Genomic DNA, 56,162 nt, shown 5'->3' on the forward strand with positions numbered 1-56,162 from the left:
ATGGATTTGACCACCGCTTTGGGCGCCGCCGTTTTGCCTTTCGAGGTCGATTTCGCACTTGCCAAAACCGGTTGCGCTGGGGTCGATGGCGTGGAAACCCGGCTCGTTCGCGCAGCGGATTGCTTGCCTGCCCGTTTGCGTGCAACAGGTGGCGCGGTGAGCGGTTCGCTGCCGGTGTCGATCTCGATACCGAAGACGTCGCCCAGGGCCGCGGTGTCGAGGATCTTGCCCGGTGCTGGCGCGGCTCCCGCTGCGGACAAGCCGGCACCCGTGCTGTCAACGAGATCGGCGGCATCCACACCCCGGAGCGTGAAGAGCAACCCGGGCTGCTGGTCGAGCCGGGCACCGGCACCATACAGCACTGCGGCGACATGCTTGCACATCGACGCCCAGTCCGGGCAGCTGCAACCAAACCGGATATCCTTCGGTGACGGAAAGAGCCCCGTGCCCGGCTTGCAGATCCGTTCCATCACGGCGCCCGACAGCTTGCCCTGCAGCAGCTCGACCATGGAATCGATCGATGATGCACAGTCGGCGCTCAGCGCACGCCAGTGTGGATCGGGACACACCACGACATCGATCTGGACCGTATAGAGGCTCGATCCCATGACCTGGGCATGTATTTTTCCCGCCGTGATCTGCAGATCGATTACCGAACCGTTGCGCACGTAGGTGCGCCCGCGCGGCAGGCGATTGCCGTAGTCGCTGTAGCGCTCCAGATTATCGCACCACGCCTTGCCCCAGAAGGTTTTCGCGATGGCGCCGCGATACGGCGCGATCGGCGACAGCGTCCGGCCGGCCTTGATGGCTTTCGCGACCTGCTGTTCGGCTTTTCTCCGGCGCTCAGCCACCGGTACATAAGGTTTCCATCCACCGTTGTAACCCATTACATTCCCTTCGCGTGGTCAGGTTTCCTGCGCACGATGTATATCGAGCCTGACGAGATCGAGCAACTCCCGATCGCTCATTTCGGTCAGCAGCAGCTCCGCTCCGCCTTCGAGCACATCCTTCACCAGCTGCTGCTTTGTTTCAATCAGCTGGTCAATCCGGTCCTCGACCGTGCCCCGGCAAACAAATTTGTGTACCAGCACGTTCCTGCGCTGGCCAATGCGAAAGGCCCGGTCCGTTGCCTGATTCTCGACCGCGGGATTCCACCAGCGATCGAAGTGGATCACGTGAGAGGCGGCAGTGAGATTCAGCCCCGCTCCGCCCGCCTTGAGCGAGAGCACAAAAAACGGTACCGATTCATCGTCCTGGAACTGCCTGACCAGTTCGCGCCGTTTGCCTACGGGCGTTCCCCATGGAGAATCAGGCCTTCGCGGCCGAACAGCGATCCGAGGTACGCGGCAAGGGGCTCGGTGGTTTCCCGGAATTGCGTAAACACCAGCACCTTTTCCTGCTTCGCTGCGATCACGTCGACCAGTTCCTTCAGGCGGGCAAATTTGCCGCTGGCTTCCGGCTTCCACGCCGCGTCGCCCAGCCACTGGGACGGATGGTTGCAGATCTGCTTGAAGCGCATCAGGTAGCTTAATACGATCCCTTTGCGTTCAATACCCTCGGTCCCATCGAGCGCCGCCGCCAGGTCCTTGACCGCGCGCTCGTACAGGGCGGCCTGGAGGGGGCTCAGGTGGCACCACGCCTTGAGTTCGGTTTTTTCCGGGAGGTCCGTAATCACGCGGCGGTCGGTTTTCAGCCGGCGCAGAATGTACGGTCGCACAAGCGTGCGCAGCGGGCCGAAATGTTCGATTTTCGCCAGACGCCGGGTGAGACCGGCAAACTCCTTCGCCGAGCCCAACAGGCCTGGATGCGTGAAGTCAAAGATGGACCACAGATCCGACAGGCGATTTTCCACCGGGGTGCCCGTCAGGGCGATACGTGAGCGGGCCTGAAGCTTCTTGACCTGTTTTGTCTGCCGCGCGCCGGGATTCTTGATCGCCTGGGCCTCGTCGACAATCGCGAGGCGCCACTGGACCGTTTCCAGAACGGGCTGACGCAGCAGCGACCCGAAACTGGTGATGACGAGGTCTGTCTGCATGAGCCGCGCGCTGTCCAGGGCGCGCAGTTCGTCCGCCGACGTCATGGACGGGTGAGCCACCAGCACGCGCAGGCCCGGCGCGAAGCGTTCCGCTTCCGCGGCCCAGTTTGCCAGCAGGGACGCGGGGGCAACCAGCAGGCTCGGGCCCGGGCCGGCCGGATCGCGCTTGAGGATCAACAGCAGGGAGAGGACCTGCATCGTTTTTCCGAGGCCCATGTCGTCGGCCAGACACGCTCCCAGCCCGAGCTGGCTGAGCAGATAGAGCCACCGCACACCCGCCTGCTGGTAGGGCCGAAGCTGCGCCCTCAGGTCGGCGCCCGGATCGACCTGCGCCAGCCCTTCCGGCTGGCGCAACTGCCGGAGCGTCTCTGCCAGCCAGTCGCCTGCCACGACCTGTGCCCAGTCGCGGTCGTCGGCACCTTCAGCCTCATCACTGGACACGCCTGCCAGCAGACGCAAGGCGTCGTTCAACGGCAGCCCCGATTGCGCGGCCTGCTCCAGACCCTCAAAGCGCTGGAGCAGGCGGCCGAGCTTTTTCGTGTCCACCTCGATCCAGCGCCCGCGAATCCACTGCAGACCGTCGGCTCCCTTGAGCAGACTGCGGATCTCCGCGGGACTTAACGGTTCGCCATCGAGCGACACCTCCATCCTGAAGTCGAGCAGCGCCTGCCTGCCCAGTAGCGACGGAGGCTGCGTCCCGACGCTCGCCCTGACCGCGGGTCGCGCGGGGCGGCCGGTCGCCCAGGTCGCCGGTAGACGAACCATGATGCCGGCCGATTCCAGCGCCGGCAAATCGGAGAGAAGGCGCCAGGCATCGGCTGGCATCCAGCGCAACGGGTGGTAGATTTCGCGCGACTCGAGCATTGCACGCAGCCAGTCGCAATGTTCAGCGGCACGCTGAACCGGCATCAGGAGGGAGAGCAGCTGCGCCTTCTTGCGTGCCCCGGAAAATTCCTCAAGCGCCCGCGAAAGCGGTTGGTGCTGCGTCTTGCCGTGGGCCGACAGGCGCGCCGCATAGGTTGCCAAAAATGCGAAAGGCGCTTCGGGGTCCTTGCGGTTTTCCGCAAGATTGAAGTGCACACGACCCACAAGATTCCATGCCGGGTGACGCGACCTGAGAAATGCCTGAAGCGACTCCCCCGTGCCTGCCAGTTCGTCCCGCAAGGCGCGATCGATTTCGCCCCACAGGGCCGCCAGGACCTCCGGCGAGAGATATTCGCCGCCCGTCATGGGCGGCGCATCGTCGATCAGCCGGTCGAGGTCCGCCATGTCTGGATGGGCGACCGCGACTTCCCCGCCTTCTGGCGTGGTGCATACGGACGTGACATAGCGGGCACCCAGGTCGCGCCACCATGCCCATGCGGGCGGCAATGCACGCCCGATGGTCGCGCTTCCCAGATAGAGCAGCCCATGACCTGCGCCGCGCCTGAAGGCCGCGCCCAGTGCCACGTCATCGGGCAGGGCAGGCGCATCGGCGTCCGGCGCGGCAAGCAGGTGGCCTGCCGGGGTGATTTTAGGCGCGAGACGTTCGGTATCAGTCAAGGACATGGACAGTTGAGGGGAAAGTCCCGGGTTCGAATCCAGGCGGAAGACGGCCTCGCCTGGAGCTCACGAACACTGCGCCGCAGGAAACATTGCCGGTCCTGGCCAGGGGACGGCTTTTCCGCAGCACGTCGTATGGCATCGCCGCTCGAAGCTTGCGTCTGCGCGGCGCAATGTTTGCCCCCTGGCTGGGCCGTCCGGATTCTGGCCCAGGGCGAAATCGCATGCCAGAGCGCTCAGTGTTTTGACGCGGACGCCGGCCCAGTTCCGGTTACCGATGCAATGCCGTTCGTGTTGATCGTGTTCAATGCCTCGGCCAGCGCCGCCCCGTCGGTCGGGAACGGGTCGTCCCAGACCGTGGACGTCCCGGCCGCGTCGACGATTTCCAGCACCCAGCCGTCGCGACCGTGATTGTCGGCCCAATAGATATGCACATCGACAGACGTGCCGCCCTGCGTGATGCGCGTGGCCAGCGGGGACAACGCCAGCGGGTGAAACGCCTCGTCCGTCACCCGGCCAAGCGAATCGACAAGGAACCGGTCCTGGGACCCGCTCCCGTGCTGCGCGGCCGGATCCCCGCGCCCGGCCTGCCTGGCAGTCCTGCCTTTCTGCTCCTGGCCCGCCGGGACCATGCGCGGCCGCTCGCCCTGCTCCATCAGTTTGCGACGTTCCTCACACCCGTATCGATGGATATTGAGCGCGGAGGCCGCGAGCTGGAGTACGAACGACCGGCGTTGCTCAACCGTGTAGTCCCGCTGCGCCAGATCCCGGTATCCGGAGGCGGTGCCGAACAGCAGGATGATATTGAACCACTCGGGGTGTCGCTCAATCAGCGGCTCCCAGGCCGCCCGGTCGATGTCGATGCCCTTGCAATAGCCCTCGCACCATTTGTCGAGAACGGGAACCTCCCTGCCTTCCAGCGCGGTCGTGGGCAGCGGGGGTTCGAACAGATCGGGACAGTGATTCAGGGTATCGTTGATGTCGTTCCAGTACTGAATGATCAGTCCGGTGACCTTGCGTGCCCGACCGGCTGACAGGAACCGGGGTTGACGGGTTGCGTGCCTTGCATCCCAGATCCACGGAAGAATCGTGCCCGGCATGAGCATGTTCGGTCCGGAAATGACGGCGGTCAGAAAGCCGTGCAACATGACGCCATCCATCGCATCGTCGCACACGGCATTGCCCGAAAGGAATCGCTCGAGGAAATCAAGCTCTTCGTCCGTCAGCGGATCGTTGAGTTCGGGACTGGAATGATCGAAATTCATGGCAGGTCCATGGGTCAGGTGGTCGACCCGATGCGGATTGCCGGTGCACGCATTGCCGCCGATGTTCAGCGCAATGCCGCGTGTCCGGCAGGCATTCTGGCGGGCGTCAGGGTGTCGGCATTTTACCCGACGGGGCGGTGGGCAAACTGGACGCCGGGGCGGCAGGCGACGAACGTTTTTGCTGCCCTGTCGGCAGCCCTTCTGTGAGGGTGCGCCGATCACCATGGCAACGCCGGGGCCGGCGCGGAAATGGCACGGAAGCGGCACGCGCTGACGGGAACGCCTTCGCGCCGGCCACGCGTAGCTGATGCCCCAGGGCGCAGCCGTGCGAGAAGAACTGCGAGCTGTACGGGACCTGCTCACCCCGAACTCGAGATCATTCATCGCGGCAAGTACACGTCGCTGACCCGGCGACAACGGCGGTGGCTCAAACGTAGCCAGGCGGTGGACCAGCTCAGGTCGGACCACCGGATGGATCGTTGCTGGTTGCAAGGTCAATTGGACGACGCCCTGTATACGGTGCCCTGGGCCGCCGGCCATCACTTGCGCTGGCTGTTGTGGGCAATGGTTCGGCTGGGGCTGAAGGCCGTGCTTTCACGTGCGATGTTGCTGACGCTCCGGATTTCGTTTTCTGGAGGTCAAACACTTGCGCGCGTGCGCTACGCCTGCCCGCGCGTTCCGGGTGGGCTGGTGAATCTTGCAGGCTCGACGCGTTAGACTGGCAAATCTTTGTATCTTGATAGCCGGATGAAAGCCGATAAATCATATTAATTAGTTATGCGAATTTATATTCTTGAATGGAATCAAAGAAAATATGCCACGGACTAACATTGCTGGCGCGATACGGTATCCAGTTGCGTCAGGGATGATCTTGATGTCCAGTTCCCGGATGCGGCTTGCCGACGGCCTCATTGATCGGGGTGATGGCGCCGCAGCCTTGCTGTGGCGAGCTTCGCCTCCTTTCAAGACGTTTTGGGTGCCCAGCCCCACCCTGGGGACATCGGAGCCCGGACGGTTATGACCTACACTGGAAACTGGCCTTTCGCGTGCCTGAGGTTGCCTTGGCGCAATGCAAGGGCGCTGCCCCGATCGAAACAGGCGAACGCAAATGGCGCAGGCAGCGCATCGTCATCGACTGCCCAGGTTCATCCGGAACCAATGTTCAGGAAGGAGGCATCATGTTGCAAGCCGGTGAAATACAGACGCGCATTACTCATCTGCAACAAACCGTCAGCGAGGCATCACGGACCTGCCATGCCGATGCGACGATTCCAAAGAATTTGATGAAGTGGATGGACAGGCTCGATAACGAATGCAGATCCGCCAGGAAGGTCATGCTGTCCGAAGATCAGGGTCGAATCCGGCAGTGGGTCGATGATCTCGAACGATTGGGGGACCGTGCAGAACTCGCCTGCCAGCATGCCGACGGACTTGATACCAGGATCATGAATGCAGTCAGTTCGATGCATTCTGAACTCTCTGACCTGCAGCGACAACTGCACTGACATGCCGTGGCCCCGATCCAACCAGCCGGGGCCATTTGCCTGTGGCTCGTGGCGCAGTGAGCCGTCATCGGCCCTCAACGGGACATCGAAGCAGAACTGCGCCCCCGCGTGAGCCAGCGCTCGCTGACCTCATCGCGGGCGTCAGCACTGGCCAGGCCAGCCAGGCCACTTTGCTGCAAGGCCGTGCTGAGCGCCAGTCCGCACGCCGTGACGATCTGGTACCGTCTGATCGACATGTGCACGGCAGCTGCGCATCGATCCACGCGCGGTAGACGGCGGCAATCTCGCGGCCCTCGCGGTCGATCACGCGCGACGGCCACGCACCGTATGTCTCGCACGTCATGACGTAGCACACTCCGCGCCTGTCGGTGCGCGTCGTGAATACCGTCAGCAGTGCGGCCGGCATGCTTTTTCGTGACCGGCGTGGTCGCGATCATCGGCGCCAGCACGTCGGCCTGCAGGTCGTATTCCTTGCGAATCGCCCTGTCCTCCGGACCGGATACGTGCGCGCGGCGGATCATCATGGCGTACTGATCGCGCTCATTCAGACGTGCCGCACCGGGCCCGGGTAACGGGCGACCGATTCGTCATGGGTGAGCAGCGTGACGCCTTCGGCGATCGCCTGGGCGACCAGCAGCCGGTCGAACGGGTCGCGGTGGATCGGGGGCAGCCCTTCGAGGGCCATCACGTGCGTGCTGAGCACCGGCAATTCCTCATAGCCGTTGTCCAGCAGGTTGCGGCGCAGCACCCGCGGCTCGACCTGGAAATCGGCGCGGTTCAGGGCGCGTTTGATTGCGATTTCCCACAGGCTGGCGACGCTGAACTGCGGGGTATGGCCCGGGTCCCCGATCAGTTCGCGCGCCCCGGCCGACAGCTCCGCGGCGCCCGCGGCCGCCCACAGCAGCAGATGCGTATCGAGCAGCAGCTTCATGCGTCCTTGCCCTCGAACAGCCCGGCGATCTCATCGGCGCCCATCGTGTCGAAGTCGGCTGGAACCTGAATCTGGCCTGCCATGAAACCAATCCGCCGCTGCTGCGTGACGGCCGGCGCATTGAGGGGCACAACCTTCACGAGCGGCCTGCCGGCCTTCGCGATGATGAATGGTTCGCCGTCATGGACGGCTTCGTCGACCAGCCGGGAAAGCTGGGTCTTCGCCTCATGGATGTTGTAGGTGTGCATGTCGCGCCCAATGAACTTAGTTCAACGGGCTTAGTTTATATGACCACCGGTGGACTGTCGAGGGGATTCTCGTCCATGAAGCTCAACTTCAGGCGACCGGAGGGAAATTTGCACCCAGAAACGGGCCGCGTGTTGGCAGCCCCTGCGTCGTCCGAAGACAGCGTGGGTGGCTGGAAAACCCTTGTCTGCATGGCGCCGGCAAGCGGGATTGAAGAACGGGAAGCGATCTGGCCGTTAGTTGCATCCACCTGACGCCAGGGGCCTGCGCCCAATAATTGACATAACGCCGCATTATCGCATTTCGGATTGTAAAATTCGGCAGCTGCTCGCTCCGAACGGCAACCATATTCATAATATAAATCAATAGGTTGCGTCATTTATTCATGTGCTTTCTCATGATTCGCCTAGCATCCAGGCGTGCGTGAGGTACCCCGACCCGCGCACACGCTCAAAGCCCGCGCCCCCTGTGCGGGCGTTTTTTCGTCGCGCCAGACAATCACCGGTATCGCGGGGCGCTCCGGGGTCCCAGCGATCACGCCTGGACGGCGCGTTCGCACGTGCAGCCGCCCTTTTACGTTAGTGAGCACTTACCATGGCGGCGCATTCCACGCCTCCCCCCGGGGCCGCCAGTGCACCGCGGCATACGCCCAGGTTGGGGCGATCGGACAGACGGCCACACATCAATCACGGCGTTCCCGTGCGGACGCCGGATGAGCCCCTGCACGTCATACGAGCGATCGGGGAGACGGGCAAGGTGCACAGCTATGGTTCTTCAGGGGCCTTGTCGGCTGCGATGCCTGTACAGAAATCACTCCACAATCGAACAGCCACCCATCTCCGGACTGACCGCGGGCGCGGCGCATAAATCGGTGGTCATAGGCGCGCTCCCGATCGTCTCGACCACCGGCACGCCGTGATGCGTCCAGCTGTCCATTTTTCGGAGGAGCACGGTTGCCGCACTTGCTGTCAATCGAACTACATGCCCCCCCCTCACGGGCTTGAAACCCGTTTCAATCAAGGCGCGAGCGCGTCCCGGGTTCCATTTTTATGTCAATTCACGCATGCCATGCGCCGCCCGCGGCGTTGCTGGCGATGACTGCCGTTCACCGCGTTGAGCGTCGGCAGATACCGGCCGGGCTCGTCCAGGTACGCGTCGAGGCGATCCTGCATTTCCTGCAGGATGTGTGGGCGACCACCGCGCCGGGCGGCTTGATTGCCAGCCCGGTGCATTACGCCCGCGCGTGACTGTCCCTGCCCGGCATCGGGCGACAGCGTGGCGCAGGAGGCGGAAATGGGCTGCGGTCGATCGTGCCTCAATGAGTCGGCTTGCCGTCGTCGGAGAGTGTCGGCCAGTCCTGTGCCGGGCGTCCGGGTTGCGGCTGTGGACGAGGATCGGCGGACGGGCTGGCACCGGGCGTGCCGAGCACATCCTGCACCTGCTGGTCGACGCGCGCGTGGCGATACTGATCCATCGCCCGGTTCAGGCGCTCGTCACTGAACTGCACGCGTAGCCCGGCATCTACCGCCACCCTCGCGGCCGCCAACTGGTGCGCGTCGTCGCCGGTCAGTTCGAGCGTGCGGCCGAACTTGGCCTGCGCGAGGCGAAGCCCGGTCTCGATGGCGGCCTGGTCAACCTGCAGCACCTGCACGCTGGTGCCGCGATCACGAACGACGTCGCGGCCATCGTGCCGGTAGGTGACGTGGCCACGCTCATTGACCGACCACGACAGCCGGGGCGAGCGGAAAATGATCGCGTTGTACGCGTCGTGTCCATGTGGGCGCGGCGTGTTCGGCCGGATCACGTTGAACGCCCCGTCGCCGGCGTCGTCCTCGAGCGCAACGGCCAGCCGCTCCGGTCCCGCGGTGCGGCGCAGCTCCTCGAGCGCCCGCTCATCCCCCTGTCCGGCCCGCGTGCGCAGCCAGCCGGAAAAGCTCGGGCCGCCCGCAGATCCGAATTCGGCCTTGAGTGCCGCCCGCTCGCGCGCGATGGATTCGCGCAGCGCGTCCTCACGGCCAAGGCGATCGGCACGGGCGAGCGACGTCGCCGCACGCCGCCCGGCCGGCTTCAGACCCACGTCCTGCCTGATCGCCGCCCGTCTCGTTTCGAACGCGGCGCGGATCTCACCGCGGCGCTGCTGTTCGCTCGCGCGCTGTGCAAGCCACGCGTCGATGCGGGCCGCGACATGCGCTTCGCGCGCGACCGAATATTCACGCCAGAGTGCGGCACGCGGCAGCTCGCGCGGAGCCGGGACCAGCTCACCGGCCTGCTGTCGCTGCCAGACCTCGCGCAGCAGCGAAGCCGCCTCCCGCCACGGCAGATTCAGTTCCTTCGTGAGGAAGTCCGACACGTTGAGGTTGCGCGAGCCTGCGCGGATGCGATCGGCGCCGTCGCGGCCGGTGACAACCGGGTATTTCGCTGGCCTCACCCCGTGCGTGTGGGACAGCTCAGCCAACAGACGGCGGGCGTCGAGACCCCGGCGTAAATCATTAAATTCGGCATGCTGATTACTTTCCTCCTCGCGCTGTCGAATCTCGCGCGCCAGTTGCGACAGCACGTTGTCGGACACCCGTCCGGTGTGACGCGGTGTAGCAAACGCGGCGTCGCCAGCGCGCGAGCGGCGCGGCCGGTACGGTGGCGCGTCGTCTGTGAGCCCGGGCGGTGGCAGGTTGACCGGCCTGCCAGCCTCGAAATCGAACGGCACATCGATCGCGTCAAGCTGGTCCGCAAACGGATCGTGTCGCAGACCGGCAAACCAGCCAGGCGGCGACATACCGGCCGGTGCGTCTGTTGCCGGCGATCGCATCGGCGGCAGGCTGTTGAATGGATCGATGAGTGGATCGCCGAACGCGTAGTGCGCTTCAAGCGCACGGTGGTACGCATCCAGGTGGCCGGGAGGCGGGGCAAATGCAGGGGCAACTGCGGGGCCGCCTATTCGTTGCGCTGCAGGCTCTCCATGGCGATCTGCAGTCCATCGCAGGCGATCCGCGGATACGGCGCCGTCTGGCTCCAGCTGGTAAAGCGCATCACCCGGCAATAGCACTGCAGATCGATGTCCGATGCCGTCCACAGGGCGGCCGGACAGGTCTCGCAAAGCGTCGAAGGGTTCGGGCGACGGGTACGCCCAACCTGGGACAGGGTCAAACTCGGCATCGAGCCCGCCGTATCCATCGTCGACGCGTCCCGCGTTGTCGAGGTCGGGTTCGCGCGCCCCGGGCCCGTCGATTGCGTCGGGCGGCTTGGCGCCGAATTCAAATGCGCGTCCGGATCGTTGAAGATGTCCGTCGAGGCCTGGGAGGGAGTCGTCTGCTCGGTCATGATATGCCTTCAGATGTTGTGCGTAAAAACCGCGTTCAAGATCCGCGAGCATCAGCTCGCGGTCGTGGGGAGAGGATTCCTGGTAGCGCTGGTACTGACGGCTGCCGCTGTTGAGATACTTCACCTCGCGCGCGCGCCTCGCGTACCACTCGTTGAGTACGGCAGTGATGTGCCCCGGCGTGCGTCGCGGCGCAACACCCGCTTCGTAACGGTCGACGGCATCGGCCGAGAGCGCCTGCAGCTTTTCGGCGGTCGGCAATGCGATGAATTCAGGCGTGAACACGTATTCCTTGAGGTTCACGCCCTTGCCGGCGCCAGCGGGCTTCACGTTCGGATAGGCATTGTCGCGGCCGGCGTTGCGCATGCGTACGGCGCCGTGCTCCTGCAGAAGCGCCATGAAGTCGGCGTGGTTCTCGATCTGGCGATCGAGCACCGCGTCGAGGATCTGTTCCTTGAGCTCGCGGCTGTTCGCGCGGAACAGGTCGCCGCGGTAGCGGCTGATCATTTCCGACGCATCGGTAAGCAGCGTGCGCCGGTTGTCCTTTGGGCTCGCAAGCCCGTATTGCGCGTTCACGTGCTCCTGGAATGCGTCGATGAAGCTCAGGTTTGAACGCACGTAACCGAGCGGTTCAAGGTGCTTTTCAGCCAGCAGATTCCAGCGCGGAATGACGATATGGATATGCGGCTTGCGCTCGACCAGTTCACCGCTCGACTGGTCCACATAGCTCTTGATGCGGGGCAGGTGAGCTTCCGCATAGAAGCTGTATTCGTCCGGGCGGTATGCGTGCAGCGCGAACGCTTCGAAGTCGCGCACGATCTGGAACAGCGTCTGGCGATCGACGTGATCCTCCTTGAAGGAGAGCGTTATCGACAGGTAACGCTCGACACCTGGCGCGGCATTGATTGACTGGATCACCGCGTTGGTCAGGTCGAGATCGCCGGCGAGCACCACGCGCTCGTCGAGGTCGTCGCGATCGACGTCGCGGTCGACCTTGCGGCCGTCCTCGAGGTACTGCTTCACGCCGTCGTGGCGGCCGGACACCCTAATCAACACGGTGGAGATGCGCCTTCAGCAGTTGGGTGATCAACTCCAGCTCGTCGACCAGCGCAACGAAGGTGGATTCGGACAGCCTGCCGGACACGCGCGCGCTGTTCGCCACGTGCGCCAGCTGGTTGAGGTTGTTGCCGGTCCTGTTGATCACGTACATGATCCGCTGCCGCTCGAGCGTCGCCGGCGGTCGAGCGACGATCTGCGTGCGGTTCGTGAGGATGCAGTCGCGCAGGAACTCCGACGGGCTCATGCCCGAACGCTCGACCTTCTCATTGAAGATCCGCCACTGCTCGTCCGTCAGGCGCGTGCTGACCGGCTTGCCGAGTGCCGGGTGCGCTTTCCTCCGGCCGCGGCGTTTCTGTTCGGTCACGACATGGAGATCGTCAGCGCTCATGGCAGTTGCCGTCCGTGGCTGTCAATGGCGTGGAGTCAATGCCGGCTGCGATCTGCTGCAGCCGGCGCGGGCGGGTTTCAATGTGTCAGCGGGTCAGCAGGACACCGGTCAGGGTCCGTTCTGGACAGCGCCATATTTCGAGTTGACCGGCCCCTTCACGTCGCTGCCGACCGACTGGCACTGGTTCAGGAAATCGCCGCGCGCACTGGACGTGCCGCTCAGGTCGAAGTGCCCGTTGTGAAATTTCACGATGGAAAAGTACGAGGCCTCGTATTCGGCGCACGTCTTGCCACCGTTACCGCCCATGATCAAGCCGGCCAGACAGAGCACCGCGCCACACGCATCCTGGTTATCCCCGGCGCGTGCCGCCGGCGTGGCGAGTGCACAGGCCAGTGCTGCGCTGCTCAGCGCGGCCGCAATCGATCGTCGTTTCATGGGATGACTCCTGGCTAACTTCCGGTCAGTGAATGGGTGTTTCATCGCGGGTCTCCTCGAGACGGTGCGCATCCCAGTCTCCCTATCGATGCTCAGGGGAATCGTCCGGCACGTTTCCGATGAAGCGCTGGTACGCCGAGATCCAGTCATGCGCGATCATCGACTGCGCGTCGGCCAGCGGCAGCTTTCCGCGGCAGACCAGATGGTTGAATTCGTTTTCGAGCCGGTCTTTGGCATACGATCCCCATCCACCCATCACGTGGTGGGGTTCTGGCCACAGATTGCGGGGATCGGTCGGGGAGCCTCCCAGCTCCAGGCTCACGAGGTGGTCTTCCTCGTAGTCGCGCAGGCGGCGATCGCTGTACCCGTAGGCGGCGATCTGCTCGCGCTTGAGCCGTTCGGTATATTGCTCGTCGGGCCGGATGGTTCGCGTGTACCCTTTCAGGCAGATCGTCGAATGAATATTCGCCTGCGTCACATCGGGGTTGAGCGCGCCTGGCGTCATGCGTGGGTCCGGCTCGGCCTGCGACAGTGGGGCCACGACGCCGTATGCACCGTCCGCGTTTTCCACGCCGCCCGCATTGTGTGCGGTGCCGTGCAGGCCCCAGCTCCAGTCGAACGCCTGCGCGTGACCCCAGGTACACAGCAATCCGGCCGCGGTAAGCATGAGGGCGGAACCCTTTCGCATCATCGGTATTCTCCGGTTGGTTCGCAGTGCTTCGGGTTAATCGGCAGGGTTCACCATACCGAGACGCGGCTGCCCGGCCCGGGTGGTGCGGCGGGCTTTCGCGCGAGCACGCCACCAGCCCGGCATGTCCCGCTGGTATTCACTGTTCCGGCCGTCAGCCAGGCGCGAGCGCGCGGCAAAACACAGCATCGCAACCTTCTTCCAGCTCTCCTGCCTGCGTTCCATGATGTCGCTCTCCCTCAACCCCGAGAGATTCGGGTCGCCTGCGACCGGCTGTCCAGTTCGATGCTTCGCTAGATCAGCGTGTGTGCCAGACGCGCGACGATCCAGATAAGCGCGGCGCCTGCGCAGAATGCAATGCCCATGCGCGCGGCGATCGAGCCGGTTGCTGGCACCGAGGGCTTCGTGTTGACCGCGCGATCACGTGATTCAACGGCGACCCGCAGCCGCGCAAGCTCGTCCGACACGTCCGCGGTCGCGACGCGACGTGCCTGGTCGGCCGCCTTCGCAGCGATCTCGCCGATGAAGGCCTGACGCGACTGCGTGAGCAGCTTCGCCAGCTGCGCGTTCTCCTCGCGCAGGGCCTGCACCGTCGTGGTCAGTTTCTGGTCGGTGGACTCCATCAGCGCGACAACATGGTGCTGCGCGTCCACCACCTTCATCTGCTCGATCAGCATCTCCGCGAGCACGGCCAGCTCGTTGGACGCCGGCATCGTGGCGATCAGCTGGCCCAGGCGCTCCGACGCCTTGCCCGCGTGATCCGGTTGCGGCGTCGGCTCGTTCATGCATCGACTCCCGCCATCAGCGCGTTAAACGCCTGATCAAGCAGCGGCTCGATGGACAGCGCCTTGCGTTTGAGGCCGACCAGCCGCACGAGACGGTCCTTCTCCGGGGCGGTCGGGGCGTCGATCAGCTGCGCCTTGTAGTCCACCCCGTCGGTCGCGATATCGTGGATCGTGCGACCCGCCGCCGCTGCGAGCGTGAAGACGTCATTCTTCGGCACGAGCGCATCGTGGTTCAGCCAGAAGGAAGCGTCGTGCTCGTGCAGCTCAAACAACTGTCCGAAGAGCCGGCGCAGCGTCACCTCGCGCGCTTCGCTCTTCACCAGCTCGACCTTGTTCAGCAGCACGCGGATTCGTTTGGGATCCACTCCGAGGTCCGCGAGCAGGTTGATCGTCTTCATCGTGTCCTTCATCTGCTTGCTCTCCGGTTCGACCGGCACGATGAAGCACGTGTAATCCTCCTGCGCCCCTTCGGACGAGTCGAGGCGATTGAGATATTCCTCGACGTTCGACGCACCGATATCGACCAGCAGCGCCCGACCGAGCATCAACTCGCCGTGCAGTTCGTCAAAGCGGGCGGCAATCATCACCTCGACCCTGGAGCCCGCCGAGTCATCGGTATTGATCGACTCGACCTGGCGCACCGACATATGCGGCATCCGTGGCGCGAGCAGTTCGCGGGTCACGGTGGTCTTGCCGACGTTGCCGGAGCAGTTCACAATGGCAATACTCATTTCGTAATCCTCATAAACTGGAGTGGGCGACGCTTACATTGCGATCGTCGCCGGGTCACCCGTCTGCTGCTGGTCAGGCTTCGGGCTGTTTGACGGTCCCGGCGCCGGCGCGGCCTTCGGCGCCGTCCAGGCTGCGTGCAGTTCGGCCGCGCGCCGGTCGATCTCGGCGGCGCCGGCGTCACGGCTCAACTCACCCCGGGCAATACGCGCCTCGATCTCGGTGCCCGCCTGGATGCGCGCGTCGAACCGGCGAATCACCTCCGCCCGCATGCGCGCGGGAGCCCGCTCGAGCGACTTTTCGAGCACCTCGCGCAACTGCGCGACGGTCTTCGGTGCTTCGCCTGGCGCCGCCGCTGCGCTCGCTGCTACCGGCGCGGTGCTGGCCGTCGCCTGCGGTTTCGCGTTCGCCGGGCTGGCCTTCGGCGCGGGTGCCGACGCGGGCGACGCCCCGGCCCGGATCGTCAGCGCCGCGCGTTCACGCCTGGCCGCCTCGAGCAGGGCCTCGTCGCTTTCGGCCGGTTTGAAGCCCTTCACGTCCACACCCGCGAGGGACGCTTCGATCCACGCATTGCGACGGAACGTTGCGCTGCCGCGCACGACGATCGTGTCCCAGTTCTTGGCCTTCGCCACCGCGACCATGTCGGCAATCGTTGCGCGATCGTTCTGCCGGGAGTTCAGGCGTGCGCCGACGTCCTCAAAGTGCGGCTGCGTGACCGGTGTCGCAGCCGGCTGCGTATCTGGTTGCCCCGCCGGCTTCGCCTCCATGGCATCAAGCTTCCAGAACCGGCCGTCCTTCACCATGTAGCGCGACGCGACGTGGGCGGGCACCTCGTAGCCATCTTTCGTCACGACCGGCTTGCGGGAGGCCGGATCGGCGCCGATCTGGTTGTCGCGGGTGTCGGTACTACGCGCCTGGCCTGCCCGGGGCGCAGCTGCCGGTGCGCCGGCGGTGCCGCCCTCTGGCGCTGGCGCCGGCTTGCCCTGCTCGCGCAGCAGCTTCCCGGCGGCTGCACGATCACCCTCCCGCACCGTGCGCACACGCTCCAGATCCTGCGCTGACACGGTGTCAGCCTCCGGCCGCCGCGGGTCGTTCGCCGGATTCCTGGCGTCGGGTTCATTCCGCGCAAGCGTCTGCGCGCGCTGGGCCTGCGTGTCGAGCACGCCGGACGCCGCCGCCGCCTTCATCGCCGTATCGTTGGCGGCCTGCCCCGGCCGGGCGACGGGCTCATTCGCGACCGCGGCAGTGACAGCCGATGGCTCAACGTGCGGGTTGCCCGGTACCGCGCTTTCCGTCAGACCGCGCCGACGCATCGCGTCATCAATCGCCGCATGGTCAATCACCGTATCGCCGACGTCGGCAAACGTCACCGTGTCGCCCCCGCCCTTGACCGTCGGCGCCTCCTGCGGCACGGACGGGACGTCAACCTGCCGGTCAAGCGCTTCGCGAACGTGCGACACGAACGTAGTCCGTGCAGGCGCGGACAGGAACGCGAGCTCCTGCTCGAGCGCAGCGGCAACTTCGGGCGCGCTCCGGCCTTTGCCGAACTCCTCCTGGATACGCCCGGTCAGCCCGCGAAAATCGGCAAGGTCCTTTGCCACCATCGACCAGTCAGTGCTGTCCGCCCGTCCACGACCGGCAGCAAACACCGCCTCCCCAGGCGCAAACGCTTCGGCGATGTCCGCGAAGGTGGCGAAGCCGTCGTCGCGCTCCGGCTCATGACGGCGATGCGGGTGTTGCGGCCCGATACCGGCCACGTCCACCGGCATCTCGTCCTCCGGCGGGCTGGAATCCGTCACGTCGGGCGCGGGCTGGCGACCGTCGACTGCCATCGCGCTCAGCCCCGCCTCATCACGGAGCCTGTTCAGCGCCCCGGCCGCGCGCGGCGGCAACGCCTGCGCCGCAAACCCGGTGCCGGTGCGGATCTGCTCGCCGATCGCGCGCTCACCGTCGACCGGGTTACCCGACCTGCGCCACGCGTCGCGATGGATCGTTTCAAGCCGTTGTTCGAGGGCCAGTATCCGGGTGACCTCGGCCCCATGCAGCGTGACCGCCGTCGTGATGGACTGGACCATTTCACGATAGCGGCGGCCGAGTGTTGCATCGTCGAGCTTCGGACGTGCCGGTTGCTGGCCAGCCCGCGCGCCCGGTTCCGGCGACCGGGGCTCGCCTTGCGCATACAGATGCTGCCGGTCGGCGAAATACTGGTGCCGCGCCTGCACGCCAGCCTTGCGTACGCCGTCGATCATGTCGAACGCCGACGCGCCCTGCGCGCGCAGGCGGTCCCGTGCCTCCAGCCCCGCCCTCTCCGCTGCGGCCTGCACGGAGTCCCGTACGAACGTGCGGGACTCTTCGAGCGGTTGCCCCATCAGTTCGCTCAGCCGCACGGCTTCGCGCTCGATGTCGGCCTCACTCCCGAACCAGGCCCGCGGCTGGTCCCGCGCCGCGTCAGGTGTACCCGGGGCACCCTGCGCTGCCTGCAGCGCGGCTGCCGTCATCCAGCGTGCAAACGGCGCAACGTCGGTGCCGCCCGGCACGTACCACTTCTTCGAGCGCCGGTCGAATTTCGCGCCGAGGCCGCGCGCCGCCTCTTTCTCCCTGAAGGGCACGTCCAGATACGTCCGTCCGCCTCGCCGTGATTCAGGCCTGTTCCGGTCAGCCATGTGATACCTCCTTTACCTCGTTGTCCGCCGGCGCCACAGACGCGGGCGCCGGCCCAATCTGCCCCTGGTCAGCGTCATCCCCCGCTCCCACGTTAGCCACGCTGAAATCGATGCGGATGCCGGCGAGCATTTCGCGCACGTCGTCGCGCATCACGACACCGAGTTCGCCCAGGTCGGCCTCGAAGCCGGTGAGCGCCATGCCCGTTGCGAGCGGTCCGGGTGTGCGCTGGTCGAGCGCGAGAAGTTCGGCCGCAGTCAACGGCTTCGCACCGGCCTGCCGTGCAAGACGGATCTCGCCCGCGGCCTTCGCGGACAGCGCCGCGTGATACGTTTCCGGGTTGTGCGTCGGGATGCCGGTCGCACGCAGCTCTCCGGCCTGCCAGGCGGCCTTGATTTCCGCTTCGGTGGGCAGGCGATCGTCGATCACGGCGAGCCTCGGACTGACCGAGCGCATGCGGTCGATAAAGAGGTCATCCTCGTAATAGGTCGCCTTCTCGCACAGGATCGGCCGCTGGAAGCCGAGCACGATTTCCTCGTGCTGCTCCATGCGCTTGAGTTCCTGGTCCAGCATCAGCGCACGGCCCTGATCCGACGTGTTCGTACCCGTCGACGTGTTGCGGCCGTGATTGCGGCTTTTCGAGGTCGCCTTCTCGGTGAAGGTCCCCAGCGTCTCGGACAGTTCCTTTGCGTCGGCCTGATTGCCCGGCGCATACGCGACCAGTACCGCGTGATTGGTAATCAGCGTGCGCGCCCCGGCCGGGCCGTACAGCTCGTTCGGCTCCAGCTGCGCCTTCGACTGCAGGATCGTGAGCAGCCGAATCCAGTAGCCCGCGATGAACGCATTGCCCTTGCCGAGCACTTCGATGCGCCCGAGCGCCGTAATTTCGTCCCCGACAGCCAGGCACTGGTATTTGATCGCCGGATCTTCACCGGGCAGCACGTCGAGGTTGTCCTCGATCAGCTGCGTGTAGAAGAGATTGCCGAGCAGGCTCGCGACAGCGAGCTCCCGCACCGGCAGCACGATGTAGATCGACATCAGTTCCCGGCGCACACGGTCCAGCTCGAAGTCGCAGGCGCTCGTCGCCTGGTCGACGATCGGGTTGCTGAAGAGGCGCAGCCCCGCATTGAACGTCGCGACGATGTTCAGCATCGTCTCGTCAGGCGAGGCCAGCACGCGCGAGAGCGCGCCGAGGCAGTCCCCCGAGAGCGGCACGCCCTTCTGCGGCTCGTGCTGCATCAACTCCGACAGGTGCTCACGCACCTTTTTGTCGGGCGTGGTCGCGAGGCGCAGCACCTGGCCGAACGTGCAGTCGCCAGTCATCTCCATCAGATACAGCGCAAGCCCCATGAACAGGTCGGCAGCCTGTTCGTAGAAGAACTTGTTACGCCCGTCGGTGGTGTGATACAGGCGCGCGGCGATCGCCTGCAGGCGACCCACGCGCACGAACGCCGGACTCTTCGCAATCTTGAACAACGGATTCCAGCGGTGCGTCAACCCCTTCTGGTCGAACGGGGCCCAGCGGACCACCTGCTGGCCACAGGCCTGCCGGTACCGCGAGGTCAGGTCGAAGTTCTCGCCCTTCACGTCAAGACACGCAACCGAGTGCGGAAAGGTGAGCAGATTCGGGATCACGATGGCCACGCCCTTGCGTGAGCGCGTGCGCGCCGCCACCATCACGAACTCCGTTCCACGAAAGGTCAGATACCTGCCCTTGTACCTGCCGACGATGATCGAGGGATCGCGGTCATCGTCCCGGCGCCTCCCCCCGCAGTTTCCCCCACGGCGCCTGCGACCGTTCGCCTCGTCGAGCAGGCCGTAGCGTCGAATCTCGTAGCCCCAGGCGAAGCGTGCATCGCCGTGCAGCTCGCGCTTCGGTTTCGTGACCAGCGCCGCGACGATCGCCGCAACCGGCAGCAGCGGCACGATCACCGATACCACGGTGGCCATCTGCAGCGAACGTTTCACCGCCTTCACGTCGCCCCAGGCATGCCAGTAGTCCCGCAGCGTCCAGAGGCCGATCGCGGAGTCCGGCAGCTTTTCCAGCTTCGCGAACGCCATCGCGCCCACGAACTGGCCCGCGACCGCGAGACCGGCCAGGACCACGAGCGCAAGCAGGGCCGCGGCGATGATGCGGTCTGTGAGCGTCGCAGTTTTCAGCAGCACCGCACTCGCGCACAGGCCCCATAGCAGGCACGCGACGACGACGAGGCCGGCCACCGCGGCAATCCCGACCGGATCGGTGATCGCGTCGAGATGAAGCAGGCGGGCGGCGCCGGTCACCACCGCGCCGGACAGCACGCCCAGGACACCGGCAACGAAAATACGGGTCTTCATGCTGACGCTCCCACAGATCCCCGATGACCATACGTATTGCCCGCCCGTGGCAGATCCCAGCCGTTCAGGCGTTCAACGCCTTCGTGGGCGGTCACCGGATTGCCGTTACGGATGGCCGCCTCGAGGAGTGCGAGCGCCTGACGCTCACCGTCGGCGATCTCCGGCACGCCAGTATCCGGATCCACCGTCGCCCCCAGCGGCCGCACAAGGCACGTCAGCTGCTGCAGGAACTGGTTGGCGCTCGCGGCGAGGATCGCCACATGCAGTTCGCGACGTGCGGCGGCGTAGCCGGCCAGAGACGTCGAGGCCAGTCGCGCGGCGCTGGCCACCATGATCCGCGCGCGTTGCCTCGGGCTCGCATGTCGCGCCACCTCAGCTGCAGCGACCGGCTCGAGCACGCGCAGAATCTCGGCGAGGTCCACCACGAACGACGGATCCGTTGCGCGGGCGAGGCGCCAGGCCACCACACGCCGGTCGACGATCTGCCACTGCCGCTCATCGAGCACGCGTGAACCCACCCTCGTCCGTACATCGACGACGCCGCGAGCGACCAGCTGGTTGAGCGCCTCGCGCAGCAGGGTCCGGCTCACGCCCAGCGCCTGGGCCAGTATTCCCTGCGATGGCAGCGCGCCGTTCGCATCGCACATGGCCGGAATCTGCCGCGCCAGGCGATCCGCCGCGGCGTGCGTCTGCCGCTCCAGGGCTTCGAGGCCGGCGTGTGCGTCGCCGTTCATGATGACGGGGTCGTTTGCGAGCGTTTTCATGCATCCCCCCGGAGCAGCTTCATTTTCGTGACCGGATCGAACCAGATTTCCGTCAGGTCCCGGTTCGCCATGAACAGCACGACGTCGACCGTCGTACGGATCTCGCGCATCAGGTAGTCGAATGGCAGGGTCTGCCCGACCGGACTTTGCTTGACCAGCGTGGCGATGCGCGCCAGCGCCGCGATCGAGTCGTTCGCGTGCACCGTCGTCAAGCCGCCCTGGTGGCCGGTGTTGAGCAGGGTCAGGTAATCCCAGGTTTCATCACCGCGCAGCTCGGCCAGCAACACGCGATCGAACTTCATTCGCAGCGTCGCCTTCACGATGCGCCGCGCGGGAATCGCCTCGCTGTAGAACAGGTGCACATGGTTTTGATGCAGCGGCAACGGCAGCTCGTGGGTATCCTCGATCGTCGCCAGGCGCGCCTCGTGCGGAATGGTCGGGATCAGGTCGGCGAGCGCCTTCATCAGCGTGGTCTTGCCGGATCCCGTGCCACCGACGAGCACGATGTTCAGCCGGTTCAGCGCGGCCAGCGTCAGAAACCGCACCACGTCGCGTTGCGCAAGCGCGTCGAGCATCTCCTGCTGGAACTGCGCAAGACCATACGCGTTCAGCGCGCGGGCCGGATTGAACACCGCGGTGGCCCGGCCAACATCGATGCCCTCCGGGCCAGCCCGTGCCGCCGCCGCCTCGATGTCCCCCTCCGTCAGTACCCCACCGCCGTTCAGTCCACCCCGGACCACATCACGGAACCGGTCAAACCGTCCTGCGTCCGCCCATTCCTGCACCGAGTAGCGCGTCGAGCTCGGCACGCGGATCGTCATCGACACCGTGCCCGGCTCGCACGCCGGCGGAATCACGATCTGCCCGCGCTCGCCGTCGGGCAGGCGCACCGGCTTTTCCGGCTCGGCCGCCGACAGCGCCGGCTTCGCCTTGTTGTAGATCGCCAGCGCTGGCGCGAACTGCATCAGCATTTCCAGCGACGCGTTCGGCAGCTCATGGCGTTGCCAGCCGTCCCGCGTTTCGGTCCAGCCTTCATACGGCCGGTTGATCGCCAGCTCCGTGACGCCGGGTGTAGCCAGCAATCCGGCGATGCCCAGTGTCCTGAGATGGCTGCGTACCGTGACACTGTCGTCGTATCGCATGTTCATAAGTACTCCGCATGAAATTGGATCAGGGCGTCGCCAGCTCGTACACGCCAGAAAAGTCGACGTCGCGCGCGACGAAAATCGTCGTCATCGACCCGTATTTCGAATAGGCGGTCGGCGGCACGTTGATGGTGTTGCGCAGCGCTTCGGCCGCTACCTCGCCGCCGGCATTCGTCGTGTTGTTGAACTGGATGCCGTTGCTGCCACTGCCCGAGTTCGCCGCAATGGTCGACAGCGCCTGCCCGGCATCGCTGATCAGGCTGACCATCATGGCGCCGCCAAACCGCGTCCAGAAGTGGTTGTCGACCCAGGCCGGCAGGCCACTGCCGCCGAGCGCGTCGGCCGCCGGCGAATCGAGTTGCACCATCACACCGTCAGGCGTCGTCAGACGCGTCCAGATCACGAAGATCCGGGCCTGCCCCTGCATCAGCGCCTGGCGCTGCTCGCCCACCACTTCAGATCCCCGCTCGATCAGCAGCACCTTGCCGTTCGCGGAATAAACGTCCTTCGACACGTGGCAGGTGGTCATGCCCGGGTAGTCGGTGATGATCTCCGCGCCCTGCACACACGGAATCGTGGTGCCCGCGATCAGCAGAAAGTCGCGTGACGGCATCAGTTCGGCCTTGACCGTCGCCAGCTTCGACGGCTGCAGCTTGCTGTCCAGGCCATCCTTCGCGAAATCGGGATGCTGGGCGGTCAAACCGGCGAGACCAGGCAAGCCGCCCGCGCCCGCGGCGCCCGGCGCCTTCTGGTCATTGTTGAAGTTGAGCAGCACGTCCCCGTCGAGCTTGCGCTGCGCGGCCGTCTCGACCGCACTGGCTGCAGTTGCCGCGACGGCACCGCTTCCGCCCGCAGGCGACGCACGCGCGGCATCAGCATGGGCTGGTGTGGCAAGCGCGGAACTCGGAGCAGCAGCTTCCGAGGCCATCGCCGCTTCCAGCGCACGCTGCTTCTCGATCTTCGCCTGGTCACGCGCAAAGTCGTGCCGCTCATCCGAAGGCTTTTCCTTTTGCGCGTCGACCCTGGCGGCCTCGGACTCGGCGTGCTGCTGCGCCGACCAGCGCTTGATCGCGACACCCACCGCAATCGCACCGAACAGCATGACCAGCACGATCCCGAGGACAATCGGCAGCATGCGGAACGGGCTTTTGCGCTTCGTGCGGCCAACACCCGGCACGCCGCGCTCGCCGATGCCGGCCGGCTCGACCGGCGACGGGTTCAGGTTGATTTCGTTACTCACCGCCCGCCTCCTTTTGCTTCACGAGCCGCACCGTGCCCGGAATCGTCGTGCCTGTCGGGTTCAGCTGGCCGTCGGGCCGGTATGCGTTGTTGCGGATGCCGAGCACAGCATCGCCCACGCGCAGGTTGAAGCCCGGCGCCGTGTCGTGCACGACGAGCACGGGGCCGCGCACGTCGTCGGGATTCACGAGCGCTTCCTTGCCGTCCGAGAACACGCGGTAGATCTGCGGCAGGTCGCGGCTCGTCCTGAACTCGAAGTAGGTAAAGCGGCCGTCATCCCACAGTGCGGTCGGCGCGAGTGTCGTATCGCCGTGCATGTCGTAGTTGAAGTTGCCCGTGCCCGGCGCGCTGACGGTCTGCGCAAGCAGTGCCCGCGCTTCGGCCGAGCGAACGGCGGCGACCGCCGACTCCTTCGCACGCGTGTCCGGGTAGTCGAAGGTCAGCGACCACACCGCCTGCTCGCGCCGGGTGACCGGAACCAGCTTCAGCACGTAGCGCCGCCGGTTCGTGAGCAGGATCAGGTTGGTAGCGGCCTGCGCGGCTTTCGGCTTGAAGAAGAAGCCGTTGCCAGCCGGCCCCGCGGACCAGGCCTTGCCGTCGCCCATGCCACCGCCGTCGATTTTTTCGCCTTTCTCGAAGATGAGGACCGTCGCCTCGCCGGGCCGGTAGGCGATCCGGTACGTCTCGGTTGGGTCGTACACCGCGCACGCCACATGGGGGTCGCTCCCGCACGGGCCCGGTATCACTTCAGCCACAGCCGGCAATGCCACGGCGGCCAGGGTGGCCAGCACGGCCGCGATCGTCAACACACCCGCCTGCGCGCGCAACGTGTTCTGGAACCGGGCTTTCATTGGCTCGCCCCTCCCTGCACATCCGACGGTGCCGACGGCGCCGACTGGGACGACGTGGCCGCCGACGGCATCGGCGCCGCGCCGTCCGTCGTGCTGCTGCGGGTCCAGTCGCGATCGACCGAGTAGCTGGTGACACGAAATCCGGTCGGATTGCGCACCTGCTCATCGCTTCTGGTCGGTAGATCGCCCATCTCATAGGTGATCGTCGCGACCCAATACTCCGTCCTGGGCGGCGTCGGTGTCGAACTCCCCTGCGTCGACAGCGAAATGATCTTCTTCGAGAAGAACACCTGTGCGGTCGAGCCGACGAACGTAATCGCACCGGGTTGTGCCACCACGCGGTATTTGTCGGTCAGCACGTTTTGCGGCGCGTTCTTGCGGCTGTACAGCGCCGCGTACTCCGTCTGCTCGCGCGGGGAATTCATCAGCGATACGGTGTCGTAGTCGTCCTGGATCGTGTACCAGTCATACCGCTCGCGCAGTTCGACGTACCTGCGCAGTGCTGCGCGCAACTCGAGTTCACCGAAGGTCACGGATCCGCTGTGCGCGACGTCGATCACCTGCACGTCGCCGGTCGCGGTGTTGTCCTTGATGATCACTGGCGGCGATGGTCTCTTTAGTTCTACTAAAGCTGCTGAGCCAAGAATAGAAGCCAGTGCGACAAGCATGGCGCCGCACGCAACGAGCCAGGCGATCTTCGTCATGTTCTCCTGCATCTGCTGCCGGGACTTCTCGAACGAGAGCGCTTCCCTGAAATAAGTACGCGCCATCTCGCGCGGGTCGGCGTCGGCGAGCTTCGCCGCGAGGTTCTGCAGCGCAGCTGCGGAATTGGCGTCGGTCGCATTCGCGACAGGCTCAGCCTGCGCTTTGGCCGTCTTCCCCGGAATCCATTTCATTGCGCGCTCCCCTGTGTCGCATGGTTCACGGGCATCCACGGCCCCTCAGGTTGCGTCGGCTTTGGCGCCGACGAGCAGGCCACAAGCAGCGCGGCGCTGCAAAGCACGACGATGAATTTCATTTCAATCTCCGGGTGGGTTGTACCGCCCGCCATCGCTGGTTGCTCCGGCGGACGGTCTCTCTTTACTTCGCGCGAGCGTACTCCGACCCAGGCGTAACAAGATGCCCGTTCGATTTGTCGATCGTCATTGCATATTGAATCGCGGCGCTGACAATCATCTTTCCGTCCACGACGGTGGCTGGCTGTTGACGCGTTATCGTCCCGACCTTGTTGCCATCGTCGTTGTATTGATCCTCCCGGTGCGAAACATAGAAGTCGTTGCCGCTACCATTTTTACTAATGACGATTTCGTTGTAGTCCTGCCCATTAACACGCGTCCATTTCCCAAGGTATTGGTCGCCATCACTCTTGCCGCAGCCAAACTGCGTCAGCGCCACAACAACCATGATTGCTGCAGTCACGAACCGGATTGCCCTCATCGATTCCTCCTGGAAGTAGTCAAGATCACGCGCGGCCAAGCGAGTTGCTGGACGCACCCGACGACCCACCGCCGGATCCGCCCGAGAACTTCGTCGCCCTCATCACCATGCTGGCCGCCGCTCCGATCTTACCGACCATCGACGAGATGCCCACGCCACCTGCCAGTTGCGAGGCGAGAGATGGCATGTTCAACGACACCACGATGAACACCAGCCCTGCACCGATGATCTTTCCTTCAATCGCATAGGTCAGCATCACGTTATGCACATCGAATGCTTTGGGCAGTACGGAGGTCATGAAACTCACCTCGATTGCACCAACTGCACCGAACAGCGCGACGAGCAGGCCATAGTTGAGGCACTGCCCGACCCAGTTCTGGAAAAACTGGCGCGTTGCCGGAAACAGCGCAGCAACGACGAAGGCTGGACCAAGTGCGAGCAGCAACCCCAGTGCGAACTTCGCGAGGATAATGTAGGCCGCCGCAATCGCAAGGAACGGGACGCCGACCAGGAGGATGCAGATTGCAAGCACTGAGACCTCGATATAGAGGCCAATGTCGCTCCATGTCAGCCCCGCGTACATTGTTTTTATCGCGGATATATAGAGGTTCAACAGCGTATCCAGCCCGTTGCTCAGGCTGTTGCCCCCCATCAATGCCGTACTCAGATCATCGCCAAGGCCGTTGAAGAACGGCACGACGTACTCGCTGTAGTAGTTGATGTTCATCCCGAGTGTGAGCACAGCAGCCCACCCCGCCGTCTTCAGCAGAAAATCGGATATCGGGCTGTCATTGTGGCCGCGCCAGTACGACAGCAGGACGAGCAGGACGTAGAGGCTGAAGCACGCGGCGACCAGCGGACTGATCAGTGAGATCATCCGGGCCGAGCCGGTGTTGATCGTGTTCAGCACGTTCTGGTCGAACGAGTTGAACATATCGGTGAAGATCGTCAGTTGCGTGGCCATGTTCGCGCTCCGCGTTATTGATCGGCGTTGTCGTCGTTCAGGCGACTCTGCATGTCGTTATGCGCAGCCTGCTGTGCGAGCTCCTTCTCCGCGTCCTGCAGCCGCCCCGCGAGATCCAGCTGCATCTTTTCCGCGTTGATCGACGAAATCTCCGCCGACCACCGGTTCTGCAGATCGGCCTTTGCGGCCGGATCCTGCGTCAGGTTCGACTGCTGCATCAGCTGCTGGATGTTGGTCAGCCGGTCAATCGACGCCTGATAGGAGCGCATCGCCATCGCCTTGTTGGCAGCCAGCGTATCGTTCAGGCGCTGCTGGCCGGGCGTGTACGCGGTCATCCCCTCCTGGCTCTCGATGGTGCTGGCGAGGCCACTGATGCCATTCAACTGCCCGCTCTTCACTTCGTCATAAACCGACTGCCATTGATCCGGCAGGAAGTTGCGCAGCGACGCGTCATTGAGAATGTTCCCCAAGCCGCGATTGCCGATCGTCGATGCGTACTGGTTCGAGATCACGCTGTATTGCTGTTCCAGCTGCTTGACGGTCAGAATCGCCTGCCCGACCGCCTGCAGGTCGAACACCGGAACACCCTGCGCGTGCGCGGTCTGCATGGAGCAGTAAGCCGCCAACACTGCGGCGCCGGTCAGTTTCCGAATGGTTTTCATCGTCATGCTCCGTGGCTGGACTACTGTTGCTGGCGAACCATCGCCAGTCCGGCGAGGTCGTGCGGCACGATTGGCCGGTGCCGATGGTGAACCGCATCGAGATACGCCAGCGCCCCGGGAAATCCGTGTTCTGCTCCTCAAGATCGGCAGGTGTAAGGTCGATGGGGCGCCAGGGATTGACCGGACGGGAACGAGGCAGGGCCATTCGATCCGCCATGGCGGTCGCGAACAGGCCTATCGCCACGCCCTCAACCACCAGAGTGCCGAAATCAGCATGACTTCCGTGCCATGTGCCGATGCGGGAAATGTGGAGCCTGTACATGCATGCAGCAACCACAAGGGCTGCAATGGAAAACAGCAAGACTCCGAACATGATGCGTCGCACACGGTTCTTCCTGTCCCACATCCGGTCGTGCTCAACCGCCCACTGCCTGAGCTGCTCGCGTGTGGCCGGCCCGATAGCCGACGCGAGATGCAGTTCGTCGATCGTCGTCATTCAATTCTCCTCCGTGAGTTCCACCTCGGGCGTGCGATTGCGCTTGCCCTTGCGGCGCGCCTGGAACAGCTGCATGCGCAGATCCGTATCGCCGTGGGCCTCGCGCGCGCACTCCTCCCAGATCGCCACGTTGTCGAGACTGCTGGACAGCACCGCGATTTCGTCGTTCATGCCACCCAGATCCAGCGTTGCAAACGCCGACTGGTTGCTCTGCTTGATCAGGAAGGTCCGCGATTCCTTCGAGAGCCGCTTGAGCGTGTCGAACTCGCGATCGGTCAGGTTCAGGAGCTTGTAGCCTTCGCGCGTCGCATCCGGATTCGGCAGATAGATCTTGGTCGCCGTCAGGTCGCGGATCTCGGCGAAGACCGGGCACTGGATCGCGTCTTCCGGAGACTGCGAATCCAGGATCATGAATTCGTCGGCCTTGCGGCCCGTCTTCAGCGACTTGCGGATCAGCTCCTGCGTGGTCGGATAGCTCGCCGGCAACCAGAATTCGGCGATCACCGTCGCAAGCAGCCCGCCCTTCTTCTGCATCTGGTCCTTGAGATACAGCAGGTGCGCGAGGACCGGCTCCGTGGCGGCATAGTCTTTCTTCAGGAAGTCCGTGACGTCGAAACCGATCCGGCGCACGTCAGCGATGTTCGTCAGCGTGCTCGGCACGTTGTCCAGCGCCCAGGCGAATCGACCGTTAGTTGCGCCGCACCACTGGCTCAGGCGCAGCCACAGACTGTTTTCCTCGCCCGTGTCCGGAATCGACTCCAGCAGGCGGCTGAAAGTCCTGTGCTCGATGTTTTCCAGCTTCATCACCGTGTCGACGGCATGCTTGATCTGCCGCTGGTCATCGGCGCTGAGCTTGCCGTTCTCGTCGCGGCAGCAAGCGCCCACCAGGTCATACAGGTGCGCAAGGTTGCGCTTCGTATCGGGCAGGCCGAACGGCGCGAGACCGGTCGGCTCGCCCTCGCGCAGCGTGTAGTAGAGCGCGCCCATCTCCTCGAGGAAGATCCGCAGGCCCTGATCGAGGTCGAGCGCGAAGATCTTCGGGTCGAACCGCTCGAGGAACGCGAGCAGCATCGTTTCGAGCGTCGTCTTGCCCGTGCCCGTCGAGCCGAGAATCAGCGTGTGGCCGGCCACCTTCTCGCCGACGCTGTCTTCATCCAGGCGTGAAGCGTGGCAGTTCAGGCTAAACAGGCTTTTCGCGACCGTCTGCACGGGCATGAGTGCCGAGCCATCACCCAGCGGATTGCCGCGCGCCTTGCCGGCCGAATAGGTGTGCATCGAGAACGACGATGCAAGACTGCGGGTCGACTTTGGCATCGGCCGTGGCTTCGTCCTGAATCCCGGCACCTGGCTCATGTACGTGAACGGCGCCGACGCCGTCGCCTTCACGAACCTGAAGCCGCAGTCGTTCAGCGCCCGGCTCGTCACGTACGCGCCGTTACTGATCGCCTTCTCCGGCGTGTCGCCATACACGACGAGCGCACCGTGATAGTCGCCGAAAGCAAGATCGCGCCCGGCGATCAGCGCGACCGCCTGTTTCAGTTCGTCAATCTGGTGCTTTGCCTTGTCCTCGACCGAATTCAGGTTGTTGATCTGGTCTTCGATCGCCTTCATCGCCTCAGCGGTGCTCAGGCAGCCGAAGCTCTGCGTGAGGGTGAATTCGACCGGCAGCGACAGCAGCGGATTCGTCTGCCCCCAGCCTGCCTTCGGAAAATCCTTCAGGTCGTAGCAGACCGCGAAGCGCGTCGAGCGGTCGGTGCGGATCTCGACCGTGTCATAGTGGAAATGCAGGTGCGACGTCGGGATCAGCTCACGCCCCGTCGCCTGCGTGACCGGCACACGTTCATCGATGCCGTTCACCAGTTCGCCGATGAACTGGTATGACTCGGAGAACAGGATGCCGTTGTGCCCGTACGTTTCCAGCAGCTGCGGATCATAGGACACGAGGGCCTTCGTCAGCCCTTCGCCCAGCTCCTCGAGCTCGCGCACCGTTTCATCCAGGTCATTGCCCTGAAGGATCACGGTGATGTAGAAACTGTTCTCGAAGTGGTCGTGCTTGCGGAATCGCTGCAGGTACTTGTCGACGGTCTGCTGGATGAACGGGTTGTAGAAGCGGTACTCGTCTCCGAACGACACGCGCCGCCGGCGGAACGTGGTCCACAGCGACAGGCGGTTGCCCTTCTCCAGCGTCATCGCGGCCAGTTGACGGTTCCAGCTGTCGTAGCGGGCCTCGATCTCGCCGCGGCTGACCGATTCGAACGGCACGCCGTTCACGCGCAGCACCATCATGGCGCCGCCGCTGTCGATGCTCGTGGCACTGACCGACACCGGGCGACCGATGCGCGGCAGCTTGTCCTCTGCGGCCGCGACGAGCCGGTTCAGCTCGTTGCTCACGCGCATGGCTCGTCTCCCGCGCCCGGCGCATCTGCCGGGTTGCCGCTGCCGCGCACAATCCAGAACTCCCGCTCCGTCAGGCGAAGCATGTCGTAAAAGACGTTGAAGGTGGTCTTGCCCGCGCCAGGGCGCCCGTGAATTATCGTGTTACCCACCTTGGCCGGCCTTGCACCGTCGGCGGCCGGCATGCAATCGCGGTTACTCATCTTCGTCCTCCAGTGCCTGCGAGAGCAGGCTGTGACGCAGCGCCTCGAAGCGCTCCAGGTCCCGGCCGTGCGCAAACGCGCGGGTGTACACGTCCAGATCGCGCCCGTAGCGCATCGGCGCGAGCGTGCAGGTCTTGCCGAACACCGATACGCGCCGGCGGTCGAGCCAGCACAGGAATTCCAGCCAGGTCAGGCGCAGCGCCTGATCATCGGTCTCGCAGACATGGCGGAAAAACAGGAAGACCGGCACGCCGGCCGAGCCGATCAGCAGGCCGCCAGGGCCCAGCACAAAGCCGCCGGTCATGCTGGCGATCAGCGATGCACAGCCGATGATCAGCGCCGGGAACATCGGGACGCCGCCGATCATCGCGATCCGGTTCAGGCCCGCGTAGGACGGATAAAGCGTACGGTCGTCTTCCATGGCGATCAGCCGAAGAGGCCGAATGCCCAGCCGGCCAGCACGAGTGCCGAACCCACACCGGCCACCTTCGCAATGCCGCCGCCAAAGTCATGGATCCAGTCCGCCTTGTTGGTCCAGCACTGGATCCCGGTCCACAGCAGATACGAACCGGCGCAGATACCGCAAAAGCTGTAGAACCACGTCGTGAAAGTGTTGGCGGCCTGCGTGCCCGCGGCCAGACCGCCACCCGCGCAGGCGGCGCGAGCGACCATCGACATCACCACGCCAGCCCCAATGCGGCGCGCATGCATGCTGCGCATGCGCAGCAAGGCCACGGCGCGGCCGGCGACGGTTTTGGGAAAGATCTTCTGCATCTGCCTGCTCCGTTAAAAATCGCCCAGGGCGTCCCAGGCTGGGTGGTGACCGGCCTGCCGGGCATGGTCGGCCCCGGTGGCGGCACTGGATGAGTCATCGGCCCGTCGCACGTGAGCCGGGTGCGCTGCCGCGCGCGCAACCGGTGCCGCGCCATCCGGCACGACAGCGATCGGTGGGACGACCGTGGCGCTCGCACCGATATCGACTGCATTCGCAGCCACGCGCTGGACGTAACTCGTGCCCCCTTCGTCCGCCCTGAAGCCGCGCGTGAAATTGCCGCTGTAGTAGCAGCTGAGCGCTGCCCGCACGGCGTCCTGAGGCGGGCGGCCGCCGGCGGATGCGCGGGTGTAGCAGTCGGAGAGGATGGCGCCGCCGGCGCGCAGGTTCGCGCAAGGATCGAACACGGTTTCGGTGGTGAGGCCATGGACGCGCAGGTTCGCGCGGTTGACCTGTGCCAGGCCCATGCTGTAGTTCCAGCCGGCCGCCTCAAGCGCACGCGCGGTGACGATCGCTTCGTCGCGCGTGCGCGGTTGCCGCACCAGGCGACCGCCGACCACGCCAATCGCAAAGGGATTGAAGCCGGATTCCGTCTTGACCAGCGCCTGCAGGGTGCTGGGATAGACTGCAGGGGCACACTGCTGCGCGAGCATCGCGAAGTCGACCGGCATCATGACGGCTCCCATGCATGCGCGCATCTTGGGGGTGCTTTCATGCGTCACCTCGCCCGCGCCAGATCCGCTGCGCGGCGCCCTCCGCGAGGGCAACCGCGATAGGGGCCAACTGGAGCGCCACCAGCACTACGGCCGCACAGGCTAGGTCCAGGGCGAGCGCCGCTGGCACCACGGCCAATAGCGATAGCCTCTGCACCCGCTGGGCAGCCCAGGGCACGTAGTACTCCAGAAACCACTGCATGCCACCGCAGCCCCACGCGATGAGCACGCCCAGCTGCATCAGGCCGACTCCGAGCGGTTTCGCAAGGGGATGTCTAAACAGGTTGCGCATGGTTCACCACTCCCGGGCATCGCGCGGCCAGCCGCGCCGGTATGCCCCATAGCCAATTGCAGCCCAACCCAAACCCACGAGCGCCACCGCAATCAGATCGCGCAACGACGAGTGCCGCCGGATCACCCAGTACGCGAAGCCAAGGAACGATGTCGCCGCCACGAACAACAGCAGCGCGCACACGCCCTTTCGAATCCACCCAAAAACTCTGCCCATACGGCGTCCTCCGATGTCGTCAGCCCCCTTCGACATCTAGCCGGCCGGCGGTGCCCACGCCCGCTAGATCTCCTGCCCGGTCTCACACGCGCGCACGAAGCCACGACACGGCAACGCGCGCTTTGGCTCGTCGAAGAAACGGCGCGTTGCCAGCGAATCCGGCATGTGAAAAGCACGCGGGTAGGCGGCGCACAGGATCTCTATTTGCGCGTCGATCGCATCAACACCCGCGAGCGACGCATTTAGTAGTACTATTTTTTCCGCGTGACTCAATGACATGGCATTTTCCTCCGGGGATAATCAATCAGTGACGGCTACCAAAGCCGTACAAGCGGAGTGGCGGGATCGTAGTGGAGTGGCGACGAGGTGACCCCGGCGTATTCGGGGCGGGATCTTGCTTGTTTTTGATGCTCTACCAGACACGCTTATGGGCCTGTCCCCGCGTCGAAGCTTCGGACGCCCGAGTAGCGCGGCCGCCGCGGCAAGCGCGCGCAGGCCTACCTTGGTCGCACAATGGGACCAATGCGCTACAATCCGCGTAGCCATTCCGGTTTTCCTCAACAGTTGCTGCGTAATGGTCAGGTTGATACCGGTGCGTCAACACCGGTATCAACCGCTTCTACCGCGACTCCAGAACAATCGACCCAATTTCCACGCTGATGCTTTTCGCGTCAGTGCAATACGTCAAGGCAGCCTCGATCGCCTTATCCAGCGCAAGCCATGTGCGCGTTGGGCCTCGCTGCGTTTGAATCTGGTGGATCTGCCGGGAATCGGTAAGCAACTCGATCTCCCATGCTTGGCCACTACCCAAAAAAATCCTGACCCGGTACGGTTCATCAAGCAGGCCACGCGCGATCTCTGCGAGCGTCACTCTCATCTCTGTTTCGGTCTGTTCGATCAAAACAGGCTTTTTGCTGGATCGCGCGGAAGACATCAATCTGAAATTATCAAATTCGAATTTTTTCATCAAAATCCATATTTGACTTTTACATCAGACAGAGGCCGGCGTCAAGTGTCAGACGAATCGACTTGGGCCATTTGCCGATCCTTCTGACAAACTCAGCAACACCGCGCCAATCATCAACGATTGATCGCGACCCGACGAATTGGCGCACGTCTTGGCTTGACTATCGTTCCGCCACTTCCATAGTGCCTGAGTTATCGCCCCCAGGTATCGCCCCTCCACTTCGGCCCTTCGCGCACGCAGCTCGACAATCAGCTGTGTATTTTTCGACCTTTCCTCCATTTTCGCGCGCGCTGCTAACCATGCGTCCACATCGCTTGGCAGTCGATATTGCGAACGAACGATTCCATCCATCTCAACCTCCTGATGCGCCTCCAATTAACTAACCAGCCAACATGAAGTTGTCGGACCGCATGATCAACCCAAACTCAACCGACTAGAGCGAAGGGCCTTACGATTTTTTCGCGATACCGACAGTCCACGCGAATGGTCTGCGGCCTAGTCCAAAAAACATTAAGTTATGTTGCAAGCAGATTTAAATGTTAAGCGTTGGGCGTGCGTCCTCATCCGGTTCACGCTGAAATAAAGCGCCACGACGAAGAATTCGCCGTAAAGCCGGTCACGCAAGGCCAGTACTATGGATATGCGATCGAACCAAACACGCATATCAGGCGACGTGTGCTCGACGTACCCTGAAAAATCGATGTCGAAGTTGCGTTACTTGGACGAAGGAACCCGTCGATCGGTACAAAGCTGGGAGATCTACTGACCGGCCACCGAGTCTTGATTCCCGTGAACACTAGCTGAGTGGTAGTTTAATGCGTCATTGATGGCCAAATCGCCACTCGATTTACCCCTTGTCAACACGGGTGATTTACGGTAGGCAGACGATGAATCCTTCAAATTACCTATTCCAGCAAGCCTTTTTCTGTCGCTATAGCCAGAGATTTGGTAATACTTACCGATCCCAATTTTTTATCAATCTGTGCATAAATCCGATACACAGTCTTGGAGGATAGACCTAAGCTTGATGCCACATTTGCAGCTGACCCTCCCGCGCTGACAATGCGAAGCACCTCTATCTCCCGGGGTGTCAGCTTATAAATGGAAGCAGCTTCGTTGCGGATGTTTCGTACCTCCCAGCTCAACAGCTCAGTTGCAAGATCTCGCAACAAGAGCCGCTTTGGCGCCTCCAGCATTGACTCGACTGCCGCCGCATTTGAACCCGCAATCTGGAGAACTCCGATCAGTCCTTTTCTGAGATGTACCGGGAATACTGCGACGTGGCCAAATCCATACTTCGGCGCATCGATCTGACTCCAATGGAGCTCGCTGACCTCGAGTTGTCTACCGGTGACAGGAGACACACTACGCTTCGCATATTCGAGTACAGGGTCATTCATGTACCAGACGCGATGAATATATTTGTGCATCCATCCCGGATGACAGCCTAACAAACATCGCTGATTGCTAATATCGTTTGTTTTCTCCTCGACGTGAATCCATCTATACAGAAAACTCGTGCCACCAACATCCTGTATAACAGCGGTGACAAACTCATAGAGTTCGCTTTCATTAGCGCAATCCCGCACTCCATCGATACTCTGACGTCTCGTTACTGCACTTCCGGCTTCACCTCGAGTCACATCGGATTGTCCTAGTACGCTAGCCAATATGTAGTATTGTGAGCGTAAGTGTTCTCCATAAGGATCGGCTGCGCAAAATTCTGCCAGCCGCGCATTTTTTTCAAATGCAAAGAGTTGGCTAAGTGTCATCCCGCCATACTGAGAAATCTCGTGCTCGAGTAACAGCGCGCTGGATCTTTCGCCGCGACCCCATAACCGAAGATTCACCACATCGCGGGCAATTCTTACGTTTGCTTCGTACAAAACGGGGGCACGAGAGTCATTGGCTCGCGTCATCGATCCTGCTCTAGAGAGGCAGCGGTGATCACTCGCACAATTTCACCTTGCGCACTAATCCCTTGGTACTGACGTAACCAGGATAGCTGATCCACCCCGTCAACCCCGTCGACAACTACTGACATTCCGAGGTTAAGCGCGACGTGGACAATTCCTTCAAAGACGATCAAGGTCGGGCGATCCTTTCGCGCGTCGCGCACAAACTTGCGATCGATCTTGACTCCTGCAAACAATTGACTTGACAGCAGAGAAAGCGACGCAGCGCGAGCGCCAAATGCTCCGACGATCACTTGGATACCTTCAGCTCGTAGCGCCTCCAGCCTCGTCTTGAGTAGCTCTCCTCCACCGTGGATTTCGCCCTCAGCTAGCTCCATATGCAATGCAGTTGGATCGATGTTAAAAACTCGCAGCCAACGCAAAGCCAATGAAGCGATATCTCCTTCTATTAATTGGGCTAGCGATACCTTAATTAAGAGATATTCGGGCGCGCGGCCGCGCGTGCGCCAAGCACTGAATTGCCGAAGCGCTAATTCCATCGCGACCGCGCCAATTTGCGGACCGAAGCCTGTACGCTCAGCGAACGGGAAAAATTCCTCCGCAGTCAGCAATCCTCTCTCTGGGTGTTGCCATTTTAAAATAGCCTCGACACCGGCCTCCCGCTGCGTCGCAGCGTCAACGATCACCTGATAATCAAACAAGAACTCCCCTTCACGAATGGCATACTGCAGTTCCTGTTGCCGTTCGATTTCGTGCATTGCGCGAGTCGAGAGGTCCATGGTGAAATGCCTGTAAGCACTGATACTGTCAATGCGGCGTGCAGATTTCGCCGAGTACATTGCCAAATCAGCCTGAGTGAGCAGGTCAAACTCTGACGTCGCTTCGTCGTGCAGTGTTGCAATTCCCATGCTCAAGCAAACTATGTAACTGTCCCCACGCAACCCAAACGCGATTTTAAATTCCTTAACGACTTCTTCAGCAATTCTTTGTGCAATGTTCTGAGATTCGTCAGAATCCACGATTATGGCGAACTCGTCACCTCCAATTCTCGCTATGACGTTCGCAGCACCGGCAATTTCAGATAATCGTCTCGCAACACTCTTTAGCAATTCGTCGCCGTAGTTGTGCCCTAGCAAATCGTTTATTTTTTTAAAATTGTCTATATCTACGTAAATCAAAGAAAGCGCACCATATCGGCACAACCTTTCGATACGGGTCTTTAGTAGAGACATTAAGTAGTGTCGATTCGGTAGCCTGGTAAGGACATCAGTCTCAGCGAGATATTTCATTTCACGCGCTAACCGACGCATCGTGGCCTCACTGGACACTAGCCTCGCAACGACCGCACTTATTACAAACGCGGAACCTACGAGTACACTAGTTAAGATCGATGCAAAGATTACATAGCGGTACGGGAACTGATGTACAGACTCGGTAGACGCCGAATAGGCGGCCTGAATCTGCACGTAAGCGAGCAACCAGGTTGAAATGGTTATGGCAAGAGTAGTCAACCAAATAGCCAACAACGGGCGAAATTGGGTGCTCCTTTCGACGCTGGCCATCAGTGCAAATTACCTTTTGGTTTCGAGTTTTGCTGCGCATTTAGAACGCGCATCAATTCATCAGGTGCCTCATCGTCCTCGTCTTCCGAATCAATTTTTTTCGTGTAGAGACGATCGATACCCAATTGAGTAAATTCTGCTCTAACTGGTGCGTCCAAACAATCTTCTTCGTCAAAATAGGAAATCACTTGCGCTGCCTCGTGAAACGTTCCACAACAAACTACCAGATCTCCTCCACGAGAGCAGATAGTCTTAACTATAGTTATGCTATCCAGCGATTTTTTCTGGAATTTGTATGTAATGCGCGAATTTTCTGCGGTCTCGACTGAAACGCTAATTGGGTATTCCATTTTATGCCTCTCAAAAGGAATTTTGCGCTCAAAAGCTTTCAGCGCCGCATCAAGAAATGCACCCGTTTCAGCTTCACACCTTGTCATCGAGCTTACAAACTTAGTGGTCCGGGCAACTTGGTCGAGGGTAACTCGCTCGTCGCACAACCCTGCATCGACCGCTGCCCTATTTCCGCGCAGTATATTTACCCAGTTATTCGATAGTGCTTGCAGTTCTAACGGGCTTTGTCCTTCGAATAATTCTGTGCATGCAATCGAATCATTCGATAACGTTGGCGGTTTAACCAAATCAAAATATGTCAAACTGATCGCCAGCATGCATAGACCAAACGCGACGAAAACAACGCCAGGTGGATATATGGCATAACCATAGTTGACCGCATAATCGATCACGGCCAAACTGAAGAAGCACACGCCTGCCAGACAAAATCCAAACGCTATCCTGCGATTTCCAGCGGCGTAACGCCTACCATCCGCAAAAAGCACCATCACCCTGATCGCTGCGACCACCGTTTGCGCAATGTGCAAAAAAAGCAGAGGCCCAGCTTTAGGATACTCACCAAAGAAATACTTATGCGTGCCGTGTATAACGGTATTTGTGACAAGCAGAAGCACCAATAAACTTAAACTAAACGCATAACAAAGCCAGACCGCTACCCTCTCACGTTTCCGCTCGGTTACCTCAACAGCAAAATGATAAAATGTTGCCGGGATAAATAGAATGAATGCGTAACCTGTTTTTGCAATAAAAACTGATATGCCTAGTGAACCAGAGACGAAGAGAAACACCCATGCGCATTGCCAAGCGAAAGTGGTAAGGCTTAGCAGGAGAAATGGAAGACAAATACGCATGGGCTTTCCAACTGCAACAACGTACAGCCCATAGGATAAAAAAATGGAGGAAACAATTGCAGGCAGCGCAGCGTACACGATTCTCGCTCATGCATATTTACTGTGATAGTCTTTTAGACTGCCAACGGCGTAATCTCATGTCAATCGATTCGAACAAAATTTAACATTTATTTAACCCATTTTGCATAGGTATTAAATGCCGAAATCTTTCCAGACGAGAAAATATTTCCGCTATTAATAAATGTGACACCGTATAGCTCAGATTGGCATCGCTGTTTGAATCGGAGCGTTTACACACATTGCGTGCGGCCTGTTTCATTCGATATTCGTAGACCCCAATGAAACTGTCACCGGTGCGACAATAATTGGTCAGTGCTCCGTCTCTTACAACGAGGCCTAGCAAACCACGTTGTTCCCGAATCATGGCCTGTCCACGGAACGCGAATAGGACGCGAAGTTACCGGCGCTGGCGAAACGCTCGATGGTCCGGTTTCCAACAAAATGATCGTGGCAAAAGTGCGGCCAATCGGCACGGTCGCCAGCAGGGCGTAATCCAGGTTCGGTGCAACTTTTCCTGAAGACGCGTTTCCACGATCTCGATCTGGAGAGCAAGCGTTGCGGCTACCGCCACGTTTTCACGAATCGCGAGCGCCACGTCTCCTTGCAGATGTGCCTGATCGATACCGATCTGCGTTACCCGTTCATGGCGCTCTCCTCTACCGTGGACCGAACTACCTGTCGTAGAGTCGTAGAACGGGCGCTGGGACCGGGCTGGCCATTTCATTGTGTCCCATACATTAGAATGTCTGTGTCCAGCAAATGACTCCTGGATTAGACCGGAAGCCAATGAAGTGCGCGAAGTGCTCCGACGGGGCAAACTCAGCGGCGCCAAGGCCGCGCAGATACTGGGCCTCGGTACCGGGGGCGACGCGGCCATTCCCTATGCGAGCTGGGCCATCCTGTGCGAGGTCACCGGCCTTGGCCGCATCTGGCAAGCGGCCGGTGGTTCACCGCTCGCCAATGCTCCGCCGTCTTCAAGTGTGCCCCCTCGCCCGACGAGCTCGCGGACGCATTTGGACGGGCCGAGGAATTCATCGAACGAATCTGGATCGGTCAGGACGCCGCTTCGGTAGCCACCATCGGCAACTGTCGCGATGCACTCGTGCGGATAAAACAGGCGCAGCATGCCATGTCCACACGCGAGCAGACAGCTGGGTTCGATCACGCCCGGTCGCAGTGCGACACAATCGTCGGCGGTTGTCGCCAGCGGCTACCTCTGTCTGGAATAACGCGACGACAGCGAATACTGGCCAAGGGGAGATGCATGAACAGTTCTACAAGGTGAAGGCGTAACCGGTGGTCGGCCGCCGCCTCGCTCACTTCGGGCGCGCGTCGATTACCTTCTTCATGCGCGAACACACGTGTGTGCAGAAAGTCTCAGCGAGCTGCCGGTTTGCCGTGAGGATGTTCTCAGTAGTGAGCGACTCACGCGAGACGCCAACCCTGGCCATTTGCCGCTGGTGCAGCAGACCCGTCACAAACGTGTGCAGTAGTTCTTTTCGGATATGGGCGTCCGCCGCCTCATAGAACTCCCTGCCGGCGTCAGCCTCCGAACGGACCTTGGCGGCTGCAATTTCGGCCTGTGCTTTCTCAGCCTCTCGTCGCTGCGACTCCGCGTTTTGACGGGCACGTGCTTCCTCCTGCGAATGCTGGGACTGTTGCGATTGAACAGCCAACATCTTCTTTTCGGCGCCACCAATGCGGTAGTTGCCTTCGAGCGACTTGAAGAGATAGCCCTTGGGGCTGATGGTGACCTTGCCCTGCGTCAACCTGGTCTGCGTGTATTCGATGGCCTGCACAAGGCGTTCATCCGTCCAGGTGTGCCGATTATTTGCGAGGCGCAGAAAGTCCAGCTCATCAAACGCAAACTCGTTATGAAGCACGAGATACATTTCATCCGGAATGCCTGCGCGCGCGGCATCAGCGCCCTGTTTCTTCGTGAACCGGAAGCGCAGTTTCATCTTGTCCGCGGACACGCGCGCGGCATTCGCTTCCCAGCTAACCTCAAAATCCGACTCTTCGTTGAGCTGCTGCACGGCAGGCTCAAGGAAATGTTTCCGGAACTCCTTGAAGACCCTGCGCGATACGCCGACCTTTCCTGGCCATTCGAGAACGTCTTCGTACGCGAACCACTCAGTTACACCATGGCCCTCGCATGGAATGAGGCGATCATAGACTGCGCGCGCGAGCGATAGCGTAAACTTCGCAGCATCGCGAAGGCTGAGCCAATGTGCCTTGTACGGGCTGATGAGATATCGAATTACTCGGCCTGAGAGCAAGATGCACACCACGTTTCTCTCGATGTAGCAATCGCCAAGCAGACTTATCGTGCCCCACGAGTCCTTCTCGGTCAGTTCCTCGATTGAGGGGGCTGTCATGATTTCAACGCGAGCCTTCGCGGCGGCACGCATCTGGGTAATGAGATGGCTGTGGTTGCGACTGTCGTAGCGCATCAGCCACTTGAAGTAGTTGATGTCCTCGGAAAACGTGTAGACCTTGTCGTCGATGAGTTCGTCAGGCGCCTTCGATGCGACGATGAAGTATGCGGCGTCGAGCACCCGGCGCGCGGCGATACCGAGTCCGCCGACACGGGTGAAGATGTTGTTTCGGAGATACCCGATGTCCCTGTCTGCCTGGTCTATCCGCGCGTCTTTCCCGGACATGTCGTCGTAGATGTCCAAGGCAAGTTGATGCGGCGTGGCGGGAAGCGTCGGGTTTTCCATTCGTTCTTTCGGCTCAATGCCGGCACTCTATCAGCCAAGCTGCGGCTGTCAACACAAAAACCGCCCCTAATGTTGGGCACTTTTCACGCACAAAAAGCACCCCTTACCTTCTAGCTGGCGCCCAAAAACCGCCCGACGTCATCATAAATTCCGCCCATCCAAACCCAATTTCTGCCAGCTACATCACAAAAAGCGTCCCAGCCTTCACAAAAACCGTCTCTATCCACAGGCTTTTGCTTTGATAAGAAAGACTTTTCTTGGTCCTGTTTGTTCGCTTGTTGGTTTATGTTTACAGAAAGCAAACAGACATAAGTCCAGCCAACGCGAAAAATTTCCCCATAAGATAACCCTCGCATCATTGTAACCATATGATTTCAATGAATAATTTATGCCGATGAGCGGCACGCACAAAAACCACCTCGGGGGTGGTTTTTGTGCTGACAACTTCCTCGCTCGGTCTTGGGAAGCGTGATTGGTTCGCCGCGCGCAGTGGACTTTGTCTGGGTTCTACCGCCGGTGACGCGCGCTACGTCTCATCGCGAACACACGATTTGGACGTGAAATCAATCAACTGGCGCGGAATCTTGATGTTTCAGCTAAAAAATAAGGCTCAATACAACCCTGTTTACACATAATGATGTATTCTGCGCTTCATCGTCAAAACACGGAGAAGTGCAGAATGGATGCAGTGGCTACCGCCCTCCCTATTGAAAGCCGTCGCACGACGCTTCGCGAGGTTGCAGAGTTCGCCGAAAAACTCGCACCGTTCGCGGACAACCTGCGCGAACAGATTCTCGCACCGCGACCGCGCAAGACTGCTCCCATATTTACTATCAGCGAACTGGCCGACATGTGCAATCTGTCGCGCCAGCAGATTCAGTATCTGGTGACGAAGGCGGACCAGGGGCTTCCGTCGGGCACGCTCAACGGCACCGGTCGCAGCCGGACGTTCACGCTTGCCGAGGTGCGAACGTGGGTGAAGATGGCCTCGGACATCTATCAAACGCGACTTGCCGAGCCGGACAGCAATTTTCGAGGGCGGGTGCTGACGACGGCTCAGCTGAAGGGAGGTTCGGCGAAAACCACCACGACCGTCTGTCTCGGACAAGCCTTGTCGCTGCTCGGGCGCAAAGTACTCATCATCGACCTAGACCCGCAGGCTTCCGCTTCGGAATTGTGCGGGCTGTATGCAGAGAAGGAAATCAGCGGTGAGGACACCGTCCTCCCCTACATCTATGACCAGTCCATTGAAGGCGGGCTGAGTTCAAAGGTGCAAAGCACTTATTGGGATGGCCTCGACATCATTCCGGGGCACACGTTTTTGTATGGAGCGGAGTTTCTGTTGCCGGCCCGGCAGAAGACGATGAAGGGTTTTCGGTTCTGGTCAGTGCTTCGTGAAGGCCTCGAGCCGCTGCGTTCGCAATACGACTACATTCTGATGGATACCTCCCCGTCGCTGTCGTACATGAACCTCAACGCATTGCTCGCCGCGGACGCACTCGTGATGCCGATGGTTCCGGAGAACCTGGACTTCATCAGCTCGATGGCGTTCTGGCGTCTCTTTTCGGAAGTCGCGGGCGACTTTCTCGCGTACGAGGAAGACAAGGTCTATGAGTTCATCTCCATCCTTCTTTCCAAGGTGGATTACGGCAAGACTTCATCGGCCCCGGTGGTTCGGCAATGGGCTCAGACAGCTTACGGGAAATGGTTGGACCCGTTCGAAATTCCGGCAAGCTCAGTGATGAGTGGTGGGGCTCTCTCGTTCTCCACGGCACTGGATATCACGAATACGCATTCGACCGCTAAGTCGCTTCAGCGGGTGAAGCAACCACTGATGCTGTACGCGCGTTGGCTTGACGACATGTTCGTCAAGAATTGGAAGGAGGAGGCATGAGCAATATTCGCGAGCAGCTATTGGCCAAGACTGCAGGCCTGGCGTCGCCGGCTGAGATGACGCCGGTGAGGAAAGAGCCTAATAAGGGTACTCGCAGTCCGCAAACCATGCCGGGACTTACCAGCGCCTTGACGGCAGCGCAAATCCGCATCCAGGAGCTTGAGGACAAAGGAGTAGGGACCGATTTGCCGGTCAACGAGATTTCGCCGAACCCATGGCAACCACGCCGCGAATTCAATGAGACGAAGCTGCATGAATTGGCTCGCTCGATTGAAGAGACCGGGCTACTGCAATCAGTGCTAGTGCGTCGAGTGGGCGATGACGCCTACCAGCTGGTAGCCGGTGAGAGGCGTTGGCGTGCACATAAGCTCCTCAATCGGGAGACCATCAAGAGTGTGGTCATTGATTGCACTGATCAGGATATGGCCGCACTCGCGCTCGTCGAGAACGTGACACGGGACGACCTCTCCGATTACGAGATTGCGTTGTCGGTCCGCCGCGCGGAAAGTGAGTTTCCGAATAAGACACGTCTTGCCAAGACGATGGGCATTTCCAGAAATGAACTCTACCGATACCTTGCCTTCGATGAGCTTCCTGACTTCGTTAAGCGTGACTTGGACCTGAGGCCGACGCTCTTGCAATCAAATCAGGCACAGGAAATTGTGAGCGCGTTGAAGAAGACCGGCGATGCCGGCCTGAAGGCGCTAACGGAGTTGTGGCTGCAGGTAGTGGCGGGCGACCTCCTTGAGTCCAAGGTCGCCCCTGCGATTCTCGCTGCAGCGACTCGCGGCGTGTCGACACGTGACGCGGCGGGCCGGAGTATTCTCAAGATTTTCTCTGGAAATGTTCAGGCGGGCAGCATCACGAAAGATGTCGCGGGGCTGACCTTTAAGTTCAAGGCCGGTGTAATTTCCGAAGAGCAGGAGCGCGCGCTCCGAGAGACAGTCGCGAAGTTGTTCTCGGTTCAGCCGGAGTAAGTTTGTAAGATTAAGATAAACAGCCTCGCAATTCGCGGGGCTTTTTTATTGCGGCGCCGATTTCATCGTGACCGCGTGAGTGTTCGGACCCGGACACTTTTGTTCGTGGTGAACTGAGGCGCTCGGAAGCTTTGCTACGCATCAACCTGGCGGAGGGAATCGGCTGGAGGGCAAGGTGTTCGGAACCGAACACTTTTTGGCCGCTGAGACGTGTTGACCTCGCGCCGACGAAGGTGTTCGGACCAGAACACTTTTGTGCGACGAGCTGCGTGGAGTGGGTTCGACATCGAATGGCAGAAGGTCTCTGAGCGGCAAGGTGTTCGGAGCCGAACACGTCTGCCAGAAGAGAACAGCCAGACACGAGGTCGCACTGTTCGGGCGAGACATTCCTATTAATCGACGATGCGTCGATAGAGCCGCTGAATCTGCTCGAAAGTGAAGATCCATGGCCTCCAGTAATCCCGCCATCCTGACTTCAGACGGCGTTTGAGACGGTCCTTCAAGGTCAGCGCATCGATTTGCGTATTCATGGTTTGGTCCCGAAATATGCGCTCATTGCTCAGATGGGCAAGCCTCCCGACTTGCCGCTTGATGCCTTAGTGACGTTTGTTTCCAAGTACGAGGTGTCTGAGCGCGACACACGAAAGTGACGCAATCACTTGAGAATGCCACGTTCTCGAGAACGCTCAGTACCTCAAGCTTCCAGCCTTCCACCCGATGGCAATGGACCTGGGTGCATACATGTGCGAACCCAAGCCCTAAAGCACTGAGCCCAATCACGACGAATAGAACAGTTGAGTAGCCTAAGACGATGAGCCTTTCAGCCGGCTCCATCACTTGTTACTTGATGTCACCGGGGGGGCCTGCGCCGTTGTTTGGGCGAGCACCAGCCGCTTTTTATTTGTTTTGGCCATGATTTTTCCTTGCTAGGTAAGACCCCGGTCCGAAGACCGGTTTGCATGATTACAAGACCATATAGCTATGGTTCGGGGGCGCCCAAAGGGAAAATCAGGAGGCGTCGCCGAAAAACCTGGCGACTTCCTCGATGCTGCGTATGCGCTCGGCGTGCGTGTAGATGACTGAGGTGCTGAGAAGCGCGTGACCCAGCAGGAGCTGGACGACGTCGAGCGGCATCTTGCACGAGACTGCAGCCGTGGCCCACGCGTGGCGAAGGGCGTGCGGAGCCACCTCGCGCAGCAGCGCGCGCTCAACCTGCTCGAGTTGCAGGCTCTCGTCATCGGCGGGACGGAGCAGCGTGGACGTCAAAGGCGGGTGAAGGGCCGCCAGCGCGAAGACATCGCCCCCTGTGATTGCCGCCCTTGCTCAGATGCTTGTCCTTCGCGGTGGTCGTCGCAGGTACGACGACGGCCGAGACCAGCGCCATCGCACAACAACGCGTCGAAGTCGTGGCCACGGTCGGCCCGGTGAGCGTGCAAGGCGCCAATCACTCGCTCCGGAAAGACTATCGCGCGCCACTTGTTCCCCTTGCCCGGGACAGCCAGCAACCACAGTTGCATCTTCCAGCCGCGGCGCTCAACCACCGGTCCGAGCTTGTCGTGTGTGGTGCTTACCGCTTCTGCCTGGTGCACCCTGTCGGCAGTATGGCCGCTCGCGGCCCATATTGGCCACCGACACCCGAGGGCTCCGGGGCAAAAACGGCCGACCCAGAGGCGCGGCGGTGTAGCGCGCGCGTACCCGCTCGAGGATTTCTCGTCCTTGGCCAGCGTCGCCCTGAGATGGCCGGACAGTGCCTTCTTGATGGTGATGTGGTTCTCCTTCAGCGCGACGACGGGGAAGGTTACCGTCAGCCAAGGATTGCCGCCGAGATGGCGAACGGCAGTCAGTCACTCGAACAGGCCACGCAGCGCGAGCACAGGATATCGTTGGGTGTCAGCCGGGAGCGGGCCGGCAAACAGGCGCTAGCCTGACGAGAGGCGATGTGCTTGGGACATGCCCACCCAGTCAAGCGACGGGGTGGCGAGGAAGTCCTTTTAGCGTTCGCATTCGTCGGCGCTCACGCCAGACGTGGCCTTGCGCTCGATACATACGCACCACAGGGGGAAGCGTTCCAGTTCCCTCTGATAGCGGCCTCCGGTCTGCTCGAGGTCGCGATAGGGGGGCAGGTCGGCCCGGATGGTATCAAGGTCGTGCCAAACGGCAATGAGACAGAAGCCCCGTGCAGTTGGGCCGTTCGCACCCGTCCAGGTTTCACGATGCGGCACCCGTGTGCCAAGGGCACTCAGATATCTCGCTGACCGAGGCAGACGAGCATCAGGTCTACGCGCGGCGTTCCCGGTTTGACCTTGATCGGGTCCAGTGTCGCAGCATTCGTCTTCGACTACTTCTCGATGACGCCAGCCTCATAGGCACCGATGCGTTGCACAGGCACAAACCAGTTCGGTCCGCTCTGCTCGATGTAGGCCTTGAATAGCGACGATGCGCCATAACCGGCACTGCTCTGGCACCGTGCCTTGTCCGCCCGGGGCAGAACCGGTAACAACGGCCCGCCGCGCATCGCCGCCGCATTCATGGCTTCAGATGATAAGACCCCAATTATAGCACTTCAAGCAATCAACTGGGTCCCCACGCTAGCGGGGGGACAGGAACAAACGGCCTGAATCCAGATGGCCGTCCGGTGGGCGGCTCGGCAACGACGAAGGCTTACGCCTAAGGTTTTTGAGGAGGTTGTGCTTGCTACGCGGGGAGTTCCGTTTTGCATGAGGCGTACTCGTGAAACATCAACGAACGACAGCTGATTCGGCTCAAGGCCTTATGCAGCGGGCCATTCGGAAGAATTTAGGGTAAATGTTTCACGAAAAAATACATGCGCAGCGGTGAAAATCGTCGAGACACCTGCTGATCTCCCTCACGTGCATCGCCTGAGCAATATTCGTAGCAAACACTACGTAAAGCGTAATTCTGTTGTTCGTTTGCGGGCAAAGCTGCCGAATAGTCGCAGCGACCGCAGTCAGCCGTGCATTCGGCAGCCTCAAAGAAGTGAAGCCGCGCCTGGCTCGAAATTTTGCCTTCCATACTCCCCCATGTTTTCTTTGGAACGCACATCCCTGGACGGCGACACCCATTAGCCTGGCCGGCGCGTTGCCTCACGGGATGTCGTTACTCCCGGGTAGTTATCACCGTCCGGTTGCTTGCGATGAATGCTGGCTCCCCAATTCTGTTCACATGGAGCGTCTGCACGCCAATACACGGACGCTGCTCCGGCAAAGTATTGAGGTGCTGGGAAAATTGATGCCTGGCGAAGAACCGGACTGATGCGATTTTGGTCGGCGACTTGTCGCATGGGATAGTGGCGGCAAGCGTCTATTGCACCGGCGCGTCGGGTCAGCTGTATCGACGGGAGGGCGGCTTATCATCAATGCAACTAACCGTCAGAGACGACCGGCTATACCGAACGCCGGCTTCGGGTACGCATAAATCGCGAGCAGGGCCACGGGTACCCGCCGCATTTCTTGTCCCCTTCTTGAGATCGCACGTGTCATAGGTAGCGGAGCGACGTCCTGGACTCCGCGGGCTCAATTGCCCACGCGTTCCGGCATACGAAACTGCACATCCGATAAGCCGGGTCGAACTAAACCGCTGACGCGGTATGGATGGTGGGTTGACGTTTGTGTCATGGCCTGCGCCATTGGCTTTCCTTTCGCGTGGCCGTGTCGGTTGGCCGCCTCGGCAACGGGCGCCTGCACCGCGCCGTGGTCGTGCTGCCCGACGCCATGGGCGAGCCGGGCCGCGGCTACCAGGAGCGCATCGTGTTTTTCGAGGTGCGGGGCACGACGGATGCCGCGCTCCACCTCGAGCGCCTGCTGGCCACGGCCTCGTGTTGTGACACGACCGGCTGGTGTGAGGACGGCGCCATCTACAACATCAAGCCCATCAATGAGCTGATGGAGCGGCCGGCGACCGACGCGGCGCGCGAACTGCAGTTGCTGGAAATCGGCTGGGGGGCAAGGGCGGCCCGGGGCGATCCGCTCCCCGTTGCTCGGGCGAGCGCAGCGGTTCGCCCTGCGCGCGGGCGCTGCCCAGGTGGCGGGGCGGGTGCGTCGCGAATGTGCGGCGGGCAACGCGAAGGTATCGCTGCCGCTGGTGCGGGAGGCGAGGCAGCGGGGGCTTTTCCAGGCGCCGATCGCAGTGGCAGGCGCTGCGAGGCCGCGCGCATCGCAAGTCAAAGCCCGGGCGACCGCGGCGATCAGTCTGTAGTGGCCACAACGCGGTGCTGGGGGAGGGATGAATCGTCTCCGCGCTGCGGAGACAATTCATCCTGAACGGGACCGGCGGTTCCGGCCGCGAGCGGTTTGCGGTAACGTGCCCGTTTTCAGACACAAAATGGTCCTTGGGCTTGATGCATGTTCCAGCTGCGACCCAGTGCGCTTTTCGAGGGCATCATCTGGCGATGCATGCAGAGCTCCACTTTCCGCTGGAATGCATCCGGCCATTGGCGCGGCCAGGGTTGCGCCGATACGGAGTGAAATCGCGTTGGCAATCGAGTTCCTCGATGCAGTCAAGGCGATCTGCCGGCACGCGATCGATGTGTGCGCCTGCGGCGGCGAGCTACCGTCGTGACGGTACGCCGTCGCCGGAGCAGTGCAGGAAGTTGTGGCAGCACCGACCGGCGGGGACGCCGCGAATGTAATTGCAGGCACGATGACTGGTCGCGCGCGTCGGAACCGACTTTGCCACTGCGAGGGGGCCGCCGAACACCGCGCCGGACAGCACGTTCACTGAATATGGAAAGGAAGCCTGGTCTCCATGCTGTCAGCACACAGTTTCCCTGCCGGCTATGACGTTGATGCGGCGGACACACGCGACCGCGTGATGGCGTTTATTAACGTGACCGGCATTCCCGCACGCTATGAAAGCGGGGCAAGCGGGTTTTCCGAAGCGTGCCGTGTCGACCGGGGAACGCTCGCCATCGATCCCGCATGTCGTATCTCGACAATGTTTCATGAGGCGGGACATCTTGCGATCACACCGCGCCGCTTCCGGCCGTGGATGCACGGGAACCTGCATGCGGGCCAGCGCAAGATGCTGGAGACAGTTGATGAAGCGGGCCTGCATCCCAACGATCCGCTCTGTCGGGCCGTGATCCCGTGCTCGGACCCGGAAGCGACCATGCGGGCATGGACCGCAGGCGTCGCACTCGGGTTACCCAGCGAGGAGATTGTCCGGGACGACGAATGCGGTGGCGAAGGCGAGGCCGTCCGTCTCTTGCTGCAGATGCGTGCCTGCATTGGGGTTTATGGACTAGTGCACGACGCCGCGTCTTGCGAGATCCGGGCACGCAATGGCACGGCGGCGGCGTGGCCGCATCTGCATTGCTGGACGCAGGAATTGGGGAGCGCCGACGAGGCGGGCGCCATCGCCACCATTTCAGCGGTTCTGCAAGCGGGGGTCTCCTGATGGATTCTGACGGGACGGGGATGCTCTCCTGTCCGGTGAGGCTCAAGACCAGTAACGCATACGAGGATGTGCTGAACGGACTATGACGAAAAAGGACATTGAGCAGGTTGCCTATGCCGGCCTGCACCGTGAAATCACGGAGGTGGTGGAGTCCACGCGCGCGGCCGCCGCGCGCAGTGTGAATGCACTGATGACGGCGACCTACTGGGACATCGGCCGGCGGATCGTAGAGTTCGAGCAGGGCGGGGAGGGCAGGGCCGCCTACGGCGAGGCGCTGATCAGGCGTCTCGGTGCCGATCTGTCCCAGCGGTTCGGCCGCGGCTTCGGTGCGCGCAATGTCGCGCAGATGCGGGCTTTTTACTTCGCCTGGCCAACCGACCGAATTGTGCAGACGGTGTCTGCACAATCTCCTGCGTCGCGGATTTTGCAGACACCGTCTGCAAAATCGCCCAAACGGACGGCGCTAAGCGCTGCCCCGGGCAACGCATCCGAACTGGCCACCGTCGCGCAGGCTTTTCCCTTGCCCTGGTCCGCCTATGTGCGGCTGCTCTCCGTGAAGGCGGAGGCCGCACGGACGTTCTACGAAACCGAGGCGCTACGCGAAGGCTGGTCCGTGCGTCAGCTCGACCGCCAGATTAGCAGCCAGCTCTATGAGCGGCTGGCGCTCTCGCGCAACAAGGCGGCGCTGCTCGGTAAAGCTTCTCAGGTCCAGCCAGATGATCTGCTCACGCCCGAACAGGCGATACGCGACCCGTTTGTCCTCGAGTTTCTCGACATGAAGGACGAGTACTCGGAGTCCGATCTGGAAGCGGCCCTGATCCAGCACCTGGCGGATTTCCTTTTGGAGCTTGGCGACGACTTCGCCTTCATTGGCCGGCAGCGACGCCTGAGGATCGATGACACGTGGTTCCGTGTTGATCTGGTGTTCTTTCATCGCCGTCTTCGATGTCTGGTCATCATCGACCTGAAGGTCGGGCGTTTCAGCTATGCCGATGCGGGACAGATGCACCTCTACCTGAATTACGCGCGCGAGCACTGGATGAAGCCTGGAGAAAATCCGCCAGTCGGGCTGATACTTTGCGCAGAGAAGGGTGCTGCGGAGGCGCATTACGCGCTCGACAACCTGCCGAACAAGATACTGGCGGCGGAGTATCAGACCGTTTTGCCGGATGAGGCAACGATCGCACGTGAGCTCGAGCGGACCAGGGCAGAGCTGGAACGGCGCGCTAACCTCGCAGAGTAAACGAGTACTTCGTTGTACAAGCGGATTCGTTCAACTTCTACAACTACTTCGTCGTCACTTGCTGTCAGCGTGGTGGCGTAGTCGTGAGATGCGTTGATGACCCGGCTCGTGAGTAGCGTAAGTGTCATGCCGCTGGCTGCATAAAGGTTGATGAAGCCGCTATTTGTCGGCGAATCTGAAGGTGGCAAGAGAGAAAGATGCCCGCGCCGTAGCATCCACGCACACATCCCGGTCGCAAGCGGCCGGTCCCCGGGGCGCAGCGTTAGTGAAGGGCCATCACCCAGCGGGGGCCGTCTAGAGAAGCCTGAGGTTGCGGATCTGGCAGGGTAAGGAAGACTGGCTGTCCGAGCCCGCCAAGCGGGATTGCACGGCGGAAGAAGTCATAACGCGGCTTCGCCTGCAGGGTCTCTGGACGGATTATCCGCGCGGCGATAGCGCAACGTTTAACCGCCGGGCTTCATCGCGCGCCGTTGCAAGCGTGACGTTCCTCATCCTGATCGTGCCGTGGTCGTTGGCGTTAACCGTTGCAACGACGGCGGGGGCGTCGGCATCCGCGCCCGCCTCAAGCAGGACGTTTATGGCTTCGAGGTTGCGAGACCAGATCGCGACCGCAAGCGGGTTTGCCTTGACCATCGGCGGAATCAGACCCACGGTTTGCACGCCGTGACGGTGTGCCGCCGCCAGCAGGCCGTCGAATTGCGGAATCGACGCGCTTTGCGCCTGCGTGAAGGTCAGCAGCCAGGGCGTCGAGAGCGCGTGCTTGTCGAACGACGGCTGCGATGCGAGCAGCTTCAACGCTTGCGCGAAGTGCGCGTTGTTCGCCATGATCGGTGCTTCGAGTGTCGATCCTCCGCGCTTGCCAAACTCAGGGAGCGCCAGCGGCATCGTCTCGTTCAGATGCATGTAGAGCGCGATTGCCTCGGTGTCACAGGTTTCGATCGCGCGCGCCTTCGATCCGTCGTCGAGGCCATAGCCGAGGTGCAGGAGACGTCCGCGGTCGTCCTGCGGCACGACGGCACTGCGAATGGCTTGCGTGTCATTCTGGATGTTGCGCTCGTTGACGGCGAGCGCATCGACCTTGCCGTGCAACTGCAACAGCGATTGCTGGAGCGTGCGGATAGTCGGAATGGCGGAGCCGAGCGCACTCGGGTTGGGCGCGTCTCCGTGAGTGCACGTCGCAAACGCGAGCGCCGCGCCGCCGCTGCTGATCATGGCCGTGAGCCAGAGTTTGCGTGAGCGCGCATAGAACGCGAGGCGTCCCGGCATCGGTGCCATGCGCCGGCGCTTCTGTTCGAGATGGCTGACGCTGAACAACAGGAGCAGGAGGCACAGCGCGCCGAGCACGGCGGCGACGCGGCCAGCCGCGTGTCCGAGCGCGGGCGCGAGCAGATCGAGCACGACCGTCGAGGCGGTCACGGCCGCGTTGACCGGCGACACCCAGTCTGACGACAGCTTCAGCGCGCCGCGCACCGCCGAATCGCCGTTCGGCGGGGTAGACGGCACGGGAGCGAGATCGGGCTCCTTCATCAGGCGAACTCCGGCGGGTTGATCGACGTTACTTGAAGGGCCACGACAGCCTGAGCGACTTCTCGAAGTGGTAAATCGCCATGAGGATACGCATCGTCAGTTCGCGATGATGCAGATAGAACTGCTGCGCGGTGACGCAGAACGCCAGCACGAAGAGCGGCAGCAGCACGATCGTCCCCGCGATCTTCAGATACCACGGTGTCGCGCGCTTGCCGTTCGCCACACGCCGCGCAAACCAGCCGTGCAGCAGCATGCACAGTGGCAGCGCGAGCACACCGGCCACGCCCATTTCGATGCGGTGATGGGCGTAGATGCTGTATGCCGGTCCGTTGACCGCCACGTCGAGCAGGGCGTCGATGGCGGGAAAGCCGCGGCTCGTGAACCAGCACAACAGATCCAGCAGCAACGTATAGACGGCGAGGCAGGACAGCGCGAGCGAGAACGAGCCGCGAAAGCCGAATCGCACGCGCACGCCGCTGCCGAGACGCGCTGCGGCGCGCAGCGCAACGAAGTACCCACCTACCGGCAGCAGCACGAAAGTGAGCGTGAGCGCCCAGAAAAATGGGGCGAGCGGGCCGGCCACCAGAACCCAGAGAAACAGCAGACCGACCGCGGCCAGGAAGGCCAGCACCTGGATGGGATCCTTCCAGTTGAGTTCGCTGGCGATAGCGCCGAGCGCCGATCCTGCCGCCGCCACACCGCCCGGCCCGTGCTGCGCCTGCTGGTGATAAGCCACTTTGATCTGTGCGCCAAGGGCCGTGTCGTAAGCGTTCACGCCGGCTTTCCGCTGTGTTTGCGGGTTCGCGAATACGCCCTGGCTGCCGGCCTGGAACGTGCCGTCCGGATTGCGTCCCTGTTCGTCGCTCATGGTGGGCTCCGCGGCGTCAATGTGCCATCTGCGAGGCCGACGGCACCGACACGACCCACGCGCGGTGATCGTCGGTGTTCTCCGCGAGGTCGTAGCCCATCGCAAACATCAACTGCGCGAAGAGATTCATGCCGTTCGTGCTCACGAACGACTGCACGTAGCCCGAGCCTTGAGGGAAGTTGTTCTTCGGCGGATTCGGGCCGGTGGTGCGACGCGCGCCCGTGTTCGCCCCCTGCGCGAGCGAGCCGCCCCAGAGCAGGAACTGGCCGCTGTCGGCGGAAACGATGTTGTTCGGGATGTCGTTGCCGCAGAACTTCACACCGTCGAAGTGCTGGCTGTGGCCCGCGTCGTGCCACAGCACCACGGAGACGTTCATGCAGTAGTCGGGACCATACGAGAAGGTCCCGATGCTGCGCGCGTAGGCCGTGGCGGGCAGGCTGTTGATCGTGATGGCCGCGCGTGGCCAGCCGTTGCCGCCGTCCTGGAGGACGTGAGAGAGGCCCGAGTCCTTGAAGTGGCCCGGGCCCGGTCCCATGACGGCGGTGGTCATCCCGTTCTTGAGACCGTCTGTAAATTGCGAGACGGAATTGCCGAAGCCGGTCGAGCCGGCGCAACCGGCCAGGAGTCCTGCCAGCGCCGTCGCCGTGCCGAGTGAAGTGAGCAAAACCTTTTTCATCGTGTTTCCTCTCCCGCTTAGAGCTTGACGTGAGCCTTACTGCTTGACGCAGAGGCCTTCGACGAAGAAGCCGTTGCCGTTGACTTCGTCGAGGTAGTAGATGTTTGTCGACGAAACCGGCAGGAACATCATCGCGCTCTGCACGGTGTTGCCGTTGCTCGTGGTGCGCAGCAGCCCGGCCATCAATCCGTTCACGCCGCTTGCCAGCGTGGGCGTCGAGGACGATGACGCGGCGTTGAACGTCGCATTGAAATTCAGCGTGAACGGGGAGGCGTTCTGGCCGGATGGCGTGAACGTCGTACCCGCAATCGTCACGCGATTCGCCACGATGTCGCCGAGCAACTGGTTGTTGTCGCTGGTGTTCGGTTCCGAGCACAGCCACGTGCCGTCGTACGTGCCGCTCGTGAGTGGCTGCGCCGTGTGGAACACCCACGAACCGGTCCGGAACGTGCCGTCGCTGTTCGAGCCCGCCTGATCGAGCATCAGCGTGAGGGTGCCGCCGCTCGTGCTCGCGAAGAGGCGGCCGAAGGACTGGCCGTTCAACGTCATGTCGAAGGCGCCCGGGTACGTGGCCTGGTCAGGCTCGACGGTGATCGTGCCGGTGTCGGCGATGCTTGCGTTGCTGTCGTCCATACAGTTCGCGCCGTAGGCGGCGCTCGGGCAGGCGCGGAACGTGCCGTCGGCGTTGATCAGCATCTGGCCGCTGTCGGCGTCCTGCGAACCGACTGGTACGCCGGCTTTCGTGTAGTCGCCCGAGAGCTTGATGAAGCTGTACGTGCCCGCGAGGCCCGCCACTGTGGTGACGCCGTTGTTCGATGCGGCAATCTGGCCGGAGAGCGTTTGCGATCCGTTGCCTGCCGTCACGTTCGGGACGTTACTGAGCTGGCCGCTCAGGACGCCGTGGTTGCTGCTGTCGGTCGCGACGCTGAACTGCATGCCAACAGCGTTCGCCCCGGCCGCGAGCGCGGAAGGCACCGTTCCGCTCGCCTGAAAAGACGTCACGATGTAATTGCCGTTCGTCAGCGTGTAGTTACCCACAAGCTTGCCGGCGAGGCCGAACTGCGAATTGATGAAGGTCGTCGTCACCTGGCCCTTGGCCGGGGCGTCGATCTGCACGGAGATCGTGTCGCCGAAGCTGACCGTGCCGATATAGGTCTGCTGCGCGGCGAGCGGCTGCGCTTGCACCTGTCCCGTCTGCGACCCGCTGCCCGACTGGCTCGAACCGTTGCCGTTACTGCTGCCGTTGCTTCCGCTGCCCCCACCGCAAGCCGACAGCACCGCGCACACCCCAATGCAGACCAGTGTTTTATTCATGCTGGATTCCAGATTCGATCATTTGACTTATGAAATTTGATTTTTTTGCCGACGGGAATTCCGCCGGGCGACCCCGCGATTCGATTTTTATCCGCTCGCAAACGTAAAACAGCGATAAATTTCACTGCATGTACTATTCATTTGAGCTGTTGACGCATTTCGCATAAGGTCCGCCAATAGCGGGTTGCCCACTCCTTTTGGCAGGGAATGTTCTTTACGGCCCGTCGGTGTGGCATTCTCCAGCGAGTGTGCCCGGGGGCGCATGATCAAAATTGATCATGTGAATGAAGCAGGTCGGCCGCACACTAGATGCGAATTAGAAAGAAAAATATCCGAGGCCGATTGGCAGCTTATGGCAACACGTGAAGTCAAGACCGGTAAAGCGGACGCGCTCGATGCGATCCTCACGCAGTTCTACGACGCCGTGCTCGAACCGGACGCTTTGTTGCCGGCGCTGGCGCGCTTCGACCATTGGGTGGGCAGCACGCTGTGCCATATGCTCGGCTGGAATCGCGTGCACGATTGCGCGCAGTTCAGTTTCATGACGCGCCCCGAGTTTCTCGCGACCGGCGACGCGTATGCGAATTACTATGCCCCGAAAGATCCTCGGCGAGCATTGGTGAATCGCCTCGACGAGGGAATCGTGGTTCAATGCGCGGACTATTTCGATAGCGGTTATGTCGAGCGCAACGAGTTTTACCAGGATCTCCTGATTCAGAACTCGCTTCGATACAGCGCAGGCGGCTGCGCGTTTCGCGACGAGTCCGTCGACGTGCTTATCGTCTTCAATCACTGCGTGGGTCAGCCGGCTTTTTCGATGGCGCAGATTCAGGGCCTCAAGCGGCTATTTCCGCATTTGCGGAAAACGCTGCGCCTCATGAGCCGTACGGAAACGCTGCGCGCGGGGCTGTATGCCGGAGAGGCCGGTTTGCAGTCGATGGGGCAGGCATTGATCGTCCTTAACCGGCAGCAGGACATTCTGTTCTGCAACGAGGGCGCCGAAGCCATCTTGCGGGAGCGTCACACGCAGCGTGTGCTGCCGCTGCGGATGGCGGGTACGCCCTTGTGGAGCCCGGCGCTGGGCGATGTGTTGCGCCGTGTCCAGCTTACGCGCCGCACCGAAAGCCTGCTTGCGCCCGCGCGTGACGGCAGCCATGTCCTCACCGTCATCGCGTTGCCACGTGAAGGCATCGGACAGCGCGCGCAAACGGTCGCGCCGATGCACGGCCAGCCGTCGTGGCGGCACGACGCTGTGCCACCGGGGCTCATTCAGCCGTTCGGCCAGGCCGATCTCATGATTCTGATCTCGCGCCAGAATCACGAGGACGCGATTTCTGCCGCTCAACTCGCGCAGTTGTACGCGCTCTCGCCCGCCGAGGCGCGCCTCGCCCATCACCTCGCTAAAGGGTTGTCGATCGAGGAGCACGCAATCACCGCGGACGTGTCGATCACCACGGCACGCAACCAGTTGCGCGCCGTGCTCGGCAAGACCGGCTACCGGCGCCAGCAGGATCTCGTGCGGGCGTTGTCGCGGTTGCCGGCATCCTTGACATCGGTGCAGTGAGAGAACAGCAAGAAGCGAATCATGGCGCAACGTGAAGTCATGACCGGCAAGCCCGAAACGCTGGATGAGATGATCGTGCGGTTCTACGATGCGATCCTCGATCCGGGCGCGCTGCTACGTGCGCTGACGGAATTCGATCGCTGGATCGGCAGCCGTCTGGCGCATATGGTTGGCTGGGACGCGC

56 protein-coding genes and 1 pseudogene (1 of these 57 running past the window's edge) are annotated in these 56,162 nt (G+C 61.8%); 12 read left to right on the forward strand and 45 right to left on the reverse strand.

The genetic code is table 11. From position 1 onward, the window contains the following. From BO1_RS29705 to BO1_RS29715, 3 genes and pseudogenes are all read right to left on the reverse strand, one after another. Positions 1-887, reverse strand: an 887-nt coding sequence (locus BO1_RS29705) for an SWIM zinc finger family protein (RefSeq protein ID WP_028220713.1), incomplete at its 3' end; no start/stop codon positions are given. Positions 888-905: 18 nt separating this feature from the next. Continuing rightward, positions 906-3,583, reverse strand: a pseudogene (locus BO1_RS53315) (DEAD/DEAH box helicase). A 230-nt stretch (positions 3,584-3,813) separates the two neighbouring features. Continuing rightward, the gene (locus tag BO1_RS29715) at positions 3,814-4,842 is read right to left on the reverse strand and encodes a YecA/YgfB family protein (protein ID WP_028220662.1); all 1,029 of its coding nucleotides are present in this window, start codon (positions 4,840-4,842) and stop codon (positions 3,814-3,816) included. Here BO1_RS29715 and BO1_RS59540 point away from each other — a divergent pair. Further along, on the forward strand, positions 4,828-5,049 hold the full coding sequence (locus tag BO1_RS59540; protein ID WP_156992452.1) for a hypothetical protein: 222 nt from the start codon (positions 4,828-4,830) through the stop codon (positions 5,047-5,049). The genes BO1_RS29715 and BO1_RS59540 overlap by 15 nt on opposite strands. Positions 5,050-6,020: 971 nt before the next feature. Then, positions 6,021-6,347: a hypothetical protein gene (locus BO1_RS29730; protein WP_028220665.1), complete on the forward strand. Its 327-nt coding sequence runs from the start codon at positions 6,021-6,023 to the stop codon at positions 6,345-6,347. A gap of 74 nt (positions 6,348-6,421) precedes the next feature. On the opposite strand, the gene BO1_RS29735 is transcribed toward BO1_RS29730, so the two are convergent. Genes BO1_RS29735 through BO1_RS29745 form a run of 3 tightly spaced genes read right to left on the reverse strand, consistent with a single transcriptional unit; the run spans position 6,422 to position 7,526 of the window. Beyond that, positions 6,422-6,871: a hypothetical protein gene (locus BO1_RS29735; RefSeq protein WP_028220666.1), complete on the reverse strand. Its 450-nt coding sequence runs from the start codon at positions 6,869-6,871 to the stop codon at positions 6,422-6,424. Positions 6,872-6,891: 20 nt separating this feature from the next. Beyond that, positions 6,892-7,278, reverse strand: coding sequence for a type II toxin-antitoxin system VapC family toxin (locus tag BO1_RS29740; protein ID WP_028220667.1), 387 nt, complete (start codon positions 7,276-7,278; stop codon positions 6,892-6,894). Beyond that, positions 7,275-7,526 carry a type II toxin-antitoxin system Phd/YefM family antitoxin gene (locus BO1_RS29745; protein WP_028220668.1) on the reverse strand — a complete coding sequence of 84 codons (252 nt, stop codon included), beginning with the start codon at positions 7,524-7,526 and terminating at the stop codon, positions 7,275-7,277. The genes BO1_RS29740 and BO1_RS29745 overlap by 4 nt, the downstream gene beginning before the upstream one ends. A gap of 75 nt (positions 7,527-7,601) precedes the next feature. Here BO1_RS29745 and BO1_RS59545 point away from each other — a divergent pair, with 75 nt between their 5' ends. Continuing rightward, positions 7,602-7,778 carry a hypothetical protein gene (locus tag BO1_RS59545; protein ID WP_156992453.1) on the forward strand — a complete coding sequence of 59 codons (177 nt, stop codon included), beginning with the start codon at positions 7,602-7,604 and terminating at the stop codon, positions 7,776-7,778. An 840-nt stretch (positions 7,779-8,618) separates the two neighbouring features. Next, the gene (locus tag BO1_RS59550) at positions 8,619-8,771 is read left to right on the forward strand and encodes a hypothetical protein (RefSeq protein WP_156992454.1); all 153 of its coding nucleotides are present in this window, start codon (positions 8,619-8,621) and stop codon (positions 8,769-8,771) included. Positions 8,772-8,839: 68 nt separating this feature from the next. Here BO1_RS59550 and BO1_RS29755 read toward each other — a convergent pair whose 3' ends face one another. The 28 genes from BO1_RS29755 to BO1_RS59555 form a co-directional block, all read right to left on the reverse strand. Beyond that, positions 8,840-11,863 carry an LPD7 domain-containing protein gene (locus BO1_RS29755; RefSeq protein WP_245643936.1) on the reverse strand — a complete coding sequence of 1,008 codons (3,024 nt, stop codon included), beginning with the start codon at positions 11,861-11,863 and terminating at the stop codon, positions 8,840-8,842. A 22-nt stretch (positions 11,864-11,885) separates the two neighbouring features. Further along, complete coding sequence (locus tag BO1_RS29760; protein WP_043287176.1) at positions 11,886-12,287, reverse strand: plasmid mobilization protein; 402 nt, start codon at positions 12,285-12,287, stop codon at positions 11,886-11,888. A gap of 108 nt (positions 12,288-12,395) precedes the next feature. Then, complete coding sequence (locus BO1_RS29765) at positions 12,396-12,722, reverse strand: TrbM/KikA/MpfK family conjugal transfer protein (RefSeq protein WP_028220671.1); 327 nt, start codon at positions 12,720-12,722, stop codon at positions 12,396-12,398. A gap of 82 nt (positions 12,723-12,804) precedes the next feature. Then, the gene (locus BO1_RS53320) at positions 12,805-13,413 is read right to left on the reverse strand and encodes a hypothetical protein (protein WP_245643937.1); all 609 of its coding nucleotides are present in this window, start codon (positions 13,411-13,413) and stop codon (positions 12,805-12,807) included. Between the two features lie 33 nt (positions 13,414-13,446). Then, positions 13,447-13,635 (reverse strand): hypothetical protein, encoded by a 189-nt coding sequence (locus BO1_RS29775; RefSeq protein ID WP_156992455.1) that lies wholly within the window; start codon positions 13,633-13,635, stop codon positions 13,447-13,449. A 68-nt stretch (positions 13,636-13,703) separates the two neighbouring features. Beyond that, positions 13,704-14,195, reverse strand: coding sequence for a hypothetical protein (locus BO1_RS29780; RefSeq protein WP_028220673.1), 492 nt, complete (start codon positions 14,193-14,195; stop codon positions 13,704-13,706). Then, positions 14,192-14,926, reverse strand: a complete 735-nt coding sequence (gene stbB / locus BO1_RS29785; protein WP_028220674.1) for a StbB family protein — start codon at positions 14,924-14,926, stop codon at positions 14,192-14,194. The genes BO1_RS29780 and stbB overlap by 4 nt, the downstream gene beginning before the upstream one ends. 33 nt (positions 14,927-14,959) lie before the next feature. Beyond that, positions 14,960-17,587 carry a DUF5710 domain-containing protein gene (locus tag BO1_RS29790; protein WP_028220675.1) on the reverse strand — a complete coding sequence of 876 codons (2,628 nt, stop codon included), beginning with the start codon at positions 17,585-17,587 and terminating at the stop codon, positions 14,960-14,962. After that, positions 17,580-19,922: a type IV secretory system conjugative DNA transfer family protein gene (locus tag BO1_RS29795; RefSeq protein WP_028220676.1), complete on the reverse strand. Its 2,343-nt coding sequence runs from the start codon at positions 19,920-19,922 to the stop codon at positions 17,580-17,582. The genes BO1_RS29790 and BO1_RS29795 overlap by 8 nt, the downstream gene beginning before the upstream one ends. Then, positions 19,919-20,686 (reverse strand): FadR/GntR family transcriptional regulator, encoded by a 768-nt coding sequence (locus tag BO1_RS56570; protein ID WP_052409648.1) that lies wholly within the window; start codon positions 20,684-20,686, stop codon positions 19,919-19,921. Before BO1_RS56570 ends, BO1_RS29795 begins: the two co-directional genes overlap by 4 nt. Further along, positions 20,683-21,834, reverse strand: coding sequence for an ATPase, T2SS/T4P/T4SS family (locus BO1_RS29805; RefSeq protein ID WP_028220678.1), 1,152 nt, complete (start codon positions 21,832-21,834; stop codon positions 20,683-20,685). The genes BO1_RS56570 and BO1_RS29805 overlap by 4 nt, the downstream gene beginning before the upstream one ends. 22 nt (positions 21,835-21,856) lie before the next feature. Further along, the gene (gene virB10, locus BO1_RS29810) at positions 21,857-23,071 is read right to left on the reverse strand and encodes a type IV secretion system protein VirB10 (RefSeq protein WP_028220679.1); all 1,215 of its coding nucleotides are present in this window, start codon (positions 23,069-23,071) and stop codon (positions 21,857-21,859) included. Beyond that, positions 23,064-23,921, reverse strand: a complete 858-nt coding sequence (locus BO1_RS29815) for a TrbG/VirB9 family P-type conjugative transfer protein (protein WP_028220680.1) — start codon at positions 23,919-23,921, stop codon at positions 23,064-23,066. The genes virB10 and BO1_RS29815 overlap by 8 nt, the downstream gene beginning before the upstream one ends. After that, on the reverse strand, positions 23,918-24,817 hold the full coding sequence (locus tag BO1_RS53330; protein WP_052409649.1) for a virB8 family protein: 900 nt from the start codon (positions 24,815-24,817) through the stop codon (positions 23,918-23,920). The genes BO1_RS29815 and BO1_RS53330 overlap by 4 nt, the downstream gene beginning before the upstream one ends. Continuing rightward, complete coding sequence (locus tag BO1_RS61795; protein WP_281179211.1) at positions 24,814-24,939, reverse strand: hypothetical protein; 126 nt, start codon at positions 24,937-24,939, stop codon at positions 24,814-24,816. The genes BO1_RS53330 and BO1_RS61795 overlap by 4 nt, the downstream gene beginning before the upstream one ends. 62 nt (positions 24,940-25,001) lie before the next feature. Further along, on the reverse strand, positions 25,002-25,358 hold the full coding sequence (locus BO1_RS29830) for a hypothetical protein (RefSeq protein ID WP_245643939.1): 357 nt from the start codon (positions 25,356-25,358) through the stop codon (positions 25,002-25,004). Between the two features lie 25 nt (positions 25,359-25,383). After that, the gene (locus tag BO1_RS29835) at positions 25,384-26,322 is read right to left on the reverse strand and encodes a type IV secretion system protein (protein ID WP_028220682.1); all 939 of its coding nucleotides are present in this window, start codon (positions 26,320-26,322) and stop codon (positions 25,384-25,386) included. A 14-nt stretch (positions 26,323-26,336) separates the two neighbouring features. Further along, complete coding sequence (locus BO1_RS29840) at positions 26,337-26,984, reverse strand: type IV secretion system protein (RefSeq protein WP_028220683.1); 648 nt, start codon at positions 26,982-26,984, stop codon at positions 26,337-26,339. 496 nt (positions 26,985-27,480) lie between these two features. Continuing rightward, a complete protein-coding gene (locus tag BO1_RS29845) occupies positions 27,481-29,877 on the reverse strand; it encodes a VirB4 family type IV secretion/conjugal transfer ATPase (RefSeq protein ID WP_043287178.1) in 2,397 nt (798 codons plus the stop codon). Continuing rightward, on the reverse strand, positions 29,868-30,077 hold the full coding sequence (locus BO1_RS29850) for a hypothetical protein (RefSeq protein WP_028220685.1): 210 nt from the start codon (positions 30,075-30,077) through the stop codon (positions 29,868-29,870). Before BO1_RS29850 ends, BO1_RS29845 begins: the two co-directional genes overlap by 10 nt. Continuing rightward, entirely contained in the window at positions 30,070-30,498 is a 429-nt protein-coding gene (locus BO1_RS29855) for a VirB3 family type IV secretion system protein (protein ID WP_028220686.1), read from the reverse strand. The genes BO1_RS29850 and BO1_RS29855 overlap by 8 nt, the downstream gene beginning before the upstream one ends. A 5-nt stretch (positions 30,499-30,503) precedes the next feature. After that, positions 30,504-30,851, reverse strand: coding sequence for a hypothetical protein (locus BO1_RS29860; protein WP_028220687.1), 348 nt, complete (start codon positions 30,849-30,851; stop codon positions 30,504-30,506). A gap of 12 nt (positions 30,852-30,863) precedes the next feature. Then, the gene (locus BO1_RS29865) at positions 30,864-31,523 is read right to left on the reverse strand and encodes a lytic transglycosylase domain-containing protein (protein WP_028220688.1); all 660 of its coding nucleotides are present in this window, start codon (positions 31,521-31,523) and stop codon (positions 30,864-30,866) included. Between the two features lie 37 nt (positions 31,524-31,560). Then, positions 31,561-31,854 (reverse strand): hypothetical protein, encoded by a 294-nt coding sequence (locus BO1_RS29870; protein WP_043287182.1) that lies wholly within the window; start codon positions 31,852-31,854, stop codon positions 31,561-31,563. 3 nt (positions 31,855-31,857) lie between these two features. Beyond that, complete coding sequence (locus tag BO1_RS29875) at positions 31,858-32,070, reverse strand: hypothetical protein (protein ID WP_156992456.1); 213 nt, start codon at positions 32,068-32,070, stop codon at positions 31,858-31,860. A gap of 63 nt (positions 32,071-32,133) precedes the next feature. Further along, positions 32,134-32,343, reverse strand: a complete 210-nt coding sequence (locus BO1_RS29880) for a hypothetical protein (protein WP_407670016.1) — start codon at positions 32,341-32,343, stop codon at positions 32,134-32,136. A gap of 346 nt (positions 32,344-32,689) precedes the next feature. Further along, positions 32,690-33,037: a hypothetical protein gene (locus tag BO1_RS29885; protein ID WP_028220692.1), complete on the reverse strand. Its 348-nt coding sequence runs from the start codon at positions 33,035-33,037 to the stop codon at positions 32,690-32,692. 48 nt (positions 33,038-33,085) lie between these two features. After that, positions 33,086-33,388: a hypothetical protein gene (locus BO1_RS59555; protein ID WP_156992457.1), complete on the reverse strand. Its 303-nt coding sequence runs from the start codon at positions 33,386-33,388 to the stop codon at positions 33,086-33,088. Positions 33,389-33,636: 248 nt separating this feature from the next. Here BO1_RS59555 and BO1_RS62105 point away from each other — a divergent pair, with 248 nt between their 5' ends. After that, entirely contained in the window at positions 33,637-33,837 is a 201-nt protein-coding gene (locus tag BO1_RS62105) for a zinc-ribbon domain-containing protein (RefSeq protein ID WP_407670017.1), read from the forward strand. A 105-nt stretch (positions 33,838-33,942) separates the two neighbouring features. Here the strand turns inward: BO1_RS62105 and BO1_RS58070 are convergent, their stop codons facing one another. The 5 genes from BO1_RS58070 to BO1_RS59560 form a co-directional block, all read right to left on the reverse strand. Continuing rightward, a complete protein-coding gene (locus BO1_RS58070) occupies positions 33,943-34,956 on the reverse strand; it encodes a helix-turn-helix transcriptional regulator (protein WP_084688271.1) in 1,014 nt (337 codons plus the stop codon). Beyond that, positions 34,953-36,515 (reverse strand): EAL domain-containing protein, encoded by a 1,563-nt coding sequence (locus tag BO1_RS53335; protein ID WP_052409650.1) that lies wholly within the window; start codon positions 36,513-36,515, stop codon positions 34,953-34,955. Before BO1_RS53335 ends, BO1_RS58070 begins: the two co-directional genes overlap by 4 nt. Beyond that, positions 36,515-37,795 (reverse strand): histidine kinase N-terminal 7TM domain-containing protein, encoded by a 1,281-nt coding sequence (locus BO1_RS58075; RefSeq protein ID WP_167338407.1) that lies wholly within the window; start codon positions 37,793-37,795, stop codon positions 36,515-36,517. Before BO1_RS58075 ends, BO1_RS53335 begins: the two co-directional genes overlap by 1 nt. 1,298 nt (positions 37,796-39,093) lie before the next feature. Continuing rightward, entirely contained in the window at positions 39,094-40,500 is a 1,407-nt protein-coding gene (locus tag BO1_RS29900; protein WP_028220694.1) for a replication initiation protein, read from the reverse strand. A gap of 110 nt (positions 40,501-40,610) precedes the next feature. Then, positions 40,611-40,868, reverse strand: a complete 258-nt coding sequence (locus tag BO1_RS59560) for a hypothetical protein (protein WP_156992458.1) — start codon at positions 40,866-40,868, stop codon at positions 40,611-40,613. A 311-nt stretch (positions 40,869-41,179) separates the two neighbouring features. Between BO1_RS59560 and BO1_RS29905 the strand changes: the two genes are divergently transcribed. Beyond that, positions 41,180-42,394, forward strand: coding sequence for a ParA family protein (locus BO1_RS29905; protein ID WP_028220695.1), 1,215 nt, complete (start codon positions 41,180-41,182; stop codon positions 42,392-42,394). Further along, complete coding sequence (locus tag BO1_RS29910) at positions 42,391-43,371, forward strand: ParB/RepB/Spo0J family partition protein (protein ID WP_028220696.1); 981 nt, start codon at positions 42,391-42,393, stop codon at positions 43,369-43,371. Before BO1_RS29905 ends, BO1_RS29910 begins: the two co-directional genes overlap by 4 nt. Positions 43,372-43,763: 392 nt before the next feature. Here the strand turns inward: BO1_RS29910 and BO1_RS59565 are convergent, their stop codons facing one another. Continuing rightward, positions 43,764-43,901 (reverse strand): hypothetical protein, encoded by a 138-nt coding sequence (locus BO1_RS59565; RefSeq protein ID WP_156992459.1) that lies wholly within the window; start codon positions 43,899-43,901, stop codon positions 43,764-43,766. Positions 43,902-44,379: 478 nt separating this feature from the next. Next, positions 44,380-44,637 carry a tyrosine-type recombinase/integrase gene (locus BO1_RS56575; protein ID WP_028220697.1) on the reverse strand — a complete coding sequence of 86 codons (258 nt, stop codon included), beginning with the start codon at positions 44,635-44,637 and terminating at the stop codon, positions 44,380-44,382. 2,402 nt (positions 44,638-47,039) lie between these two features. On the opposite strand from BO1_RS56575, the gene BO1_RS29940 reads away from it, so the two are divergent. The 3 genes from BO1_RS29940 (at position 47,040) to BO1_RS29955 (ending at position 50,029) form a co-directional block, all read left to right on the forward strand. After that, on the forward strand, positions 47,040-47,651 hold the full coding sequence (locus tag BO1_RS29940; protein ID WP_156992460.1) for a hypothetical protein: 612 nt from the start codon (positions 47,040-47,042) through the stop codon (positions 47,649-47,651). A gap of 565 nt (positions 47,652-48,216) precedes the next feature. Continuing rightward, on the forward strand, positions 48,217-48,786 hold the full coding sequence (locus tag BO1_RS53345) for a hypothetical protein (protein WP_156992461.1): 570 nt from the start codon (positions 48,217-48,219) through the stop codon (positions 48,784-48,786). 82 nt (positions 48,787-48,868) lie between these two features. Then, entirely contained in the window at positions 48,869-50,029 is a 1,161-nt protein-coding gene (locus BO1_RS29955; RefSeq protein ID WP_028220702.1) for a PDDEXK nuclease domain-containing protein, read from the forward strand. Between the two features lie 417 nt (positions 50,030-50,446). Here BO1_RS29955 and BO1_RS29960 read toward each other — a convergent pair whose 3' ends face one another. From BO1_RS29960 to BO1_RS29975, 4 genes are read right to left on the reverse strand one after another with little or no spacing between them, the layout of a single operon-like run. Beyond that, positions 50,447-51,556 carry a hypothetical protein gene (locus BO1_RS29960; protein ID WP_028220703.1) on the reverse strand — a complete coding sequence of 370 codons (1,110 nt, stop codon included), beginning with the start codon at positions 51,554-51,556 and terminating at the stop codon, positions 50,447-50,449. Between the two features lie 28 nt (positions 51,557-51,584). Beyond that, positions 51,585-52,424: a hypothetical protein gene (locus tag BO1_RS29965; protein WP_028220704.1), complete on the reverse strand. Its 840-nt coding sequence runs from the start codon at positions 52,422-52,424 to the stop codon at positions 51,585-51,587. 16 nt (positions 52,425-52,440) lie between these two features. Continuing rightward, positions 52,441-53,100: a hypothetical protein gene (locus BO1_RS29970; RefSeq protein WP_028220705.1), complete on the reverse strand. Its 660-nt coding sequence runs from the start codon at positions 53,098-53,100 to the stop codon at positions 52,441-52,443. 36 nt (positions 53,101-53,136) lie between these two features. Beyond that, positions 53,137-54,414 (reverse strand): hypothetical protein, encoded by a 1,278-nt coding sequence (locus BO1_RS29975; RefSeq protein WP_028220706.1) that lies wholly within the window; start codon positions 54,412-54,414, stop codon positions 53,137-53,139. Positions 54,415-54,676: 262 nt separating this feature from the next. On the opposite strand from BO1_RS29975, the gene BO1_RS29980 reads away from it, so the two are divergent. Together BO1_RS29980 and BO1_RS29985 are read left to right on the forward strand one after the other, a co-directional pair. Further along, complete coding sequence (locus BO1_RS29980) at positions 54,677-55,978, forward strand: helix-turn-helix transcriptional regulator (RefSeq protein ID WP_156992462.1); 1,302 nt, start codon at positions 54,677-54,679, stop codon at positions 55,976-55,978. 21 nt (positions 55,979-55,999) lie between these two features. Continuing rightward, positions 56,000-56,162: the 5' end (the start) of a helix-turn-helix transcriptional regulator gene (locus BO1_RS29985; RefSeq protein ID WP_028220708.1), read on the forward strand. It continues 989 nt past the right edge of the window; 163 of the gene's 1,152 nt are visible here — the first part of the coding sequence; it begins with the start codon at positions 56,000-56,002; the stop codon falls past the right edge of the window.

This window comes from Paraburkholderia oxyphila NBRC 105797 (assembly GCF_000685075.1).
Classification (GTDB): domain Bacteria; phylum Pseudomonadota; class Gammaproteobacteria; order Burkholderiales; family Burkholderiaceae; genus Paraburkholderia; species Paraburkholderia oxyphila.

Excerpts from the sequence above, each read along its gene's own strand:
- BO1_RS29860 (WP_028220687.1), bottom strand. The coding sequence starts at position 30,851 with ATGCAGAAGATCTTTCCCAAAACCGTCGCCGGCCGCGCCGTGGCCTTG.
- BO1_RS29840 (WP_028220683.1), bottom strand. The coding sequence starts at position 26,984 with ATGAAAACCATTCGGAAACTGACCGGCGCCGCAGTGTTGGCGGCTTAC.
- BO1_RS29955 (WP_028220702.1), top strand. The coding sequence starts at position 48,869 with ATGACGAAAAAGGACATTGAGCAGGTTGCCTATGCCGGCCTGCACCGT.
- BO1_RS59560 (WP_156992458.1), bottom strand. The coding sequence starts at position 40,868 with ATGGTTACAATGATGCGAGGGTTATCTTATGGGGAAATTTTTCGCGTT.
- BO1_RS29775 (WP_156992455.1), bottom strand. The coding sequence starts at position 13,635 with ATGGAACGCAGGCAGGAGAGCTGGAAGAAGGTTGCGATGCTGTGTTTT.
- BO1_RS29850 (WP_028220685.1), bottom strand. The coding sequence starts at position 30,077 with ATGAGTAACCGCGATTGCATGCCGGCCGCCGACGGTGCAAGGCCGGCC.
- BO1_RS29780 (WP_028220673.1), bottom strand. The coding sequence starts at position 14,195 with ATGAACGAGCCGACGCCGCAACCGGATCACGCGGGCAAGGCGTCGGAG.
- BO1_RS29865 (WP_028220688.1), bottom strand. The coding sequence starts at position 31,523 with ATGATGCCGGTCGACTTCGCGATGCTCGCGCAGCAGTGTGCCCCTGCA.
- BO1_RS29795 (WP_028220676.1), bottom strand. The coding sequence starts at position 19,922 with ATGAAGACCCGTATTTTCGTTGCCGGTGTCCTGGGCGTGCTGTCCGGC.
- BO1_RS29735 (WP_028220666.1), bottom strand. The coding sequence starts at position 6,871 with ATGATGATCCGCCGCGCGCACGTATCCGGTCCGGAGGACAGGGCGATT.
- BO1_RS29845 (WP_043287178.1), bottom strand. The coding sequence starts at position 29,877 with ATGCGCGTGAGCAACGAGCTGAACCGGCTCGTCGCGGCCGCAGAGGAC.
- BO1_RS29980 (WP_156992462.1), top strand. The coding sequence starts at position 54,677 with ATGATCAAAATTGATCATGTGAATGAAGCAGGTCGGCCGCACACTAGA.
- BO1_RS29760 (WP_043287176.1), bottom strand. The coding sequence starts at position 12,287 with ATGAGCGCTGACGATCTCCATGTCGTGACCGAACAGAAACGCCGCGGC.
- BO1_RS29960 (WP_028220703.1), bottom strand. The coding sequence starts at position 51,556 with ATGAAGGAGCCCGATCTCGCTCCCGTGCCGTCTACCCCGCCGAACGGC.
- BO1_RS29905 (WP_028220695.1), top strand. The coding sequence starts at position 41,180 with ATGGATGCAGTGGCTACCGCCCTCCCTATTGAAAGCCGTCGCACGACG.
- BO1_RS29970 (WP_028220705.1), bottom strand. The coding sequence starts at position 53,100 with ATGAAAAAGGTTTTGCTCACTTCACTCGGCACGGCGACGGCGCTGGCA.
- BO1_RS29855 (WP_028220686.1), bottom strand. The coding sequence starts at position 30,498 with ATGGAAGACGACCGTACGCTTTATCCGTCCTACGCGGGCCTGAACCGG.
- BO1_RS53335 (WP_052409650.1), bottom strand. The coding sequence starts at position 36,515 with ATGGCCAGCGTCGAAAGGAGCACCCAATTTCGCCCGTTGTTGGCTATT.
- BO1_RS29875 (WP_156992456.1), bottom strand. The coding sequence starts at position 32,070 with ATGGGCAGAGTTTTTGGGTGGATTCGAAAGGGCGTGTGCGCGCTGCTG.
- BO1_RS29830 (WP_245643939.1), bottom strand. The coding sequence starts at position 25,358 with ATGAGGGCAATCCGGTTCGTGACTGCAGCAATCATGGTTGTTGTGGCG.
- BO1_RS59550 (WP_156992454.1), top strand. The coding sequence starts at position 8,619 with ATGACTGCCGTTCACCGCGTTGAGCGTCGGCAGATACCGGCCGGGCTC.
- BO1_RS59540 (WP_156992452.1), top strand. The coding sequence starts at position 4,828 with ATGATCGAAATTCATGGCAGGTCCATGGGTCAGGTGGTCGACCCGATG.
- BO1_RS29870 (WP_043287182.1), bottom strand. The coding sequence starts at position 31,854 with ATGCGCAACCTGTTTAGACATCCCCTTGCGAAACCGCTCGGAGTCGGC.
- BO1_RS59555 (WP_156992457.1), bottom strand. The coding sequence starts at position 33,388 with ATGGATGGAATCGTTCGTTCGCAATATCGACTGCCAAGCGATGTGGAC.
- BO1_RS59545 (WP_156992453.1), top strand. The coding sequence starts at position 7,602 with ATGAAGCTCAACTTCAGGCGACCGGAGGGAAATTTGCACCCAGAAACG.
- BO1_RS29910 (WP_028220696.1), top strand. The coding sequence starts at position 42,391 with ATGAGCAATATTCGCGAGCAGCTATTGGCCAAGACTGCAGGCCTGGCG.
- BO1_RS29835 (WP_028220682.1), bottom strand. The coding sequence starts at position 26,322 with ATGGCCACGCAACTGACGATCTTCACCGATATGTTCAACTCGTTCGAC.
- BO1_RS58070 (WP_084688271.1), bottom strand. The coding sequence starts at position 34,956 with ATGACGCGAGCCAATGACTCTCGTGCCCCCGTTTTGTACGAAGCAAAC.
- BO1_RS61795 (WP_281179211.1), bottom strand. The coding sequence starts at position 24,939 with ATGAAATTCATCGTCGTGCTTTGCAGCGCCGCGCTGCTTGTGGCCTGC.
- BO1_RS29900 (WP_028220694.1), bottom strand. The coding sequence starts at position 40,500 with ATGGAAAACCCGACGCTTCCCGCCACGCCGCATCAACTTGCCTTGGAC.
- BO1_RS29975 (WP_028220706.1), bottom strand. The coding sequence starts at position 54,414 with ATGAATAAAACACTGGTCTGCATTGGGGTGTGCGCGGTGCTGTCGGCT.
- BO1_RS29965 (WP_028220704.1), bottom strand. The coding sequence starts at position 52,424 with ATGAGCGACGAACAGGGACGCAATCCGGACGGCACGTTCCAGGCCGGC.
- BO1_RS29740 (WP_028220667.1), bottom strand. The coding sequence starts at position 7,278 with ATGAAGCTGCTGCTCGATACGCATCTGCTGCTGTGGGCGGCCGCGGGC.
- BO1_RS29765 (WP_028220671.1), bottom strand. The coding sequence starts at position 12,722 with ATGAAACGACGATCGATTGCGGCCGCGCTGAGCAGCGCAGCACTGGCC.
- BO1_RS29745 (WP_028220668.1), bottom strand. The coding sequence starts at position 7,526 with ATGCACACCTACAACATCCATGAGGCGAAGACCCAGCTTTCCCGGCTG.
- BO1_RS29815 (WP_028220680.1), bottom strand. The coding sequence starts at position 23,921 with ATGAAAGCCCGGTTCCAGAACACGTTGCGCGCGCAGGCGGGTGTGTTG.
- BO1_RS29805 (WP_028220678.1), bottom strand. The coding sequence starts at position 21,834 with ATGAACATGCGATACGACGACAGTGTCACGGTACGCAGCCATCTCAGG.
- BO1_RS59565 (WP_156992459.1), bottom strand. The coding sequence starts at position 43,901 with ATGAATACGCAAATCGATGCGCTGACCTTGAAGGACCGTCTCAAACGC.
- BO1_RS53330 (WP_052409649.1), bottom strand. The coding sequence starts at position 24,817 with ATGAAATGGATTCCGGGGAAGACGGCCAAAGCGCAGGCTGAGCCTGTC.
- stbB (WP_028220674.1), bottom strand. The coding sequence starts at position 14,926 with ATGAGTATTGCCATTGTGAACTGCTCCGGCAACGTCGGCAAGACCACC.
- BO1_RS29885 (WP_028220692.1), bottom strand. The coding sequence starts at position 33,037 with ATGAAAAAATTCGAATTTGATAATTTCAGATTGATGTCTTCCGCGCGA.
- BO1_RS29715 (WP_028220662.1), bottom strand. The coding sequence starts at position 4,842 with ATGAATTTCGATCATTCCAGTCCCGAACTCAACGATCCGCTGACGGAC.
- BO1_RS29790 (WP_028220675.1), bottom strand. The coding sequence starts at position 17,587 with ATGGCTGACCGGAACAGGCCTGAATCACGGCGAGGCGGACGGACGTAT.
- BO1_RS56570 (WP_052409648.1), bottom strand. The coding sequence starts at position 20,686 with ATGAAAACGCTCGCAAACGACCCCGTCATCATGAACGGCGACGCACAC.
- BO1_RS53320 (WP_245643937.1), bottom strand. The coding sequence starts at position 13,413 with ATGATGCGAAAGGGTTCCGCCCTCATGCTTACCGCGGCCGGATTGCTG.
- BO1_RS29730 (WP_028220665.1), top strand. The coding sequence starts at position 6,021 with ATGTTGCAAGCCGGTGAAATACAGACGCGCATTACTCATCTGCAACAA.